The organism is Actinomadura montaniterrae, from assembly GCF_008923365.1.
Lineage (GTDB): Bacteria > Actinomycetota > Actinomycetes > Streptosporangiales > Streptosporangiaceae > Spirillospora > Spirillospora montaniterrae.
In genome coordinates this window covers 1-46697 of sequence record NZ_WBMR01000063.1, presented here as the reverse complement: position 1 = coordinate 46697, position 46697 = coordinate 1, and the positions used below count along the sequence as shown (strand labels likewise).

Sequence of the window (46697 nt, the reverse complement as noted above, 5' to 3'; positions counted from 1 at the left end):
CCTCCTCGGCCGCGTCGGCGCGCGCGCGGGCGGTCGAGGTCTCGCGCCAGGCGGCCTCGGCCTGCCGCTGCGAGGCGTCCCGTTCCCGCTGCGCGATGGCGACCTCCCCGGCGGCGTCGGCGCGGGCGTCGGCGACCCGCCGCTCGACGCCGGCGACGCCCAGCTCGGAGACCAGCGACCCGGCGAGCCGGTCGGCGACGGCTTCGAGCCGCTCCACCATCTCCCACGTCCAGGCGACCTGGCCGGTGAGTCCCGGCGCTTCGCGCGCGCGCTCGCGTTGCTCGTGCGCGGCCCGCTCGCACGCGCCGCCGGTGTCCTGGCAGTAGCGGACGGTGCGGGCGCCGCGCACCGGCTGCGGTACGGGCCTGCCGCAGCCGGCGCACGGCCAGACCGCGACCGGGTCGCCCGTGCGGGCGATCCCGGCGCGGGGCACGGTGTCGAGCCCGGCGTCGCGTCCCGTATCGTGCGGGAGTCGCGTATCGAGCCCGCGTCCGGCATCGGGCGCGCGTGCGGTGTCCGCTCCGTCGCGCGCGGGCGCGGACGGCGCGTCCTCCGGCGGGACGGTCTGGGCGGCGTACGCCGGGTCGTTGTAGAAGCCGGGGTCCGTGATCACTGGAAGGTCGGTCAACGTCGGGGCGGCAGGGGTCGGGGCGCTGTCGAACGGGGCGACCTTCTGGTCTTCCATGTGCCGTTGTACGCGGCGCAACGCGGGAACGTTCGACGGTCTCCCCGGCGACTTGCGGCGCCCCTCCCCCACGCGCCGCGCGCGACCGCCTAGCCCGCCTGTTCCCGCAGGTAGGCGTCGCGCACGCGGCTGCGGCTGAGTTTGCCGGACGGGGTGCGCGGCAGCGTCGCGCGGAACTCCACCTTGCGCGGGTGCTTGAGCCGGGCCAGCCGGGGCTCGCAGTGGGCGAGCAGCTCGGCGGCGAGGGCGTCGCCCGCGGCGGCGCCGTCGGCGGGTTCGACGAGGGCGACGACGCGCTGCCCCCAGTCCTCGTCCGGGACGCCGATGACGACGACGTCGCCGACGGCGGGATGCTGGAGCAGCACGGACTCGATCTCGGCCGGGTAGATGTTGACGCCGCCGGAGATGATGAGGTCGGTGCGGCGGTCGCTCATGTAGAGCCAGCCGTCCTCGTCGAGGTGGCCGAGGTCGCCGGGGGTGTAGAACGCGCCGCGCATGGTGGAGGCGGTCTTGTCCGGGTCGCCGTGGTACTCGAAGCCCGGCTGGCCGGCGGCGTAGATCAGGCCGGTCTCGCCGGGCGGCAGCTCCGCGCCCTCCGGGTCGAGGATCTTGATCTCCACGCCGTCGACGGCGCGGCCGACCGTCCCGGGATGGGCGAGCCAGTCCTGCGGGGTGGCGACGACGACGGCGCCGCTCTCGGTGGAGCCGTAGTACTCGTAGAGGACGGGCCCCCACCAGTCCATCATCCGCTGCTTGGTCTCGACGGGGATCGGCGCGGCGCTGTGGTAGACCTGCCGCAGCGACGACAGGTCGTAGCGGGCGCGGACCTCGTCGGGCAGGGCGAGCATGCGGTGGAACATGGTCGGCACCATGAAGGAGTTGGTGACGCCGTGCCGCTGGATCAGCTCGAGGGTCTGCTCGGGCCGGAACCGGGACGCGACGACGACGGCGTGCCCGAGGTTGAGCGCCATCATCGCGTGGACGCAGGGGGCCGAGTGGTAGAGCGGCCCGATCGCGAGGTGCACCTCGTCGCCCGGTTCGAGGCCCAGGTGGGTCATCAGCGTCGAGCGCATGAGGTCGAAGAGCAGTTCCGGCGGGACGTCGAGCAGCGGGCGCCGCACGCCCTTGGGGCGCCCGGTCGTCCCGGACGTGTAGAGCATGATGGAGCCCATCCGGCGCTTGGCCGGGGGTGCGGCGCTGCCGGTCGCGCACAGCCCCGCCATCGAGCGGTAGCCGTCGGCGGGGTCGACGCTGATCCGCAGCTCGGCGGCGATCCCGGCGTCGCCGGCGGCGCCGGAGACGACGGGCGCGAACGCGCTCTCGGTCACGACGGCCCGGGCGCCGCAGTCGGCGAGGATGTAGCCGATCTCGGGCGCGGTCAGGTGCCGGCTGACCGGCACGATGTAGAGGCCGGACTGCATCGCCGCCAGCAGCACGGTGAGGAAGTCGGGGCGGTTGCCGAGCACGGTCGCGACGGCGTCGCCGGGCCGCAGGCCGAGCCCGTCCAGGGCGTTCGACAGCCGGTTCACCTCGGCGTGCAGCTCGCCGTAGGAGACGGGGACGCCGGGGGCCAGGATCGCGGGGCGGTCCGGGTCGTTGGTCGCGATCTCGTAGAAGCCGACGCCCTCGACGCCCATACGGCTCTCCTCTGCAGCGGGTGGGATGGCCGGTGACCTTTCATCCCATATGACCCACCCGGGTGTCGGCGCGTCAAGATTGCGGACCGTCCGGAATCCGGGCCGCCCGGGGCCGACCGGGCGCGGCGCCCGCGTCAGGCGGCTTCGAGGGCGGCGCGGGCCATGGTGTGCAGCAGGTCGCCCATGGCGTCGCGGTCGAGGCCGGCGGCGCTGCGCGGGGTGGAGTTGAGCAGGCCGAAGCAGGCGTGGACGGCGGCGCGCGTCCGCCCGTCGGGCAGGGCGGGGCGCAGCCGCCGCAGCACCGCCACCCATTCCTCCACGTAGGCGCGCTGCAGCCGGCGGACCTCGTGGCGCTGCGGCGCGGGGACGTTGTCGAGCTCGCGTTCGTGGACGGTGATGAGCGCGGGGTTGTCCAGCGCGAACGCGATGTGCCAGCGCAGCAGCGCGTCGAGGGCCCGGCCGGGGTCGGGGTCGGCGGCGCGGCGGACGCCCTCGGCGTGCAGCCGCTCGCTGATGTCGACGAGCATCTCGGCGAGGACGGCCTCCTTGCCGCTGAAGTGCCGGTAGAGCGCGGGCCCGGTGAGCCCGACGGCCCGGCCGAGGTCGCCGATGGACGCCCCGTGGTAACCGCGGGCGGCGAACAGCTCGGCCGCCGCGGCGAGGATCTCGGCGCGGCGCGGGTTCACCGCGGCGAGCGGCGGCCCGGCGGCCGGGTCGCCGGGCGCCGGGGCCGGGTAGGAGGTCATGGGGGCAGTCTAGACTAGAGATGTTAATCGGCATTAACATCGGCGTTGTTAACGAGCATTAACTGGGAAGGGGACCATGACCGGACCCGAGATCGGCAGCCGCGCCGACGTCGCCGGCGAGGCGTTCAAGGCGAGCGCCGCGCACAACGAGGCGCTGGTCGCCGAGCTGCGCGACCGCGTCGACCGGGCCGGGCGCGGCGGTCCGGAGCGGGCCCGCGAGCGGCACGTGGCGCGCGGCAAGCTGCTCCCCCGCGACCGGGTCGACACGCTGCTCGACCCCGGCTCGCCGTTCCTGGAGCTGTCGCCGCTGGCCGCGAACGGCATGTACGGCGACGAGGCGCCGGGCGCCGGGATCATCACCGGCGTCGGCCGGGTGTCCGGCCGCGAGTGCGTGATCGTCGCCAACGACGCCACCGTGAAGGGCGGGACGTACTACCCGGTCACGGTCAAGAAGCATCTGCGCGCGCAGGAGGTGGCGCTGCACAACCGCCTCCCCTGCGTCTACCTGGTCGACTCCGGCGGCGCGTTCCTGCCCCGGCAGGACGAGGTGTTCCCCGACCGCGAACATTTCGGCCGCATCTTCTACAACCAGGCGACCATGTCCGGGCGCGGCATCCCGCAGATCGCGGCGGTCCTCGGCTCGTGCACGGCGGGCGGCGCCTACGTCCCCGCGATGAGCGACGAGGCGGTGATCGTCCGCGGCCAGGGCACGATCTTCCTCGGCGGGCCGCCGCTGGTGAAGGCCGCGACCGGCGAGGTCGTGACGGCCGAGGAGCTCGGCGGCGGCGAGCTGCACTCCCGCACGTCCGGGGTGACCGACCACCTCGCCGAGGACGACGCGCACGCGCTGCGGATCGTCCGCGACATCGTCGGCACGCTCGGCCCGCGCGAGCCGCGCCCGTGGGACGTGGCGCCCTCGGAGGAGCCGGCGGCCGACCCGTCCGAGCTGTACGGGGTCGTCCCGCCCGACCCGCGCACCCCCTACGACGTGCGCGAGGTCATCGCACGGATCGTGGACGGCAGCCGGTTCCAGGAGTTCAAGAAGGAGTACGGCGCGACGCTCGTCACCGGGTTCGCGCGCATCCACGGGCACCCGGTCGGGATCGTCGCGAACAACGGCATCCTGTTCGGCGAGTCGGCGCAGAAGGGCGCGCACTTCATCGAGCTGTGCGACCGGCGCAGCGTCCCGCTGGTGTTCCTGCAGAACATCACCGGTTTCATGGTCGGCCGCGAGTACGAGGCGGGCGGCATCGCCAAGCACGGCGCGAAGATGGTCACGGCCGTGTCGTGCGCGCGCGTCCCGAAGTTCACGGTCGTCATCGGCGGGTCGTTCGGCGCGGGCAACTACGCGATGTGCGGCCGGGCGTACTCGCCGCGCTTCCTGTGGATGTGGCCGAACGCCCGCATCTCGGTCATGGGCGGCGAGCAGGCCGCGAGCGTGCTCGCGACGGTCCGCCGCGACCAGATGGACGCCCGCGGCGAGGACTGGCCCGCCGAGGACGAGGAGGCGTTCAAGGCGCCGATCCGCGACCAGTACGAGGCACAGGGCAACCCGTACTACTCGACGGCCCGGCTGTGGGACGACGGGGTGATCGACCCGCTCGACACCCGCCGCGTCCTCGGCCTCGGGCTGTCCGCCGCCGCCAACGCACCGCTGGAGCCGGTCGGCTACGGCGTCTTCCGGATGTGAGGGACACAGTGTCAACCCGACGCGGAGCAGCAGCGTCATCCCGACGCGGAGCATCGATGTTCGACAGCGTCCTGGTCGCCAACCGGGGTGAGATCGCCGTCCGCGTTTTCCGCACGCTGCGACGGCTCGGGGTCCGCTCGGTCGCCGTCCACACGGACGCCGACGCGGGCGCCCGCCATGTGCGGGAAGCCGACGAGGCGCTCCGCATCCCGTCCTACCTGGACATCGACGCGGTCGTCGGCGCCGCCCGCGCGGCGGGCGCGGCGGCCGTCCACCCCGGGTACGGGTTCCTCGCCGAGAACACGGCGTTCGCGCAGGCGTGCGCCGACGCCGGGCTGGTGTTCATCGGGCCGCCCGCGTCCGCGATCGAGGCGATGGGCGACAAGATCCGCGCGAAGCGGACGGTCGCCGCGGCCGGCGTCCCGGTCGTCCCAGGACGGGACGAGCCGGGCCTGTCGGACGCCGAGCTGGAGGCCGCCGCGCTGGAGGTCGGCCTTCCGGTGCTGCTCAAGCCGTCGGCGGGCGGCGGCGGCAAGGGCATGCGGCTCGTCCGCGACGCGGCGGACCTGCCGGACGCGATCGCGTCCGCCCGCCGCGAGGCGCGCGGCTCGTTCGGCGACGACACGCTGCTCGCCGAGCGGTTCGTGGAGAACCCCCGGCACATCGAGATCCAGGTGTTCGCCGACGCGCACGGCAACGCCGTCCACCTGGGCGAGCGCGAGTGCAGCCTGCAGCGCCGGCACCAGAAGATCGTCGAGGAGGCGCCGTCGCCGCTGCTGGACGAGGCGTCCCGGGCGCGGATGGGCGCCGCCGCCGTCGCGGCCGCGCAGGCGGTCGGGTACGTGGGCGCGGGGACGGTCGAGTACATCGTGTCCGCCGACCGCCCGGACGAGTTCTTCTTCATGGAGATGAACACCCGGCTGCAGGTCGAGCATCCCGTCACCGAGCTGGTCACCGGCCTCGACCTGGTCGAACTCCAGCTGCGCGTCGCGGCGGGCGAGCCGCTGCCGTTCGGGCAGGACGGCGTGCGGCTGGACGGCCACGCGATCGAGGCGCGCGTCTACGCCGAGGACCCGGCGCGCGGCTTCCTGCCGACCGGCGGCACCGTCCTCGCGCTCGGCGAGCCGGAGGGCGCCCGCGTCGACTCGGGCCTCGACGTCGGGACGGAGGTCGGCGGGTCCTACGACCCGATGCTGGCGAAGGTGATCGTCCACGGCGCCGACCGCACCGAGGCGCTGCACCGCCTCGACCGGGCGCTCGCCGGCTACACGCTGCTGGGCGTGCCGACGAACGTGGCGTTCCTGCGGGCGCTGCTGAAGCACCCGTCCGTCGCGTCCGGCGACCTCGACACCGGCCTGGTGGAACGCGCCCTCGACGAGCTGACCTCGGGCGACGGCGTGCCGCCGGAGGTGCTCGCCGCCGCCGCGCTGGACCGGATGCTCGCGCTGGAGCCCGCCGACGGCGACCCGTGGTCGATCCCGGACGGCTGGCGCCCCGGCGCGCACGCCTGGACGCCGTGGATCATCACCCCGTCCGGCGGCGAGCCCGTCGAGGTCCGCGTGCAGGGCCGCGCCGCGTCCGCGCAGGTCGTCATCGGCGACGGCGAGCCGGTCCCGGCGTCGCTGTCCGGCTCGACGCTCACCTACGGCGGCCGGACGGTGTCGTTCACCGCCGCCCGCGACGGCCGCACGCTCTGGCTCGGGCGCGACGGGCACGCATGGGCGCTCGCCGAGCACGTCAAGGCCGAGGGCGGCGCCGCGGCGGACGCGTCCGGCGACGGCGTCCTGCGCAGCCCGATGCCCGGCACCGTCCTGGCCGTCAAGGTCGCCGAGGGCGACCGGGTGGACGAGGGGCAGCCGCTCGTCGTCGTCGAGGCGATGAAGATGGAGCACACCGTCACCGCGCCGCGCGCCGGCGTCGTGGCGCAGCTGCCGGCCCGCGCCGGCGCCCAGGTCGCCCTGGACGCGGTGCTGGCCGTGATCGAGGAGGCATGATGCCGACACCGCTGCCGGGCCTGCCCGAGCGGGTCACGATCTACGAGGTCGGGCCCCGGGACGGGCTGCAGAACGAGAAGGCGATCGTCCCGGTCGAGGTGAAGTCGGAGTTCGTCACCCGGCTCGCGGACGCGGGGCTCGGCACGATCGAGACGACGAGCTTCGTCCATCCGAAGTGGGTGCCGCAGCTCGCCGACGCCGAGGAACTGCTCGGGGTCCTCCCCCGGTCCGGCGTCGTCCGGTACCCGGTGCTCGTCCCGAACGAGCGGGGCCTGGACCGGGCCCTCGCCAACGGCATCACCGAGATCGCGATCTTCGGCAGTGCCACCGAGACGTTCGCCCGCCGCAACCTCAACCGGACCGTGGACGAGTCGCTCGCGATGTTCGCGCCCGTCGTGGACCGCGCGCGCGCCGAGGGGCTGTGGGTGCGCGCGTACGTGTCTATGGCGTGCGGCGACCCGTGGGAGGGCGACGTCCCGATCGAGCAGGTCGTGTCCGTCGCGTCCCGGCTGATGGACCTCGGCTGCTCGCAGCTGAGCATCGGCGACACGATCGGCGTCGGCACGCCCGGCCACGTCACCGCGCTGATCGAGGCGCTGGCCGCGGCGGGCATCGGCACCGAGCGGCTCGCCGTGCACTTCCACGACACCTACGGGCAGGCGCTCGCCAACACCCTCGCCGCGCTGCGCGCCGGCGTCACCGTCGTGGACGCGTCGGCGGGCGGCCTCGGCGGCTGCCCGTACGCCGAGAGCGCCACCGGGAACCTGCCCACCGAGGACCTCGTCTGGATGCTGAACGGGCTCGGCGTCGAGACGGGCGTCGACCTCGGCAAGCTCGTCGCCACCAGCCGCTGGATGGCGGGGCGGCTCGGCCGCCCGAGCCCGTCCCGCGTCGTCCAGGCCCTGTCACCCACCACGGAGAAATGATGATCGACTTCAAGCTCACCGACGAGCAGGAGGAGCTGCGGCGCACCGTCGAGCGGTTCGCGCGCGAGACCGTCGCCCCGGTGATCGGGGACCTGTACGAGCGCGGCGAGTTCCCGTACGAGATCGTCGCGGCGATGGGGAAGATGGGGCTGTTCGGCCTGCCGTTCCCCGAGGAGCACGGCGGGATGGGCGGCGACTACTTCGCGCTCTGCCTGGCGCTGGAGGAGCTGGCCCGGGTCGACTCGTCGGTGGCGATCACGCTGGAGGCGGGCGTCTCGCTCGGCGCGATGCCGATCTACCGGTTCGGGTCGGACGAGCAGAAGGCCCGCTGGCTGCCGATGCTGACGTCCGGTGAGAAGCTCGCCGGGTTCGGGCTGACGGAGCCGGGCGGCGGCTCGGACGTCCCCGGCGGGATGCGCACGACGGCCCGGCTGGACGGCGACTCCTGGGTGATCAACGGGTCGAAGGCGTTCATCACCAACTCCGGCACCGACATCACCGCGTTCGTGACCGTCACCGCGTTCACCGGCGACGGCGAGATCTCCACGATCATCGTGCCGAGCGGCACGCCCGGCTTCACCGTCGGCCGCAAGTACTCCAAGGTCGGCTGGTCGTCGTCGGACACCCGCGAGCTGTCGTTCGACGACGTCCGGGTCCCGGCGGAGAACCTCGTCGGCGAGCGCGGCCGGGGCTACGCGCAGTTCCTGCGGATCCTGGACGAGGGCCGGATCGCGATCGCCGCGCTGTCGGTCGGGCTGGCGCAGGGCTGCGTGGACGAGTGCCTGCGCTACGCGGGCGAGCGGCAGGCGTTCGGCAAGGAGATCGGCCGCTACCAGGCGATGCAGTTCAAGATCGCCGACATGGAGGTCCGCGCGCACACGGCCCGCCTCGCGTACTACGCGGCGGCGGCGAAGATGCTGGCCGGGGAGCCGTTCAAGAAGGAGGCGGCGATCGCCAAGCTCGTCGCGTCGAACGCGGCGATGGACAACGCCCGCGACGCCACGCAGGTCTTCGGCGGGTACGGCTTCATGAACGAGTACGCGGTCGGCCGCTTCTACCGGGACGCGAAGATCCTGGAGGTCGGCGAGGGAACGTCCGAGGTGCAGCGGATGCTGATCGCCCGCGCCCTCGGCCTGCCCCCGTCCTGACGGCGGAGAGGGGGCGCGCGCCCCCTCTCCCGTTCACTGGACGATGCGGTCGAGGACGGCGAAGGCCCTCAGGACCGTCTCGCGCTCCTCTTCGGTGCAGCGGTCCTGGAGGGCGCGGCTCAGCCATTCGTCGCGGGCCTGCCGGGAGCCCTCGACCCACTCGCGTCCGGCGTCGCTCGGCGTGACGAGCTGGCGGCGGCCGTCCTGCGGGTCGGGGTCGCGGCGGATCAGGCCGCGCTCCTCCAGCACGGCGAGCGTGGCGGCCATCGACTGCGGGCGGACGCCCTCGGCCGCGGCCAGCCCGCTCGCGGTGGCGGCCCCGTCCTTGAGCAGCCGGCTCAGCACCGCCGTCTGCGACGGCGTGAGATCGTGGGCTCCGCCGATCTCGCGCAGCCTGCGGCGCAGCCGGCTGAACACGACCCGCACCTCGCGGGCGGCGCGGGCGGCCGACGGGGAGATGGCCTCGACGCTGTCGCTCATGACCCCAGTGTAATTTATTCAGTTCAAACTGTCCAGTTCAACCTGTCCAATGCGCGGGTTGACGGCGGCCGGGGCGCGCGCCGAGCATGGTGATCAAGACGGGGAGGCGACGCCATGGCGGGAACGGGGCCCGGGGAGATCGCGCGCGACGGGTCGGCGGTCGAGTTCTACGCCGCGCTCCCGCCGGACGTGGCGAGCGCCGCGCTCGTCCACACGACGATCCCGGCCGGCACGCCGATCCTGGAGCTGGGCGCGGGCGCCGGGCGGGTCACCCGTCCGCTGATCGAGTTCGGCCATCCGGTGACGGCGGTGGACGACTCCGCCGCGATGCTCGCCCGGATCGAGGGCGCGCGGACGGTCCGCTCGCCGATCCAGGACCTCGACCTGCCCGACCGGTTCGGCTGCGTGCTGCTGATGTCGTACCTGGTCAACTACGGTGACCGGGACGCGCTCCTGGCGGCCTGCCGGCGCCACGTCCGGCCGGACGGCGTCGTGGTGATCCAGCGCGACACCGACGCCTTCTGGCGCGACGACGCCCCGCAGGAGTGGGCGCGCGACGGCGTCCTGTACCGGATCGCGCGCGTCGACCGCCCCGAGCCCGGGACCGTCGTCGCGACCCTCGAATACCGGATCGGCGAGCACCGCTGGACGCACACGTTCACGACCCGGCGCCTCGGCGACGAGGACCTGCCCGCGGTGCTGGAGGCGGCGGGGCTGCGCCTCGGTCACTTCCTGGACGACGACGGCGCCTGGTTCACGGCCCATCCCGTCTAACCGGTTTGTCCGACCCGTGCGCCACATTGGTCGGCGGACGAAGCCGAGGTGCGGGAGGACGCATGGACGAGCAGGCCTGGTGGGATCTGATCGAGGACGCGCGGGCCGCGGCCGGTGAGCACGCCGACGACCGCGACTCCCCCGACGACCCGCTGGTCGACCTGGTGACCGACCGACTCCTCGCCCTGGACGGCCCCGGCATCGTCGCGTTCGACGCCATGCTGACCCGCGTCCTCGACTCGGCGTACCGGCGGCCGCTCTGGAACGCCGCCTACCTCATCGAAGGCGGCTGCGGCGACGACGGCTTCATGGACTTCCGCGCCGGTCTCGCCCTGCTGGGACGCGACGTGTTCACCCGGGCCGTCGACGACCCCGACACCCTGGCCGACGTCCCGACCATCGTGCGGATGGGCCAGGAGGACGAGGGCTGGATCGGCGCGGAAGGCCTGCACTACGCGGCCCGCAACGCCTACAAGCGCACCATAGGAGAGACCGAGTCGTTCGACGCGGCAATGGAGTCGGCCGTGCGCGCGATGCAGCGCCCCGAGCATCCCGTGGGCGACGGCTGGGACGTCGAGGACGACGCCGCAACCCGCCTGCACCTCCCCCGCCTAGCAGGCCTCTTCCTCTGACCGCCTGGTTCTCCTCATGAGCTTGACAGCTAATGACATTAGCTTTAGATTGTGGCTAATGCCATTAGCCAGGAGGTAGGTCATGAGCACCGTCACCGCGCACGCCGTCCGCAAGCACCTCGTCCCCGTCGCCGTCCGGCGCGGCGCGTGGGGCGCGAACGCGTTGTTCTGGACTGCTTTCGCCGTCCTTGAAGGCGTCAACCACGGCTGGCTCGCGGCGCTCCTGGCCGTCGCGTTCTTCATCGCACCCGACCTCACCTTCCTGGCGGGGATGCGCGACGCGCACACCGTCGAGCGCGGGCAGCTGCCGGCGCGTGCCGTCCCGTATTACAACGCCGCGCACCGCGCGCTGGTCCCGCTCGCGCTCATCGCGCTCTACACCGTCGCCCCGATCACGTGGGCGCCGATCTTCGCCGGGCTCTGCGGCTGGCTGGCGCACATCTCGTTCGACCGCGCCCTCGGCTACGGCCTGCGCACCAAGGACGGGTTCCAGCGCCGCTGACCCCCTCCCCCCGCCCCGGACGAGGGCACCGCTACGATCGCGGACGGCGTGAACTGACGCGAGGTGCCCCTCGGGGAGAATCGGGAAGCCGGTGCGAATCCGGCACGGGCCCGCCGCGGTGACCGGGGAGCCGCCGCCCATGCGCGCGAGCGCGGCCACTGGCCGGAAGGCCGGGAAGGCGGGCGGTGAGGCGACGATCCGGGAGTCCGAAGACCGGCCTCGCTCCGACGGCCGCCCTACCGGGCGGCCCGACCGCAGCGGGAGCCTGCCCATGAACCTCTACGACGTCATCCACCGCCGCCGCGACGTGCGCGCCGAGTTCACCGGCGCGCCGATCCCGGACGGCGTCCTCGACCGGATCCTCACCGCCGCGCACGCGGCGCCGAGCGTCGGCCTCTCCCAGCCCTGGGACTTCGTCCTGGTCCGCGACCCGGACGTCCGCCGCGCGTTCCACGACCACGTCCGTGCCGAGCGCGACGCGTTTGCCGCGACCCTCACCGGCGACGCCGCGGCCCGCTTCGCCCGCATCAAGATCGACGGGGTCGTGGAGTCGAGCCTCTCGATCGTGGTCACCTACGACGCCAAGCGCGGCGGACCGGCCGTCCTCGGCCGGCACGCGATCGCCGACGCGGGCCTGTACTCGGTCTGCCTGGCCGTCCAGAACCTCTGGCTGGCCGCGACGGCGGAGGGGCTCGGCGTCGGCTGGGTGTCGTTCTACCGGGAGCCGCACCTGCGCGACCTCCTCGGCATACCGGAGGGCATCCGGCCGGTGGCGTGGCTGTGCGTCGGGCCCGTCACGCACCTGGAGACCGTCCCTGACCTCGAACGCCACGGCTGGCGCCACCGCCGCCCGCTGGACGCCGCCGTCCACCACGACCGCTGGTGAGCGCCGTCCCCGGATAATTCAGGTGCGCGCCCCGCGCCCATCGCGTGATCATGCGTGCATGGACTCGGTACGCATCAGGCGCATGGCGCGGGACGACCTCGCCGCGACGGAGCGCGCGGCGGCGGTGACGTTCCTCGAAGGCGACCGGCTCAGCCGGCGAGCGAGCGAACCGGAACCCGAACCGCCGACCGAAGAGCAGTCCCGCCGCCTTATCGACCGCCTGGACCACTTCCTGTCCATCGATCCGGACGGCTGCTGGATCGCCGAAGACGGCCGGGACGTCGTGGGCTTCGCCATCTCCCAGAACCGCGAACGGCTCTGGTACCTGGCGACCTACGGCGTCCTGCCCGGCCGGCAGGGCAAGGGCATCGGCAAGCGCTTGATGGACGCCGTCCTCGTCCACGCCGGCGACCGCCCGGGCCTGTTCTCCTCGACGGTGCATCCCGCCGCGACGCGCCGCTACCGGCTGGCGGGCTTCACCCTGCACCCGCAGATGCGGATGGTCGGCACCGTCGACCGGTCCACGCTGCCCGCCGTGCACGGCCTGCGGGAGGGGCGCGCCGACGACCTCGAATGGATGGACGAACTGGACACCGCCGTCCGCGGCGCGGGCCACGGCCCCGATCACGTCCACATGCTGGAGACGCTCCGGCTGGTCGTCTCCGACGCGCCTGACCGGCGCGGTTACGTCTACATCGACGAGACCGCTGGACGTCCCGCGCTGCTCGCCGCCGACCGTCCCGAAACCGCCGAGACCCTGCTGTGGGAGGCGCTCGCCAGCGCGCGCGGGAACACCCTCGTCAACTGCATCACCACCGACAACCACTGGGCGGTGGACGTCGGTCTCGCCGCCCGCCTCGACATCGGCCAGGAGGGCTACATCGCCGTCCGCGGCATGCCCGCCCCCGCCCCCTACCTGGCGAGCGGCCACTACCTATGATCCGACCGTCCGGCCCGGAGAAGGGGTCGGACGGTTCCGGGCAATCAAGGACGTGACCCCCCTCCACGCTTCCAGAAGGGTCCCGCATGACCCTTCGCCCAGCGCCACGGGACGAGCCGTGACGTGCGGATCGGCGGAGCCGTCGGACGCCGACATCATCACCGCCGCGCAGCGCGACCCCGAACGGTTCGCCGACCTCTTCGACCGGCACTACACCGACATCCACCGCTACGTAGACCGGCGGCTCGGCGCGGACGCCGCCGACGACATCGCGGCCGAGACGTTCCTGATCGCCTTCCGCCGCCGCGCCGTCTTCGACACCGCGCACGCCTCGGCGCGGCCTTGGCTGTACGGCATCGCGACCCGGCTGATCAGCCGCCACCGCCGCGACGAGCTGCGCCGCTACAAGGCGATGGCCCGGATGCACACCACCGGCGTCGTCGAGAGCCACGAGAGCAGCGTGACCTCGGCGGTGGACGCCGCGAGCTTCGGCCTGAGCCCCGCCCTCGCACGGCTGCGGCACGGCGACCGCGACGTCCTGCTCCTCGTGGCGCTCGCCGAACTCAGCTACCCGGAGGTCGCCGAAGCCCTCGGAATCGCCTACGGCACCGTCTGCTCGCGGCTGAGCCGCGCCCGCAAGCAGGTCCGCGCCGCACTGCGCGCCTCGGGACACGACGAGGAGGACGACGACCGTGGATGACCTGACCCTCATCAGCCGCATGCACACCGCCGAACGCCCCCCGTCCCCCGAGACCACGCGGTCGGCCCGCCGCCGCCTCCTGACCGAAGCCACCGCAGCCGCCGGGACGCCCGCCCGGGGCCGCCGCGTCGCACCGCTCCCCCGATCCAAGCGGGCGATAATGCTCGTCGCCGCGGCTACCGCCTGCGTCCTCGCCGGTGTCTCGTGGACGGCCTACCGGTGGGAGACGCGGCCGCTCTACCACCCGGAACCGCTGGCCAACCAGAGCGGCCCCGCGTCCACGTTCCTGCTCGCCGCCGCGGACGCGAAGACGCAGCACGCGTCGGACGGACGGTTCTGGCGCGTCCACCGCGTCGTCGGCGAAACCGTCGTGGCGTCGTCCCCCTACCACCCCGGCGTCCACTACACACTGCAGCTCACTCGGGACACCTACAGCCTGGCCGCCAAGACGCCGAAAGACTTCGGCACGCTCCCCCGCGATAAGGGACCATTGACCGGAACGCAGTGGGACGGACCGGACGTCGACGTCCGCCCCGCGACGCCCGCCGACGCGAAGGCCTGGGGGGCGGACCTGCGTCCCAGCGCTCTAGACCTCCACCTCACCGGCCCCGACGAGGAACGCGGCCCGTTCAAGCAGGAGGGCGCCGAGCTCGACTTCGGCGTCCAGGACGAGCGCCGGCTCCCCGCGAACCCGTCCGAGCTGCGGGCGTGGATCCTGAACTACGCGACCAAGTTCGACCACCAGCGGCTGCGGAACCCGGACCTCTACCTGTTCACGGCCGCCCCCATCCTGCTGGTCGACCGCGTCGTCACCGACCGGGTCCGGATCGCGACCTACCGGATGCTCGCCGGTCTCCGCGACGTCAGGATGATCAACGCTACCGACGCCGCCGGGCACCCGGGCCGGGGCGTCGCGATGAGGCAGACCACCCGCGACTACGGCACCATCGAGTGGCAGTTGCTCATCGACCCCGAGACCGGACGCCTCACCGCCAGCCAGGGCATCGTCGTGACCCCCGGCCCCAAGAACGCCGGCCTGCGCCCTGGCACCCGCCAGTTCTTCGAGATCGTCAAGACCGCCGAATGGACGAACGCTCCCCGGGACAGCCTCCTCCCGAAGGACATCACCGACCCGAACTGGCAGCCTCCGGTGAACTGACCACCACAGCGTTGGGCAAGTGGCCATGGGACGGGCGCTTCACGCGCCCGTCCCCCGTGCCTGCGTCAGCGGGCCAGATCGAGGGAACCGGCCTTGACGTCGGCGAGCAGAGACGCCCACCCGGACGGCGCGACGGCCAGCACCGCCCCGTCCGGATCCTTAGAGTCCCGCACCGCCACCCGCCGCTCCCCGGCGGCCACCTCAACGCACGAGGAGCCTTGGCTCCCGCTGTAGCTGCTCTTCCGCCGCGCAGAGGCGACCTCTACGCACTCCTGCCCCACGCTTCCGCTATGGCTGCTCTTGCGCCACACGGCGGCGACCTCCACACACTCTGAGCCTTGACTCCCACTGTGGCTGCTCTTGCGCCATGAAGAGAAGACGAACTCCTGAATGCTCATGTTTCCGACACTATCCGTTCGACGAAGGAACGGGAGGCTGAAGGCGACAGCGCCCTCGCCCTCTGATGGTCGAAGACCATGTCATATTGACTGATCTCATCAGGATCTTCCAGGTACCACCCGGTGGTCAGGTTCTCAACCAGGACCACCGAAAGATCATTGGTTTCCAATGTGGTAAATGAGCCGTTGAGGCCCGGGTGAGTACCAGCCGAAAAGGGAAGAATCTGAAAGGTCACATTGGGCAGCTCCGCAAGCTCAAGGAGCCGCCTGAGCTGCCCTCGAGCCACTTGCCGCCCACCGAACTGCTGATGGACAACGGTTTCGTAGACGACAACCCACAGATGAGGCGGGTCCTCCTCGAACAAGAGTTGCTGGCGCCGCATACGAACTTCCACCAGCCCGTCAATGTCAGGCTCAACGCCCAAGACCTTGGCGGACCCAATGACCTCACGAGCGTACTCTTCGGTCTGCATAAGCCCAGGTACAAGGTGTAGCTGGTGACTCTTTATCGATGCCGCATCCGACTCCAAGGAGATGTAGTCCAGCATTGAAGGGGCCAACTTCCCCTCGTAGCGGAGCCACCAGCCCTTCTTGCCGGAGTCTCGGGCGAGGTCGTACAGGGCTTGGCGCTCGTCAGGGTCGCTGATCTCGTAGCGGTCGAGCATGTGCTCGAGGGCGGGGCGGCGGATGCCGCGTTTGCCGGTTTCGAGCTTGCTGAGCGAGGACGGGGTGCGGTTGAGCAGGCGGGCGGCCTTCTGGAGGGTGAGCCCTCGGTCCTCGCGGATGGCGCGAAGGCGCTGGCCGAGCTTGCGGCTTCGCATGGTCGGGCGCTGCGCGTTCTCCATAGAGTAATCATGCCTTGACTTTGCGTCACGATGAAGGTTTCCAACGAAGGCGGCAACAGTGCCTCAGTCAAAAGTGACTGGGGCACTCTTGCCCGAGGACCTGGAGACGAGGGCGGCGAACGCATCGTTCGGCAGGGGATGTCCGGCTCATTCTTTTCGGCGACAGCGATGCGAAGGGAGTGAGCGATGACTGCGCCGACCATGAGGTTCGACGCGCTCCTGTTGCCGGGGATGGACCGGGCGGTGGGGCACGCGCGGCGCTGGCTGCGCGACGTGCTGGGCCGGGAGCATCCGTGCCTGGACGACGCGGCGCTGTGCATGAGCGAGCTGCTGACGAACGCGCTCCGCTACACCGAGTCGGGGCGGGACGGGCAGATCCGCGTGGAGGTGACCTGGTCGGCGCGGGCCGTCCGGATCGAGGTGATCGACGACGGGCGGACGGCGACCGTCCCGCACGTCGCCGATGCGGCGGAACTGGACGTCACCGGCCGTGGCCTGCGGATCGTCGCGTCCATCGCGAAAGCCTGGGGCACGGAACCGCGCGGCGAGGGCCACGCCGTCTGGTTCGAGCTCTAGTAGCCGCGGATCATGACGTCGCCGGCGTGGCGTCGGTGAGCGGCGTGGCGTCGGTGAGCGGCTTCGGCGGGTAGGCGCGGAGCACGAGGGACGTGGTGACGGGGCCGTATCGGGCGAGTGCGTCCACGACCTCTTCGAGTCGTCCCGCCTGCGGGCAGTGGACGTCGAAGATGAGGCAGTCTTCCCCGGTGACCCTGAGGACGGAGGTGATCTCGGAAGTCCGGGAGGCGAAATCCAGGGCGGGTGTGAGCCGGGCGTGCGTGGTGCGCAGCCGGACGACCGCGTGGATGTTCAGTCCGAGGGCTTCCGGATCGACCAGGGCCCGGTAGCCGGTGATGACGCCGCTCTTCTCGAGCCGCTGGATGCGGGCGCTCGCCGCGGGCTGCGAGAGCCCGACGCGGCGTCCCACCTCCGCGCCGGTCAGCCGGCCGTCGGCCTGGAGCAGGGCGAGGATGTCCCGGTCTATCCGGTCGAGTGATTCCATCGTCGTCCGCACCAACTTCTTTGAGATCACTTGCAGGTCAACCACCGCGCCGATGCATCCATCAGAATCTGCGTCGGACGCCCACATGATCGCAGAGGGCGACGAGTGAAATGGTGGTGGGCATTGACCGCGTACGTCATCGTCCCGGGCATCGACGGCTCGGACGACCGGCACTGGCAGACCTTGTGGGAGCGGCAGTGGGGCGCCTCGGCGGTGAGGATCTCCCCCGCCTCGTGGTCCGCCCCCGACCTGGACGACTGGGTCGGCGCAGTACAGAACGCGTACGACGCCGCATCCCGGCAGAACAGCGGGGTCGTGCTGGTCGCTCACAGTCTTGGCTGCTGGGCGGCGTCCACCTGGCTACTCAAGAACCCCTCAAGCCAAGTAGGCGGCGCGTTCCTGGTCGCGCCGCCCGACCCGGACGCACCCGCATTCCCACGCCAGGCGGCCGTGACGTTCACCGACGTTTCAGCACAACCATTGCCATGCCCGGCCCTGGTGGTGGGCAGCACCAACGACCCGTACTGCACTCCCGAGGTAGCCACCGGCTTCGCGACGCGCTGGAAGGCACGATTTCACCTGGCCGGCGCATGCGGACACATCAACTCCGCCAGCAACCTCGGCTCGTGGCAGCACGGCCGCGACCTCCTGGACTCGCTGTCCCAGCACTGATCGGCCACCACAAGCCACGGCGCCATCAGATCCGGCCGGCCTCTGCCAAGCGGTTCACCATCGCCGCCTTCACGGACGGCCATTCCGCCTCGACCACCGAGAAGATCGCGGTGTCCCGCAACTCGCCCTCCTCGCCGGCCACCCACGACTCCGAGTAGCTGCGCAGGACGCCCTCGAAATGCGCGCCGAGCCGCTCGATCGCCCGCCGCGACCGCTCGTTCCGCGCATCCGTCTTGAGTTCCACGCGGGCCACACCCAGCGTCTCGAACGCGTAGCCGAACAGGAGCCGCTTAGCCTCGACGTTGATGCCGGTGCCCTGCGCGGACGCCGCCAGCCACGTCCACCCGATCTCGACCGCGGACAGCCGGTCCCGGCCGGGCCACGGCCGCGGATGCAACAGCGCGGTATGCCCGACCGCCCTCCCGTCCACCACCCTGACCTGCGCGAACGCCATGAGTTCAGGACGGTCGAGCTTGTCGGAGACGTACGCCTCCATGCCCGCCCCAGAGGGCACCGGCGTGAACCCGTACGACGATCTGTCCTCCTCGGCGGCCTGCGCAAGCACCGGCACGTGCGCCATCGACAGCGGCTCCAGCCGTACAAGCGTCCCTTCCAGCACCGGCACGCGGCCGGGAAACCCGTTCGCCGTCACCTTGCGACGGTCTCCGCCAGCCGGTTCGTCATGGCCGTCTTCACCGACGGCCACTCCGACTCCACCACCGAGAACATCGCCGAGTCGCGCAGCGTGCCCTCCTCGCCCGGCGCCCACGACGGCGACCAGTTCCGCAGCACTCCCTCGAAGTGCACGCCGAGCCGCTCGATCGCCCGCCGCGACCGCTCGTTCCGCGCGTCCGTCTTGAGGTCGACGCGCACGACGCCCAAGGTCTCGAACGCGTAGGTGAACAGAAGCCGCTTCGCCTCGACGTTGATGCCGGTGCCCTGCGCCGACGCGGCCAGCCACGTCCACCCGATCTCGATCGCGCACAGCCGGTCCGTGCCCGGCCACGTCCGCGGATCCCACAGCCCCGTATGCCCGACCGCTTTCCCGTCCGCCACCCTGACCTGCGCGAACGGCGTCAGCCCGGGCCGCGCGAGCTGCCCGGCGACATACGACTCCATGTCCGCCGCCCCGGGCACGAGCGTGAACCCGTAAGACGACCGATTCTCCTCCGCGGCCTCAGCCAGCTCCGGCACATGCTCCAACGTCAGCGGCTCCAGCCGGACCAGCGTCCCGGCCAGCACGGGAACATCAAGGCGCACCCCCATGAACTCTCCTCATCGCTCCTGGCGTTGGCACCTTGCCGCGAAGGCAGGTTGCCGGACCGTCACCGGGCCAGGTCCCTCAGATCCTCTAGATGATCACAACCCCCCGCATCCTGCCCACCCCACCCCCACCCCGTCAACACGTTTCCAGGCGCCCCCTCGTTCCGTCTCAACGCCGACGGACACCCGGTACCGCCTTCTGATGCACACCCAAGCGTTTTCGATTGAGAATCTCACCCCAGCAGCATCGACACAAAAATGTACCCGAGCGGTCATTGCGGCGAGCACGTCACGCACCACCTACCCGTTGGCTCACCCGCTCGCGCTCATGTTTACTACCACGTAAATCCGCTTTTGCTGCCGACTGTCCGATTTACACTACTTGGACGGTTTATCAATGTCGGAAATGCTGTGGAAAACTCCCGCGAAACCGGCGCCCGGCTCGCTAGCCTCTACCTCGACCACGCACCCCCGCGCCATGGTCACGTAGAAGGGAGCAAGGCATGCCCGCATGGACGCAGAACGACGGAAGGAGCACCGGCGACTCACACTCCGGAACACCGGCGGAGGCATGGCGCAGAAGCACTGGCTGCACGGACGACAGCGAGTGCTCGGGCGACTGGAACTGCGTCGAAGTGGCGCGGCTTTCGCCGGGTGAGGTCGGGCTGCGGGACTCCGAACGGCCCGAGTCGGTTCTCCCTCTATCGACCGAGCGCTTCGCCGGCATGCTGCGGGCGATCAAGGAACGCGCCAACCGGTGATCTCCGTGGACGTCCCGGCGCAGGTCAGCGGGGGCCGGCCCGCCCCCACTCCTCGGCCGCCTGGGATATTCGGCGCAGGGAATCGTCGGCGGAAAGCGAGACCGACCTGAGTGCGTCCCAGCACAACCGGTACATGTGCGTGGCGTCGTCGCTCTGCAGTATCGCCATGGTCAGCAGATTGTCCAGATAGACGGCGTCCGGAAAGGTGACGTCGTAGGCGGGGGCGAACTCCAGAAGCGTGAAGGTGTCCGCGAATATCGGTTCCCTGTCGACGTCCATCGGAAGCACGTGGACGTGCACGTTCGGCAACTCGGCCAGTTCGATGAGATCGAGCATTTGCCCGCGCATGATGTCGCGGTCGCCGACGGTGCGCAGCAGGACGGACTCATCGATCACAGCGGAAAGGGTCAGCGGATTTTCCCGACGCAGTACGTCCTGCCGACGCATGCGGAGATCCAGCCGACGTTCCACCTGCCGGGGCGTGGAAACGGCGATGATTCTGCCGCTGTCCAATATCCGGTGTGCATACTGTCTGTTCTGCAGGAGTCCGGGAATGGCGTACGTCCCGAAGGTCAGGGCGGTGCGCGCCTCGTCTTCCAGCGCGACATAGGTACCGAATTCACCGGACAGGACGTCCCGGTACTCGGCCCACCAGCCCTGCTCCGTCGCGGCCTGCGCGAGCGCCAGCACCTCCCCTTGGTGGCCCTCGCCCACCCGGTACAACTTCAGCAGCAGTTGGACGTCCGAGACCCGCACCCCGATCCGGGCGTTCTCGATCCGGCTCAGTTTCGACGGTGACCAGTCGAGCCGATCCGCGATCTCCTCGACCGTGTGGCCGAGGCGCTCCCGCAGCCGCCGCAACTCGATGCCGAGGCGGCGACGGCGGACGGTCGGCGCTGCTGCCACCCCTGCCTCCCAGCGAATCGGTTTCGGCCCTGCGGCCCGGACGCCGATCTGCAAGTTGCAGGGCAACGATAACCTCGCGCTCCCGGGATCACCAGCCCTCGCGGAAAAGCGGTTCCCTACCTTTGACATCCTGCTGTCTCACCAGAAGTCGTCAAGCTTGCCAGATGGATACAGAGCCGATGCATGTCGCCGTGCACCTTGCACGGCCACGAGATCGGGTTGCAGACTATTGGCGAACCTTCTAAGAGGAGAGCGACGATCGCCGGCAGGCGGGACGTGCGGGATTGGGGGCGCTCGGGTGAGCGGCAACCCGGTGCACAGGAGCATTCTGGCCGTCGACCTGGAGAACTCGACGGGGGCCTTTCGCACGAATCCGATCAAGGAAGCACTGCGGAGCCAGATCTACGGCCAACTGAAAGAGGCCATGGCGCGCACCGGCATCGACGACCGGTGGTGCGACCCCTTCGAGGACCGCGGAGACGGCGTCCTCGCGCTGTTCCAACCGGTCGACGAACTTCCCAAGACCTATCTGCTATCCCGGCTCGTCCCGAGGCTCGCCCGCCAGCTCGCCGACTACAACGAGGCGTTACCGGCGGCGGAGCGCCTGAGCAGGAGCATGCGGCTGCGGGCCGTCGTACACGCCGGCGAGATCCACCAGGACGAGAACGGACCGTTCGGCGAGGCCATCGATCTCGCGTGCCGCCTGCTGGACGCCCCGAAACTGAAGAAATGCCTCCGGATGAGTAGCGCACCTCTCGTTCTGGTCGTCTCCGAGGACATCTACTGGGGAATCGTCAAGCACGGATACGACGGAATATGCCCCGCGGAGTACCGGCCGGACGTGCGAGTATCGGTCGCCGCACGCCGCCGCCAGGGATTCGTCCACGTACCGGAGATATCGGCGGCGATCGAGAGCCGACCGATGGCCATCGCGTGACCGCGGTTCCCGCCATAATGGCGCTTCCGGTCACATCGGAGGTGCCATGTCAGTCGAAGTGGCCGCTCTGCGGGTGGGCGCATCGGTCGCGCGGCTGGCCGTGGGACGGTGGCTCGCCGGGCGTTCCACCAGGGACGCTGCAGGCAAGGACCTCACCGAACTGATCAAGACCGGGTTCCCGGACGAGCTCAAGCGGCGGCGCGTCCAGCGGCAGTTCGAGGGCATCGCCGACGCGGTCGCCGAGCGGCTACTCACATTCGCGGGCAACGAGTTCGGCGGGCTCACCGACGGCGACCGCGACGCCGCGTTGTTTGAGGTCGTCCGGACGCTCGACAAGGCCGACCTCTCTGATGACGCCTTCTTTGCTGCGGACGCCGACCCGGTGAAGCTCGCACGAGGCCTTCGGTCGCGGCTGCCGGCGCGCCGGGCGGAGTTCGAGCTCGGCGAGGCGGGCGCGCACCTTTACGAGGTCGTCCTCGACGAATGCTGCGACTGCCTGGCACGCATCGTCGTCCACCTACCGGAGTTCGGACCGCGCGCCTCCGCCGAGATGCTCGGGCGGCTCAGCGGGCTCGCCGACCAGGTCGGAGCCGTCCTGGCCCGGCTTCCCGCACGGACGCTCACCGCCCCGGAGGGCGAGGCCGACGACGAGGAGTTCACCCGCCGCTACCTCGCGTCGATCAGCGAATCACTCGACACGCTGGAGCTCTTCGGCGTCCGGTTCGAGCGGTTCACGCGCCCGCAGACGACGTTGAGCGTCGCCTACATCAGCCTGAACGTGTCCGATGAGAGCGCGCGCAGGCGACCCCGGGCGCCGCAAGCCGTACCGCTCAGCGAATGGCGCGACCAGGTGCGGACGGGGGCCGTCCGGGTCGAGGCCGCGTTGGGCGACCACCGGCTGATGTTGCTGCGCGGTGAGGCGGGCGGCGGCAAGAGCACCCTGCTGCGCTGGGTCGCCATCACGGCGGCGCGCGGTTCCTTCACCGGGCCACTCAGTGAATGGAATGGCTCCGTGCCGTTCCTCATCAAGCTGCGCAGCCATGCGGGCGGCGGACTGCCGCGTCCCGAGGAGTTCCTCGATGACGTCGCCGGCAACCTCACCGGGATCATGCCGCGCGGCTGGGTGCACCGGCGGCTGTTGTCCGGGCGGGCACTGCTCCTCGTGGACGGCGTCGACGAGGTGACGAGCGGCCAGCGGCAGGCCGTCCGGCAATGGCTGAAAGGGCTCGTCACCGAGTTCCCGGGCATCCGCGTCATCGTGACGTCGCGCCCGGCCGCTGCCGCTTCCGACTGGCTCCAAGCCGAGGGCTTCGCGACGGCGTTCCTGGAACAACTCGCTCCGGCGGACGTGCGGACGCTCGTCCAGCACTGGCACAACGCCGTCCGCGACTGCGCCGACATCCCGTGCACGCCTGAACGGCTGCCCGCCTACGAGGCCAGATTGCTGGCACGGTTCGAGGCGGCCCCTCACCTGCGAACCCTGGCGTCCAGCCCGCTGCTCGCCGCGATGCTCTGCGCGCTCAACCTCGACCGCGAGGCGCTCCCCCGCAACCGCATGGGCCTCTACACGGCCGCGCTCGACATGCTCCTGGAAACACGGGACACCAAGCGCGGCATCCCGAGCGTCCTCGAACGTGACCAGAAGATCCGGATCCTGCAGGACGTCGCGTGGCAGCTGTCGACCAGCGCCCGCGTCGAACTCCCCAAGACGATGGTCGAGCGACTCGTCGCCGATCGGCTCTCTTCGATGCCGCAGGTCCGCGTCCCGGCGGCGAAGGTTCTGGACGAGCTGCTGCAGCGGAGTGGTGTCCTCCGCGAGCCGGTGCCCGGACGTATCGACTTCGTCCACCGGACGGTCCAGGAGTACCTCGCCGCCAAGCAGGCCGCCGACCTCGGCGACATGGACCTCCTCATCCAGAACGCCCACCGCGACACCTGGCGCGAGACCGTCATCATGGCCGCCGGCCACGCCAACGAACCTCTCCGCCACGAACTCCTCACCGGCGTCCTGAGCCGCGCCCGCACAGAAGAGCGCCGTGCCCGCACGCTCAAACTGGTGGCCGTCGCCTGCCTGGAAACGCTCCCGTCCGTCCCCGACGACCTGCGCGAAGACCTCGACCGCTGCCTGGACGACCTCATCCCGCCCCGCGACGAAGCCTCCGCCCGCTCCCTCGCAACGGCCGGCGAACCCGTCCTCCGCCGCCTCCCAGAAACCCTCGACGGCCTTCCCGCCGGGGCCGCACAGGCGACGATCCACGCGGCGGCCTTGATCAACGGCCCGGACAGCCTGGACGTCCTCGCCCGTTACGGCGCCGACCGGCGTCCGGAGGTTTGGACGGCGCTGGGCGAGATCTGGCAGTACTTCGACGCCGGGGAGTTCGCCGAGCGAGTGCTCGCTTCGCTTCCTGACGGCGCCAAACTGTCAGTGGACGAATCCGCGCCCCAACTGGCGGCGCTCGCGGCCGTCCCTCCGCTGTCCAGGCTCTTCGTCAGCCTGGACCAGCCGAGCGATCTCGGTTTCCTCACCCGGCATGCCGCGTCGCTCCGCAAGCTGGCCCTGTTGGCCGAAGCGCCTCATTTCGATCCCGGTCGCCTTCCTTCACTGCCCAAGCTGCGCGAACTGGAGATTCGAGTCCCCGGCTTGACCTCCCTGGGATTCCTCGACGCACTGCCCGAGCTGACGATGGTCTGGATCAGCGCGTGCCAGGAGGTAGAGGACTTCACTCCACTCTGTCGTCACAGGCAGGTCAGGCGCCTGTCGGTCTACGACGGGGTGCACCTGACGTCCTTGGCGCCCCTCCCACCGCTCGGCGAGGTCCGGATGCTCTCCCTCGGCAGGACGAGCCTCGAGTGCCGTCTTGCCGATGTCGTCGAAGCGGCCCCGAAGGTCTGGGGGTTGATCCTCGACGACTGCCATTGGGCGGACGATCTGGATCCGCTCGCCCGGCTTCCGTTGACATATCTCATGGTGCGCGGCTGCGCCGCTGCGGCGGACATCTCCGTGTGCGCACGGCTCGGCCGTCTGCGGGAACTCTTCCTCTCTTCGACCCCGGTCGCGGATCTGACGCCGCTCGCCGGCCTCCCGATGCTGTCCCGCCTGGTCCTGGCGAACTGCCAGGAGATCCACGACCTCACCCCGCTAGCTTCGCTGCCGCGGCTTGAGTCGTTGGATCTCACGGGTGCCGCGCCGGGGCTCGATCTCGCCCCGCTCCGTCAGAACCGCAAACTCACGGTCCGCATCGCCGCGGGGCAGGAGGTGCGGGGCGGGGAGGCGTTGGGGCGGCGGTTGAAGGTCTCCTGAGGGACGGCACGGCTGCCGGGCCGAGCGGGGGCGGACGGTTACGGAAAGTTGTCGGGAAATTTCGGGATACGGGCGATGAGTTCTTCGTAGTGCCCTGGTCTGCCTGTGCGTCCGCTTCGGAGCGCCGCGGGAAGGGGGAGACCTCGATGTCGGATGCGTCACACTGTGTTGACCTCGAGTGCGGTCGAGGTCGGAGGCTGGACGCCGGGGAGCAGCGCAGACCCCGGCCAGAGTGTCGGACCCCCCTGGAATAGTCCCGAAGGCCGCGAAGTTTACTCGTTCGCGAAAGTGTCAGTCTCTGCAGTATTTTGCTGCGGTATCCCCGAGAACGTTCCCACGGTCCCTGCGTGCCCGCGTGCACGGGCCCCGACGATTGGAAGAGAGTTGACCGCTCCCGCGTCTTCGCAGACGGCGGACGGCCCGCTGGAGGACTCGGCCCCTGGAGGCGGGCTGGACCGCGGCGTGCTCGCGGTGGCCATGTGCGTCGTCCTCGGCGCGATCATGTCCATCCTCGACGTCACCGTCGTCAACGTCGCGATCAATGACCTGACCAAGGAGTTCGACGCCCCGCTGGCCACCATCCAGTGGGTGGCGACCGGGTACACCCTCGCGCTGGCCACGGTGATCCCGATCACCGGCTGGGCGGCGGCGCGGTTCGGCACCAAGCGGCTCTACATGATCTCGATCGGGCTGTTCGTGATCGGCTCGATGCTGGCCGGGCTGGCCTGGTCGGCGAGCTCGCTGATCGTGTTCCGGGTGCTGCAGGGCCTCGGCGGCGGCATGATCATGCCCGCCGGCATGACGATCCTGACGCAGGCCGCCGGCCCGAAGCGGGTCGGCCAGGTGATGAGCGTCGTCGGCATCCCGATGCTGCTCGGCCCGATCCTCGGCCCCATCCTCGGCGGCTGGCTGGTCGACGACGTGTCGTGGCGGTGGATCTTCTTCATCAACCTGCCGATCGGCATCGTCGCGCTGTTCATGTCCGCGCGGATCCTGAAGCGGGACGAGCCGCAGCGCGGTGAGCGCCTCGACATCCCCGGCCTGATCCTGCTGTCGCCCGGCCTCGCCGCGCTGATCTACGGCCTGGCCAAGGGCGCCGAGCTGAAGGACTTCACCAAGCCGGAGGGGCTGATCCCGACGGTGATCGGCGCCGTCCTGGTGATCGGGTTCGTGTTCCGGGCGCTGAACGCCAAGAGCCCGCTGATCGACCTGCGGCTGCTCAAGCGCCGCTCGGTGCTGGCCGCGTCCGGCACGATGGTGCTGTTCATGGCGGCGTTCATGGGCGCGATGCTGCTGCTTCCGCTGTACTACCAGACGGTGCGCGGGCAGGGCGCCCTGCACTCCGGCCTGCTGCTGGCGCCGCAGGGCCTCGGCGCGATGGTCACCATGCCGATCGGCGGCAAGCTGACCGACCGGATCGGCCCCGGCCGGGTGGTCCTGGTGGGCCTGGTCGTGGTGGTGCTGTCGGTGGCGGGCTTCGCCGCGATCCTGGAGGCCGACACGTCCTTCTGGGCGCTCGGCGCGGTGCTGTTCGTCATGGGCCTCGGCATGGGCATGACGATGATGCCGACCATGGCGGCGGCCATCCAGACCCTCGAGCACGACGAGGTGCCGCGCGCCAGCACGATGCTGAACATCATCCAGCAGGTGTCGACGTCGCTCGGTACCGCGCTGATCTCGGTGCTGCTGGCGAACAAGCTGGCGTCGAACCTCAAGCCGTTCGGCGGGGGCGGCAACGCCAACGCGCAGGGCCCGGTCCCGAAGGCGGTCATGGACAAGATCGGCGGGCCGATGGCGGACGCGTTCCAGCACACCTACTGGTACGCGGTGGCGCTGCTGGCGCTGGCGTTCATCCCGGCGCTGCTCCTGCCGCGCAAGCGGCCGGACACCACGGCGGCCGCGGAGAAGGCCGAAGTGCCGATCGCGATGCACTAGGACGTCCCAGACGTCCGTGAAGCCCCGGTTCGGGAACCTGGTTCCCGGACCGGGGCTTTCGCCGTCCGCGGGCCTCTCAGCGCCGTCTGTGGACGGTTCCAACGCCGCGCTCAGGCGGTCGCCGCGCTCTGGTCCTTCCAGTACTCGTCGCGGAGCAGGCGCTTGTAGAGCTTGCCGGTGGGGTGGCGCGGGAGCTCGGCCCGGAAGTCGACGGAGCGCGGGCACTTGTAGTGGGCGAGGTGGTCGCGGCAGTAGGCGATCAGCTCGGCCTCCAGCTCGGGGCCCGCGTCGGCCATGGACGCCGGCTGGACGACGGCCTTGACGGCCTCGCCCATCTCGGTGTCGGGGACGCCGAACACCGCGACGTCGGCGACCTTCGGGTGTACCGCGAGGACGTTCTCGGCCTCCTGCGGGTAGATGTTCACCCCGCCGCTGATGATCATGTAGGAGCGGCGGTCGGTGAGGTAGAGGAAGCCGTCCTCGTCGACGTGGCCGATGTCGCCGAGGGTCGTCCAGCCGTGCCCCCAGGGGTCGCGGGACGCGTCGGTCTTGGCCTGGTCGCCGTGGTACTCGAACGACGGGCCGCCGCCGAAGTACAGCGTGCCGGGCGTGCCCGGGGGCTGCTCGGCGCCGTCCTCGTCCAGGACGTGGACCTCGCCGAGGATGGGGCGCCCGACGGTGCCCTTGTGCGCCAGCCAGTCCTCGGAGTCGGTGTAGACGAAGCAGTTGCCCTCGGTGCCCGCGTAGTACTCGTGCAGGATCGGGCCCCACCAGTCGATCATCCGCTCCTTGACCGGGACGGGGCAGGGCGCGGCGGCGTGCACGGCGCACGCGAGGCTCGACAGGTCGTACTCGGCGCGGACCTCGTCCGGGAGCTTCAGCATCCGGATGAACATGGTCGGCACCCACTGGCTGTGCGTGACGCGGTACTTCTCGATGGCGGCGAGGGCCTGCTCGGCGTCGAACCTCTCCATCACCACGACGGTGGCGCCGCACCGCTGGAAGATCAGCGAGTAGCGCAGCGGCGCGGCGTGGTACAGCGGCGCCGGGGACAGGTAGACCGAGTCCTCGCCGGCCCCGAACAGCCCGGTGATGAGCATGTAGAGCGGTCCGGCGGTGCCCATGGGGGCCTGGGTGAGCGGCGGTTTGACGCCCTTGGGGCGGCCGGTCGTGCCCGAGGAGTAGAGCATGTCCGAGCCTTCGCACTCGTGCTCGATCGGCTCGGCCGGGTGCGCGGCGACGCGTTCCTCGTAGGAGTCGTAGCCCGGTGCCGTGCCGCCGAGCATGAGGCGCAGCGGCACGTCCGGCGGGTCCTGCGCGGCGGCCTCCATGGCCGCGCTGGTGATGAAGGCCTTGGCCTCGCAGTTGCCCACGATGTAGGCGAGCTCCTCGGGCTGGAGCCGGGAGCTGATGGCGGTGTAGTAGAGCCCGGACCGCTGGGCGGCCCAGGCGATGGCCAGGTAGAGCGGGTGGTTCTCCAGCATGAACGCGATGTGGTCGCCCGGCCGGAGCCCTTCCGCGTGGAGCAGCTGCGCCAGCCGGTTGGACGCGTCGTTCAGTTCCCGGAAGGTGACGACCCGGCCGGAGCCCGCCATGATCACGGCGGGCTTGTCGGGCGTCTGTGCGGCTACGTGCCCCAGGTGCATGGCCGCACGTTACCGGGCCGGACGGGCGAATGGAATCCCGTTCGGTTTATTGGACGGTCAGACCAGCATGTGGTCGAAGTCGCCGTCCTTGGCCCCGCCCACGAACGCCTCCACCTCCTCGCGCGTGTAGACGAGCACGGCCCCCTCCGGGTCCCGGGAGTTGCGCACGGCGATCTCCCCGTTCGGGAGTTCGGCCATCTCGACGCAGTTCCCGCTGGGATTGCTGCGCCGGCTCTTCTGCCAGACCAGCCCGTCGCGCCAGTCCGGCATCTGGTGGCCGTTCATCGTTTGTGCCCCCTCAGGCGTCTCAGCCTCCCCCGACGGGAAGGCCGCGATCTCGCCCCACCCCACACCATGGTACGAGATGCACGTGCATTCGTTCTTGCATTCGTTCATGCAGACGGTCTTGCATCTGCACGACTTGGGGAGCAAGATAGCGAACGCTCGCCGGTACCGACCCAGCACGCCTTCGAGGTTCGAGAAATGACCGTTGACCAGGCAGACGACATCGCGGCCCACGCCGCCAGGGGCGGCCGCGGACCGCGGCACGCCCTGCACGCGCCCTGGCCGGACGCCCCGCAGGAGCCCGCGCGCCCGAACGCTCCCGCGAGCGCCCCGGTGACCCCGCCCGGGCTGGCCGGCCTGTGGCCCGCCGCCTACGCCGGCACCCCGCGCACCGCCCGCCGCGTCCTGCCCGCCGAGATCACCGCGCCCCGCACGGCGCGCGAGTTCACCCAGGCCACGCTGCGCGAGTGGGGCCTCGGTGAGGGCGCCGAGGACGTGGTGGTCGCCGTCTCCGAACTGGTGACCAACGCCCTGCGGCACGGCTTGGAGGGGCTGCCTCAGCCGCTGCCGCTGTGCCCGATCCAGGTCGTCCTCGTGGGGCACCCGCGGCGGCTCGTCGTCACCGTGACCGACCCGGGGGCGCGCGCGCCCGAGGCGCTGCCCAACGACCCCGACCGCTTCATCGAAGGCGGCCGGGGCCTGCTCGTCGTGGGCGGCGTCAGCGACGCGTGGGGCTGGGCGCGGCTGTCCACCGGCGGGAAGGCCGTGTGGGCCTCCTTCGACCTGCGGGTCAGCCCTCCGCGACGCTGACCGGCGACGGCACCGACCGGACCGGGCGCTCCAGCTCGCTGAGGAAGTCCTGCGCCCAGCGGTCCACGTCGTGCTCGATGACGCGGCGGCGCATCGAGCGCATCCGCCGGGCCTGCTCGGCGGGCTCGGCGCCGAGCGCGGCCAGCAGGGTGCCCTTCAGCCCGTCGATGTCGTAGGGATTGACCTGGAAGGCGCCCCGCTTCAGCTCGGCGGCGGCGCCGGCGAACTCGCTGAGCACCAGCGCGCCGCGCAGGTCGCGGCGGCAGGCCACGTACTCCTTGGCCACCAGGTTCATGCCGTCGCGCAGGGGTGTGACGACCATCACGTCCGCAGCCAGGTAGAGGGCGGTCAGCTCGGAACGGTCATACGAGCTGTGCAGATAGTGAATGACCGGAAACCCGATCTCGCCGTACTCGCCGTTGATCCGGCCGACCTGCTGCTCGATCTCCTCGCGCAGCAGCTGGTACTGCTCCACCCGCTCCCGGCTCGGCGTCGCGATCTGCACGAACACCGCCTGGCCCGGCTTGAGGTGGCCGTCGCCGAACAGCTCGCCGAACGCCTGCAGCCGCTGGGTGATGCCCTTGGTGTAGTCGAGCCGGTCGACGCCGAGCAGCACCGTCGCGTCCCCGAGGTCGCCCCGGATCTCCTGCGCGCGCTCGATCACCTCGGGCTGCCCGACCAGGTCGTTCAGCTCGCCGACGTCCACCGAGATGGGGAACGCGCGGGCCCGCACGACCCGGTCGTCCCAGAACACGTCCTGCTTGGAGTAGCGGGTGTCCAGCAGCCGGCGGCACAGCCGGACGAAGTTCGCCGCCGCGCCGGGCAGCTGGAAGCCGACCAGGTCCGCGCCGAGCAGCCCCTCGAGGATCTGCCGCCGCCACGGCAGCTGCCAGAACAGCTCGACGGGCGGGAACGGGATGTGCAGGAAGAAGCCGATGCGCAGGTCGGGGCGGAGCGCCCGCAGCATCGCCGGGACGAGCTGGAGCTGGTAGTCCTGCACCCAGACGATCGCGCCGTCGGCCGCGACCTTCGCCGCCGCCTCCGCGAAACGCCGGTTCACCCGCACATAGGCGTCCCACATGGCGCGGTCGTAAACGGGCGGGGCTACGACGTCGTGGTACAGCGGCCACAGCGTGGCATTGGAGAAGCCCTCGTAATAGAGCGCGACCTCCTCGGCGGACTGCGCGATCGGATGGAGCGACATGCCGTCCTCTTCGAACGGGTCGAGCTCCTCGCCGGGCGCGCCCGTCCAGCCGATCCACGTGCCGTTCCTGCGCCGCATCACCGGGGCGATGGCGCTGACGAGCCCGCCGGGGCTGCGCCGCCACGCCGGAACCCCGTCCGCCCCGACGCTCCGGTCCACCGGAAGCCGATTGGCCACCACAACGAACTCACTACCGCGCGACACCAGCGACCCGCCTCTCCAGGAACTCTCGGTCATCACCATGCCCAGAAACGGTCATCGGGAACATTGTGTCACTTCGACGTAAAGACCCGGTGACAGCAAAGCGGGATGTCAGGGAGGCGGGGCGCCCAAGGTCCGGTTTTGGACCGGACCATATCCCTTTCCAGGCTGGTGACGGTTGTTTACCGGAAAGTCACCTTCCCTGTACGTCACACAAGAAAAGTTGCGTAGATCACACTGACGCGGGGCGGCCGGCCACGGCACGCAGGTGCAGATGCCCGCCAGGCGCCTGCGGAACCGCCTGGTAGCGGCCTTCCAGAGCGCTTCCCAGTACTGCGAGTTGGGCCCAGACGACGCGCATGGCGTTCGCCTGGGCGCGCGCGGGCACCGGGTCGCGTCCGTAGGCGCCGATGCGGGTCGGTTCGTGGAGCATCCGGAGCATCGTCTGGGCGCCTGGTTCGCGCGTGCAGTACAGGTCGATGCGGACGTCCCGAGGGTCGACGGGCGCGGGTTCCGCTTCGGGCAGGACGGTGACGTGCGCGGTGCCGGAGCCGTCCGCACTGCGCACGGCCCGAGGCCCCTCCTTAAGGACGGACCAGGGGCCGGGCCCCTCCTCCCCCGCCGTAATGCCCAGCATCGCCCAGTGCGGCGGCGGGTCGTTGTAGAGGTGCTCGACGTGCCAGCCTCTGGCGCGGGCGTCGTCCTCGTAGGCGTTCACGACGGCCTGGACGGGACGATGGCAGCCGGCCTCCGCGTCGATCAGCACGATCACGTCGTACGGGTCGAAGGGATCGCGCGCGGCGACGGCGGCGGCAAGCTCCGCGCGCAGGGACGCCGCTTCCCGCTCGATCCGGTCGGCCTCGGCGCGCCAGGCGGGGTCGGCGGCCAGATCGCGGGCGTCGCGCAGATCGTCCAGGAGCGAGCGAAGGCGCAGCGCGTCCTCGTTGAGCGGCCGTAGTGCCGCTGCGCAACGCCGCAGCCTGCGCGCGCGCCGGAAGTCCCTGTGGACGCGGGGGTCGGCAAGCTGCGCCTCCAGTGCGGCGTATTCGGCCGTCACCGCCTCCCACGCGTCCATGGCGCCATCCTCGCAATGCGGCGGCCCCTGCGCACGGGTACCGCGCGCAGGGGCCGATAAGGGACGGATCAGACGCGCGCGGGCTCCCGTCCGGGGACCTCGGTTCCGTTGCGGCGGGCCAGGCGGCCCCACAGGGCGGCGTCGAGCGAGAACCGCCCGCCGCCGGCGAGGGCGAACAGCAGCGCGGCGGCGCCGAGCATCAGGACGTACTCGTAGCCGCCCTTCTCCGAGAACAGGCCGTGGTCCTTGTGGACGAACCAGAACGCGCCGGCCATGTCCACGGCGATCAGCACGCCGGCGACGGGGAGCAGGACGCCGAGGACCAGCGCCACTCCGCCGGCCAGCTCGACCCAGGTGCCGAAGTAGGCCGACGCGCCGGGCATCGGGATGCCGCGCCCGTCGAACTGCGCGGCGACCGCCGCGTGGCCGGTGTCGTGCAGCTTCTGCCAGCCGTGCGCGATGAAGATCGCGCCGAGGGCCAGCCGGCCGATCAGCAGTCCGGCGTCGGGCAGCAGGGGATGGCGTCGGGCGGGGAGCATGCCGGTCCTCCGGTGTCTCTCGTCGATGGTTAAAAGTTGAACCAACTGGACCGTAGCAGAGGTCGTTCAAATTCAGACCATCTAGAAACTTCAATCCGAATCCAGGTCAACTAGAATCACCCCATGACGGACGCGGGGGACGCCCTGGACCCGGCCGAGCTGCGCGCCTGGACGGCCTTCCTGGCCGCCGGCCACCTGCTCGACCACGAGATCGAACGCCAGCTCAAGCGGGACGGCGGGCTGTCGCACGCCGAGTTCGAGGTGCTGGTGCGGCTGCACCGGGCCGACGGCGGGCGGCTGCGCATGTCCGACCTCGCGCGCGAGGTGATGATCTCCAAGAGCCGGCTCACCTACCAGATCACCCGGCTGGAGCGGGCCGGGCTCGTCAAGCGGACCGGCTGCGAGTCCGACCGGCGCTCGGTGTGGGCGGAGCTCACCGAGGACGGCGCCGCGACCCTCGACCGCGTCCGCCCCGGCCACCGCGGCGTCGTCCGGGAGGCCCTCATCGACGTCCTCACCCCCGCGGAGATCGAGGTGCTCGGGGACGCCCTGACGCGCGTCGGCGACCGCCTCCGCGCCCGCTGAGCGGCACCTCCCGCCGCGAGGGCCCACTCGGGGGGTACGGTGCCCGAGCCCTGGGCGGGGTTTCCTGGGCGGGGCGGCACTGAGACGCTCGGTTCCATGCGGGACTTCGGCGGGATCGTGGAGCGCGCACTGGCGCGGGTGGTGCGGCCGGGCGGCGCGGACGAGGTCGCCGAGGCGCTCCGGGAGGCGCGCGCCCGGCGCCTGGACGCGGTCCCCCGCGGGTGCGGGCACTCGACCTTCGGCCAGTCGCTGACCAGCGGGCTCTGCCTCGACATGCGGGGCCTCGCGGGCGTCGAGGACGTCACGCCCGGGCACGCGGTCGCCGGTGCCGGGACGACGTGGCGCGAGGTGCTGGCCGCGACGCTCCCCCACGGCCTCGTCCCGCCCGTGCTGACCGACTTCCTCGACGTCACGGTCGGCGGGACGATCTCGGCGGGTGGCGTCGGCGGCACGTCCCACCTGCACGGGACGCAGGCCGACCACGTCCTCGCCCTCGACGTCGTGCAGGACGGGCGCGTCGTCCCGTGCTCACCCGACGCCCGGCCGGAGCTGTTCGACGCGGTGCGGGGCGGGCTCGGCCGCCACGGCGTGATCACGAGCGCGACGCTGCGCCTCGTCCCGGCCCCGGAACGGGTGCTGACCTGCACGATCCCGTGCCGGGACGCGGCCGGTCTGCTGCGCCTGCAGGGCGAGATCGCGGCCGACGACATCTCCGGCCAGGCCAAGCCGTCGCCGGACGGGTGGCGGTACGAGATCAAGGCGACCCTGTACGGGGACGGCCCCGTCCCGGCGGGTACGACCGAGACCGAGGAGCTGCCCTTCTTCGCGTTCGCCGACCGCATGCGTCCCGACGTCGAGGAGCTGGTCGCGCTCGGCGAGTGGGCGCGGCCGCACCCGTGGGCCATGGTCTTCGTGCCGCGCGACCGTGCCGCCGACGTCATCGAAACCACGCTCAAGGAGATGGCGCCGCGCGACCTCGGCCTCAGCGGCGTCGTCCTCGTCAAGGCGCTGCGCGTCGGGCACGTGCCGATGCTCGCCGCGCCGCCGGAGCCGGTGCTGTTCAGCGTGCTGAAAACCGCATCCCCCGGGTCCGCGCCCGTCCCGGAGATGCTCGCCGCCAACCGCGCGCTGCTCGACCGCGCCCGCGCGGCGGGCGGCACCAGCTACCGGGTCGGAGCGATCCCGGATTGATTTCAGCCCGCGCGATGAGTTTCGGACGGCTCGCCGGTCTACCCGCGATGTCGATCCACACGACGCGGCGCGGCGGGCCGCGGGGGCCCCGCCGCGAAGCCGCGCCGGACGGTCACGCGACGACCGGATAGGCCGACTGGAACGCCAGGCGGCCGTCCGCGCCCGCGGCGAGACGGTCGCAGGCGTCGTCGAGCTCCATGAAGACCTCCCACTTCTCGGCGCCGGACGCGGCGGCCAGCACGTCCACGACGCGCTGCTCCAGGTCGGGGACGCGCTTGGCCTTCCAGACCTTGTCGGCGAGGCTGACGAGCAGGTCGTCGGCGCCGATGCCGGGGCCGTCCCAGGACGCGTGCGTGCGGGCGAACCGGGCCAGCCGCTCCTCGACGCCGCGTTCCCGGAGCAGCGCGTGGCCCGCCGCCTCGTGCCGCGACCCGGGCCCCGACAGCTCCTCCGGATACAGGGCCTTGCCGATGTCGTGGGTCGCCGCGCCGAACAGGACGGCGTCGCCGTCCACGGCGAGCGCCGGGTAGCGGCCCGCGACCCAGGCGAGGAGGTCGGCGGCGACGTCGTGGACGGCACGCAGATGCGCCGCCAGGCGGGGCGGCGCGTCCAGGTCCTCCAGCAGCCGCGCGGCCTCGTCCGGCAGCGGGCGCGGGCCGGGGTCGGTGAGGGCGCGGCGCAGGGCGTCGGACGGCACGGCTACTGCGCCAGGGCGATGACCTCGGCGCCGGGCAGGCCCGCCAGGGCCTTGCCGGGCAGCAGGACCTTCGACCTGCGCAGGCCGCTGCCGATGACGACGCGGGGCGCGGCGGCGACCGCCTCGTCCACCAGGACCGGCCAGCCGGCGGGCAGGCCGACCGGGGTGATGCCGCCGTACTCCATGCCGGTGAGCGAGGTGGCCTGGTCCATCGGCGCGAACGAGACCTTGCGGGCGCCCAGGTGCTTGCGGACGACGCCGTTCACGTCGGCGCGGTCCGTCGCGAGGACCATGCACGCCGCGTACGTCACCTCGCCGCCGCGCTTGGCCGCGACGACGACGCAGTTCGCGCTGGCCTCCAGCGGCACGTCGTAGCGTTCGCAGAACGCCGCCGTGTCCGCGAGTTCCGGATCGATCGCGGCGGCCTCGGCGTCCGGGACGCCGCCGATCGCGGCGGCCACCGGGTCCGCCAGCAGGTCCGTCCGCCCGGCGGCGGGTTCCCAGTCGAGCTTGCCGACCATGGTCGTCTCCTCCCGTGTCACCGGCTCTCAGGAGCCGAGGTAGCGCAGCACCGCCAGCACGCGGCGGCTGTACCCGGCCGCGTGCGACAGGTCCAGCTTGTCGAAGATCGCGTTGACGTGCTTCTCGACCGCGCTCTGCGAGACATGCAGGTGCGCGGCGATCGAGGCGTTCGTGTGGCCCTGGGCCATGTGGTCGAGGACGTCGCGCTCGCGCGGGGTCAGCCGCGACAGCGGATCGGCGTGCGTGCTGTGCGCCAGCAGCCGCCGCACCACCTCCGGATCGAACGCGGCCCCGCCCGCGCCGACCCGGTCGAGGGCGTCCAGGAACTCCTCGACCTGCGCGACCCGGTCCTTCAGCAGGTACCCGACGCCGGCGGTGTCCGCGGTGATCAGCTCGGTGGCGTACCGCTTCTCGACGTACTGCGACAGGACGAGCACGCCGACGGCGGGCCACCGGCGGCGGATCTCCAGCGCAGCGCGCAGGCCCTCGTCGGTGTGCGTCGGCGGCATCCGGACGTCCACGACGACGACGTCCGGCGGGCTGCCCTCGACCGCCGCGATCAGCGCGTCGCCGTCGCCGACGGCCGCCGCGACCTCGTGGCCCTCCTCGGCGAGCAGCCGCACCAGGCCCTCGCGCAGCAGGGTGGAGTCCTCGGCCAGCATCACCCGCACGGCAGCTCCGCGGTGATCACGGTGGGGCCGCCGGGCGGGCTGTGCACGGCGAACGTCCCGTCCAGCGCGGCGACCCGGCGGGCCAGCCCGGCGAGCCCGCCGCCGGACGGGTCGGCCCCGCCGGTCCCGTCGTCCTCGATGCGCACACCGATCATTGTCCCGGATCCGGCGACCTCCACGCGTACCCGTCCGGCGCCGGAGTGCTTGGCGGCGTTGGTGACGGCCTCGCAGACCACGAAGTACGCGGCGGTCTCGACCGCGTGCGGCGGGCGGCCCGGCACGTCGTAGCCGATCGTCACCGGCACCGCGGACCGCTCGGCGACCGACTCCAGCGCGGCCCGCAGCCCCTCGCCGTCGAGCGCCGCCGGGTACACCCGCCAGGTGACCTCGCGCAGGTCCGCCAGCGCCCGCTGCGACTCCTCGTGCGCCTGTTTCAGCAGCTCGGACGCCCTCTCGTGGTCGCCGGCGCGGCGCGCGCGGCCGATCAGCATGCCGAGCGCGACGAGCCGCTGCTGGACGCCGTCGTGCAAGTCCCGCTCGATGCGGCGGCGCTCGTCGTCGACCGCGTCCACGACCTCGGCGCGGGTGACGGACAGCTGCGCGATCCGCCGCTCGTACTCGGCGAGGGGGCTCGGGCCGAGGCAGCGGCGCGCGACCGCCCGCTCCAGCGCCGCCACCCCGACCAGGCCCTGGACGGCCAGGAACAGCAGGACGATCCCGGCGACGCCGGTGTACAGGACGATCCACCAGGTCGGTGGGATGCCGTCCAGATGGCGGCCGGTCACCCACCAGCCGAGCGCCAGCTCGACGCCCGTCGCGGCGCCAACGCCGATCAGACCGAGGATGACCCCGCCGAGCAGCCCGACCGGCACCCGCAGGACGAGGTAGGCCAGCGCGCGCAGCGGACCGTACTCGGCGGCGCCGGCCTCGCCGAGGAACGCCAGCCGGCGGCGCTCCAGCTCGGTGAGGCGGCGCGCGCCGTCCGCGACGACGGCCGGCACGGCCCGCTGCCCGCGCGAGAACGCCAGCGCGTACGCCATCAGCAGCGCAGCGGCCGCGAGCAGGACGAGCTCCACGGCGGCGGTGACCGCACCGAGCAGCAGGCCGGCCACGGCCCGCGCCGCCGCCACGGCCGGAGCGCGCGGGCCAGGGCGGCGGGCGGGCGGCGGATCAGAAGATGCGGTCACGTTCGAGTTCTCGGTGGGGGCGCGCGGGCGTCCCGCGGTGCCGTCCACCGCGGGACTTCACGATACGCACCGCCAGGAACGCCGCGACCGCGACGGCCACCGCCGCGACCACCGCCTTGGAGTACACGCCGACGAGGTCCTCGACGGCCGTCCAGTTGTCGCCGAGCCAGTAGCCGGCCAGCACGAACACCGTGTTCCACAGCAGGCTGCCGAGCGCCGTGTAGAGCAGGAACGTCGCCATCCGCATCCGCTCCAGCCCGGCCGGAACGGAGATCAGGCTGCGGAAGATCGGGATCATCCGCCCGAAGAACACCGCCTTGCCGCCGTGCCGGGCGAACCAGGCCTCGGTGCGGTCGAGGTCGGCGAGCTTCACCAGCGGGAGCCGCGCGACCAGCGCGCGGATCCGGTCGCGGCCGATCAGCGCGCCGACCCCGTAGAGGGCCAGCGCGCCCGCCACCGAGCCGAGGGTCGTCCACACCAGCGCGGCGGCCAGGCTCATCCGGCCCTGCGCGGCGGTGAAGCCGGCGAGCGGGAGGATCACCTCGCTCGGCAGCGGCGGGAACAGGTTCTCCAGCGCGATCGCCACCCCGGCGCCGGGCGCGCCGAGCTGCTCCATCAGGTGCGTCGCCCACCCGGTCACACCGCCGGACGGCCCGGTCCCGGCCGCCGCGGACGCCATCGCGTACGTCGTCTCGATCATGCCTTCGACGCTAGGAACGGGACGTCCCCGCCACCATGGAGCGCACCGCCGACCCGTCCGGACGCGCACCGCAGGCGCGCCCCTGCGGAAAACCGCACCCCGTGCCGGAACGGGCCGGGCAAAGCCGCGAAAACCCCGCCGGGCACGGCGGATCGGCCTAATCTTGGGCCATCTCGTTCCGCCCCGCAGGCGTTCGACGCGGGGTCCAACAGAAGGAGCCGCACGCGTGGCCGACGAACTCCCGGAGAGCGCGCCTCCCGGCATCGACACCTCCACGCCGACGTTCGCCCGGGTGTACGACTACTTCCTCGGCGGCAAGGACAACTTCGCCGCCGACCGGGAGGTGGCCGACATGGTGATGCAGCTCGTCCCGGAGGCGCCGGTCGTCGCGCAGGGGAACCGGGTCGCGATCGGCCGCGCGGTGACGTACCTGGCGGGCGAGCTCGGCATCGACCAGTTCGTCGACATCGGGTCGGGGCTCCCGACGGCGTCCAACGTGCACCAGTTCGCCCGGTCGGCGAACCCGGACGCGCGGGTGGTGTACGTGGACAACGACCCGATCGTGCTGGCGCACGGCCGCGCGCTGCTCACCGAGCAGGGCGTCGCCACGTTCATCCAGGGCGACCTGTACGAGCCGGAGAAGATCTTCGCCGACCCGGCGCTGACCGGGCTGATCGACCCGGGCCGGCCGGTCGGGCTGATCCTCGCCGCGATCATCCACCACGTCCCGGACGAGCGGGACCCGGCCGCGGTCGTGCGGGCGCTGCACCCGTTCCTGCCGGCGGGCAGCCACGTCGTGCTGACGCACCTGCACGACGCGGGCGACGACCCTCGGGTCGAGGAGGCCAAGCGGATCCTGCAGTCGGGGCTCGGCGGGTCGTACTTCCGGCACTCGTCGCAGATCGAGCGGTTCATGGACGGGCTGACGATCCTGGAGCCGGGGGTGGCGAACGTGACGGAGTGGCGCCCGAACGGTCCGAAGGGCCCGCTGGAGCACCCGCTGCACAGCCAGATGGTGGCGGTGATGGGACGCAAGGACTGATCATCGGGTGGGGCCCGGTCACGGCGGCGGAGAGGGGCCGGATTCAGCGGAGAGTGAAACCGGCGGCGTCGCCCGCGCGGCCTCCGCGACGCTCGGACGCCCCGATTCCGCAGGCCGTGCGGGTTCCGGACGGTGCCCGGGCCGGGTTTCGGTCCCCGTGCCGATCATGGTCCAGGCGAAGATTCTTTTCTGATCGACTTTTCCGTTAAGAGCCTTTCTTGTACCGTTCGCAGGGTTTTGTGAAGTGAATTCATGATCGGACTTTCCCGCCACAAGATCATGTAAGGACGCCGAGATGCCCCTGGCGACTGGCCTGGCAGCGGCCGCGCTCCTCGGCCTGCTGACCCTGCTGGCCACCGCACGGCGCGCCGGGCGCCGACACCGCCCGCGCGACGAGCACCCCGAGTCGCTGACGGCCGTGCTCGCCCCCGGAGAGGAGGAGTACCTGGCCTGGCTGGCCGACCACCACTGGCCGGGCGACGAGTACCTCGACCTCGAGCACGAGTGGCGGGACGAGCTGGGCCTCCCCGACCCGGCCGAGCAGCCGCTGTGCCCGCAGTGCGACCGGCGCTGCGAGGACGTCTGGCCGTGCCCGACCTGCGGGCGCCTGCTGCACTCCTCGTGCGGGCACGGGATGCGGCGCCGGTGGGTCGACCGCCCGTACCGGGCGCACGGGATGAACTCCGAGGCCGTCATCGCCGAGTGGATCTGCACCGGGTGCCTGTCGGTCGTCGGGCTCGACGTGGACCACGGCGGCGAACCGGACGAGGGGCTTCTGCGCTGAACGTCCCGATGTGCCCCATCTTGTCCGGAGGCACACGCGACGAACGGTAAAGAATCCCTCAATCACTTGCATATTTCGGACGAACGGCGGCAGGCTTCCACTATGTCCTTAATCACAGGGACGTCCGTGGAGGAACCCGTGACCGATCAACGCGCCCCGTCCTGCCCGCACCAGCCGCCGTGCCCCCGGCCCGACGCGCTGGACCGCGAGGCCGCCCGCACCGTCGCCGCCCACCCGGAGCAGGGCTGGAGCCTGCTCTGCAACGGCATCGTCGTCTTCGAGGACACCGGCGAGCTGCTGCCCGACGGCCGCGTGATCGCACCGCACCGCCCGACGACCGCCGCCTAGCGCCGCGTCGCGGCCCGCGGGTCCCCGCGCCTCCTCCCCGCATCCCGCCCGCGAGGCCGCCGCGCTCCGGCGATCAGGCCGGCCCGATCCTGATCGGGACGCCGTTCAGCCATGCCATCCCGGCCAGCGGCTCCAGGTCCGCCGGATCCGGCGACGCGAGCACGTTGACGTTCGCGCCGCCCGCCGCGTTCGCCGTCCGCCAGCCGCCCCGGTGCCCCCACCCGTGCGGGACCGCGACGGTGCCCTCGGTCATCTCGCCGGTCACCAGCGCCGGCAGCTCGATCGACCCGTGCGGCGAGGTGATCCGGCACGGCGCGCCGTCCTCGATCCCGTGCGCCGCCGCGTCCTTCGGGCTGATCCGCGCCGCCTGGACGCGCCCGCCGCGCATCAGCGCGGGCGAGTTGTGCATCCACGAGTTGTGCGACCGCATCTCCCGCAGGCCGATCAGCCGCAGCGGGAAGCCGTCCGGCGGCTCCGGCGCCCCGGCCAGCCGCCGCACCTCGGCGGCGATCTCCGGCGGGGCGAGATGCACCCGCTTGTCCTTGTGCAGGATGCGGCGGCGCAGCCTCCCCGTCGGCTGATGCTCGGCGAGGACGACCCCGTGCGGCGCCTTCCGCAGCCTGCGCAGGCTGAGGCCGCCGCTGAGGCCGCCGCTGAGCCCGCCGCCCTTGCCGATGAGTCGGCGCAGGCCGTACCAGTCCCCCGCCGGGCCCGTGCGCAGCAGCGCGTCCACCAGGGACCGCGGCGACGGCCGGACGCCCAGCCGGTGCGCGAGCCGCTGCAGCGGGAACGCGCCGACCCCGATCCCCATCCGGCGGGCCAGCGCGTCGATGATCTCCCACTCCTGGCGGGCCTCGCCGCGCGGCGCGACGACCGGCTCCGTCCACGTCACGTACGGCGTGAGGTGGTTCTGCAGGAACGGCAGCGGGAGGTCCTCACGCTCCAGGAACGTGGTCGCCGGCAGCACGTAGTCGGCCTTGCGGCCGGTGTCGGTGACGTACAGGTCGATGGTGACGAGCAGGTCCAGCTCGTCCAGCGCCCGGCCGAGCGCCTCGCCGCCCGGGACGCTCAGCGCCGGGTTGCCGCCGGAGACGATCAGCGCCCGGAGCCGTCCCGGGCCCGGCGTGGTGATCTCCTCGGCCATCACCCCGGCCGGGAACGTGCCGAGGATGTCCGGGTATCCGCCAACCCGTGAGCGGGCCTTGCCGTAACTCGCCAGGCCGGACAGCCGGAGGATCTGGTCCAGCCACAGCGGCGCGGCGCCGAAGACCGCCCCGCCCGGACGGTCCAGGTTGCCGGTCACCAGCGTCACGGCGTCGATGAGGAACGCGGTCAGCGTCCCGTGCCGGCCGAGGCAGGTGCCCGTCCGGCCGTACACGACGGCCCGCTCGGCGCGCGCGAGATCGCGCGCCAGTTCCCGGACGGTCGCCGCCGGGACGCCGCTGCGGGCCTCGGTCTCCTCGGGCGGGAAGCCGTTCGCGAGCGCCCGCAGCTCGTCGGCGCCGGACGCCTGGCGCGTGCAGGCGTCCCGGTCCTGCAGCCCCTCCTCGAAGATCACGTGGAGCATCGACAGCAGCAGCCAGGCGTCCCCGTCCGGACGGACGGGCAGGTGCTCGTAGGCGCGGGCCGTCTCGGTCCGGCGCGGGTCGGCGACGACCACCCGGCCGCCGCGCGCCACGATCGCCGACAGGTCCTCGCGGATGCGCGGCGCGGTGATCAGGCTGCCGTGCGACACCAGCGGGTTCGCGCCGAGCATCAGCAGCAGGTCCGTGCGCTTGAGGTCGGGGATCGGGACCAGGACGGGCGCCCCGTACAGCAGCGCGCTCGCCGCGAACCGGTTGTTCACGTCCTGCGACCCCGCCGAGTACAGGTGCGGCGACTTCAGCGCCGCCATGAACCCGTTGAGCCACAGCGGATGGCTGTAGGAGAACGTCGCCGGGTTGCCGAAGTACCAGCCGATCGACGACCCGCCGTGCTCGCGGCGCAGGGCGTTCAGCCGCGCGGCGATCCCGCCGAGCGCCTCGTCCCAGCTCACCCGCTCGAACTCGCCGTCCGGGCGGCGCCGCAGCGGGTGCAGGACGCGGTCCGGGTCGTTCTGCACCTCGGTCATCGCGACGCCCTTCGGGCAGGCGAAGCCCTTCGACAGCGGGTGCTCCTCGTCGGGGCGGATCCGGACGACCGTCCCGTCCTCGACGGTGGCCTCCAGCCCGCACAGCGGCTCGCAGATCCGGCAGTAAGTGGTCACTGACGCCATGCGTCCGATTGTGCCACCGTCACCTGATCACGTGCCGGTCGTATCCGAGCGCGACCAGCTCCTCGTACGCCGCCCACGCCGCCGCCGGGACCGGCATCGGCACCTGGAACCCCCGCTCGGCGTACACCTCCATCCGCTGGAGGTCGCCCACCATCAGCTCGATGAACCGGCGCTCGTCGTCCCCCGTCCCGTACGCCTCGTACCCGAGGTCCGGGCAGGCGGCGATCCAGTCCACTCCGGGCCACTGTTTGCGCGCCGTGGCCAGCGCCCGGCGGGTCATGTACGGCTTGGCGACCAAAATCCCGCTCCGCAGATCGAGCCGTCCGTCAAGCAGCCGTCTGGTCGCGGTGATGTTCTCCCCCGTGTTCGTGGCGGTCTCCTCGAGCAGCAGAGCCCCCTCCGGGACCCCGTGCTCGCGCGCCACACGTGCGAAGACCTGCGCCTCCGTCTCCGTCCACGCCGACGTGATCTTGCCGCGCCCGCCGGTGACGACCACCACCGGAGCCCATCGCGCATGCCAAAGCCTCGCCGCGTGCGCCGCCACCCGCGTGTCGTGGCACCCCAGGGCGAGGATCGCGTCAGCCTTGGAGAGGGGGCCGGTGAGCACCAGGTGGTCCCAGACGACGCGGGCCAGCTCGCGGGCCCGCGCGTCGACCGCTCCGTGAGACTCCACCGCGCCATTGTCTCCGGCGGCCCGCATGTCGGCTCCCATCCGATAGGTCGTCCAGGTAGCGTTCAACTGTTTTGCTACTTACGTAAGAATCATGTGGAACTCGACCGCGAAAGGACGGGGTGGTGTCGTGATCACAGTCCTGGTCCTGGTGTCAGTGGCCGCCCTGTTCGGCCTGTGCCTGCTCCGTCCCGCGGCGCCCCCGGCCCCGGACGAGCCGCCCGCCACCGAGCCCGCCACGCCCACCGAGCCCTTGGCGGCCGCCGACCCCGGCGGCGTCCATCCCGAGTCCATGACCGCCGAACTCGACCCGGGCGACGAGGAGTACCTCGCCTTCCTCGCCAACGAGCTCTGGCCCGAGGACGAGTACCTCGAACCCGAGCACACCACCGACGGCGAAGAAGAATCCGGCGGCAGCGACATGCTCCTCTGACCGCCCCGGCGGGTGGTCAGGGGTGGGGGTTTTCGAAGAGGGCGCTTACGGACTCGCCGTTGTGGATGCGGCGGACGGCCTCGGCGAGGGCCGGGGCGATCGAGAGGACGCGCAGCTTCTCGCCGCGCTCGCCGGCCGGGACGGGCACCGTGTTGGTGCAGACGATCTCCAGCACGTCCGGCTCGGCGGACAGCCGCTTCAGCGCGCCGGCCGCGAACAGGCCGTGGGTGCAGGCGATCCGGATCGTGCGGGGGCCGAGCTCGCGGAGCCGGTCCAGCAGCTCCAGGACGGTGCTGCCCTTGGCGATCTCGTCGTCCAGCACGATCACGTCCCGGCCCGCGATCTCGCCGATGACCGAGCTGATCTGCACGCGGTCGTCGGAGAAGCGCTGCTTGGCGCCGGCCGCGACCTGCACGCCGAGCAGCCGCGCGAAGGCCGCGGCCTCCTTGGCGTTGCCGAGGTCCGGCGAGACGACGGTGGTGCGCGACAGGTCGTACCGGCGGAAGTGCTCGGCGAGCTCGCGGAGCGCGTGCAGGTGGTCGACCGGGACCGAGAAGAAGCCGTGCACCTGCGGCGAGTGCAGCGTCATGGCGAGGACGCGGGACGCGCCGGACGCGACGAGCAGGTCCGCGACCAGGCGGCCGCCGATCGAGATGCGCGGCGCGTCCTTCTTGTCGGAGCGGGCGTAGGAGTAGTGCGGCATCACGACGGTGATGCGGCTCGCGGACGCGCCGCGCGCCGCGTCGCACATGAGGAGCAGCTCGACCAGGTTCTCCTGGACGGGCGCGACGAGCGGCTGGATGAGGTACACGTCCCGCTCGCGGCAGTTGGCCTGGAGCTGGACCTCGAGGCAGTCGTTGGCGAACCGGGAGACCCGGGCCGGGCTCAGCGGCACGCCGAGATGGGCGCAGACCTCGGCGGCGAGCTCGGGGTGGGCGCTCCCGCTGAACACGGCGATCTCTCGCACGAACCGCTCCTCACAGGTGGACTCCGGCGGGCCTCGGACATGCTATTGGGCGGGGGCCGCCCGGTCCCGGACCGCGCCCGGCGGCGTCACGGCGTGAGGGGCTCGCGGCGGGGCCGGATCGTGCGGTGGCTGATCAGCCAGCGGCCGCCGTCGCGGACGACGGTGTCCTCGTAGGTGGCGCTGGCGCAGCGGTGGTCCGGCAGTACGGCGATGGCCTTGGAGACGGCGCGCGCGCTGTCCCCGTCGCCGGCGGTGACGACGACGTTGGTGACGTGGTGGGCGAGGGGGTTGCGGTCGCCGAGGTCCAGGCCGGCTTGTTTCAGCGCGGCGCGGCCTTCGATCAGTCCGCCGCCGGCCGCGGTCACGTCGTAGACGACGTCCTCGGTGAACAGCTCCGTCATGCGGTCGAGCTCGCCGGTGTCGGCGTAGTGGCCGTGCAGCGAGATCAGGTCGGTGATCGCGAGCCGGTCCTCGGTGGTGAGGGGCATGGGATTCCTTCCGGAGAGATAAACGGTGAACTCCCCGTTTATCGGCCAGCGTAGCGGGGGCGATCTGAAGGGGCAACGGCCGCCGCCTCGCGAAGCACGGGACGCGCCGTGCCGTGCTGGGCTAGCGTTCAGCGGGGGAACGCCCCCACGGTCGTCCGCGCAGAGGCAGGCATGAGCACAGTTGCGGCCGAACAGGCCGGCGGCGGCTTCCACGAGGAGTGGGAGGCCGGGCCGACCGTGGCCAGGATGGTCCTCGGCGCCCAGCTGCGGCGGCTGCGCGAGGCCGGCGGCCACAGCCTGGAGGACGCCGAGGCCGTGCTGCGGCGGCCGCGGGAGTGGATCAGCCGGCTCGAGCTCGGCCGGGCGGTGCTGCGGCTGCGCGAGGTCGCCGACCTGTGCGCCGCCTACGGCGCCACGGACCGGGCCGCGCTCGCCACGCTCCTCGGCCTGGCGCGGCAGGCGAACGCGCCGCGCTGGTGGGCCGCGTTCCGGGACGTGGTCCCGCCCTGGTACGAGCCGTACCTGGAACTGGAGCAGTCGGCCAGCCTCATCCGCGCTTACGAGGCGCAGGTCGTCCCGGACCTGCTGCAGACCGAGGCGTACACGCGCGCGCTGATCGAGGAGCACCGGCCCGCGGGGGACGCGGAACGGCTCGCCGCGCTGCGGGCCGTCCGGCGGCGCATCCTGGACAGGCCCGCGCCCGCGCGGCTCTGGGCGGTGATCGAGGAGGCCGCGCTGCGGCGCGCGCCCGGTGGGCGGGCGGTCGCGTTCGCGCAGTTCGAGCACCTGCTGGACGTCTGCGACCTGCCGCACGTCACCCTGCAGGTGCTGCCGCTGGCGGCGGCCGAGGCGCCGCCCGTCGCCGGCGGCTCGTTCACGCTGCTGCGGCCGCCCCAGCCCGAACTGCCCGACGTCGTGTACGTGGAGCGGCTGAACGGGGCGGTGTACCCGTCCGGGCCGGACGCGGTGCCCTACTGGCACACGATGAACCGGCTCGTGCTGGCCGCCGCGCCCGCCGCCGCGACGCAGTCGATCCTGTGGCGGATCCTGCGCGGGCTGTGACGGCGATACCGCCACGGCGGGGCCGCGGGGCTGGCAGCATGAAGGCGAACAGGTCCGCTCCCTGCCGGCAAGGGCGACCAGACATGATCGACGACGTTTCCCGGCCCACCGGGCCGGACGACTTCATCGGCGCGCTCAACGCGCTCTACGACTCCTGCAACCGGCCGCCGTACCGCAAGCTCGCCGAGGTCTCCGAGCATCTCGGCGACGTGTACGGCCGGCGGGACCTGCCGTCGCTGTCGACGACCGGGATCTTCGACGTGCTCGCCGGGCGGCGCAAGCGGCTCCCGTCCGCCGCCTGGGTGGCGAGCTTCGTGCTGTCCTGCCAGCGCCGCGCGTGGGAGACCGGCGTGCGCCCG

49 protein-coding genes, 1 pseudogene and 2 riboswitches are annotated in these 46697 nt (G+C 71.9%); of the genes and pseudogenes, 26 read left to right on the top strand and 24 right to left on the bottom strand.

Annotated elements, in window-relative coordinates:
* From F9B16_RS51045 to F9B16_RS22030, 3 genes and pseudogenes are all read right to left on the bottom strand, one after another.
* A pseudogene (locus F9B16_RS51045) lies at positions 1–685 on the bottom strand (hypothetical protein); the annotation flags it as partial.
* An 89-nt stretch (positions 686–774) separates the two neighbouring features.
* On the bottom strand, positions 775–2322 hold the full coding sequence (locus tag F9B16_RS22035) for an AMP-binding protein (protein ID WP_151541997.1): 1548 nt from the start codon (positions 2320–2322) through the stop codon (positions 775–777).
* 134 nt (positions 2323–2456) lie between these two features.
* Positions 2457–3068, bottom strand: a complete 612-nt coding sequence (locus F9B16_RS22030) for a TetR/AcrR family transcriptional regulator (RefSeq protein ID WP_151541996.1) — start codon at positions 3066–3068, stop codon at positions 2457–2459.
* Positions 3069–3144: 76 nt separating this feature from the next.
* Between F9B16_RS22030 and F9B16_RS22025 the strand changes: the two genes are divergently transcribed.
* From F9B16_RS22025 to F9B16_RS22010, 4 genes are read left to right on the top strand one after another with little or no spacing between them, the layout of a single operon-like run.
* A complete protein-coding gene (locus tag F9B16_RS22025) occupies positions 3145–4758 on the top strand; it encodes a carboxyl transferase domain-containing protein (RefSeq protein ID WP_151541995.1) in 1614 nt (537 codons plus the stop codon).
* A 56-nt stretch (positions 4759–4814) separates the two neighbouring features.
* Positions 4815–6752 carry an acetyl/propionyl/methylcrotonyl-CoA carboxylase subunit alpha gene (locus F9B16_RS22020; RefSeq protein WP_151541994.1) on the top strand — a complete coding sequence of 646 codons (1938 nt, stop codon included), beginning with the start codon at positions 4815–4817 and terminating at the stop codon, positions 6750–6752.
* Positions 6752–7678 carry a hydroxymethylglutaryl-CoA lyase gene (locus F9B16_RS22015; protein ID WP_192808925.1) on the top strand — a complete coding sequence of 309 codons (927 nt, stop codon included), beginning with the start codon at positions 6752–6754 and terminating at the stop codon, positions 7676–7678. The genes F9B16_RS22020 and F9B16_RS22015 overlap by 1 nt, the downstream gene beginning before the upstream one ends.
* A complete protein-coding gene (locus F9B16_RS22010; protein WP_151541992.1) occupies positions 7678–8826 on the top strand; it encodes an acyl-CoA dehydrogenase family protein in 1149 nt (382 codons plus the stop codon). Before F9B16_RS22015 ends, F9B16_RS22010 begins: the two co-directional genes overlap by 1 nt.
* A 33-nt stretch (positions 8827–8859) precedes the next feature.
* Here F9B16_RS22010 and F9B16_RS22005 read toward each other — a convergent pair whose 3' ends face one another.
* A complete protein-coding gene (locus F9B16_RS22005; protein WP_151541991.1) occupies positions 8860–9306 on the bottom strand; it encodes a MarR family winged helix-turn-helix transcriptional regulator in 447 nt (148 codons plus the stop codon).
* 114 nt (positions 9307–9420) lie between these two features.
* Here F9B16_RS22005 and F9B16_RS22000 point away from each other — a divergent pair, with 114 nt between their 5' ends.
* From F9B16_RS22000 to F9B16_RS21970, 7 genes are all read left to right on the top strand, one after another.
* Positions 9421–10080: a class I SAM-dependent methyltransferase gene (locus tag F9B16_RS22000; protein ID WP_151541990.1), complete on the top strand. Its 660-nt coding sequence runs from the start codon at positions 9421–9423 to the stop codon at positions 10078–10080.
* A gap of 62 nt (positions 10081–10142) precedes the next feature.
* The gene (locus tag F9B16_RS21995) at positions 10143–10712 is read left to right on the top strand and encodes a DUF4240 domain-containing protein (RefSeq protein ID WP_151541989.1); all 570 of its coding nucleotides are present in this window, start codon (positions 10143–10145) and stop codon (positions 10710–10712) included.
* An 82-nt stretch (positions 10713–10794) separates the two neighbouring features.
* The gene (locus F9B16_RS21990; RefSeq protein WP_151541988.1) at positions 10795–11214 is read left to right on the top strand and encodes a DUF4260 family protein; all 420 of its coding nucleotides are present in this window, start codon (positions 10795–10797) and stop codon (positions 11212–11214) included.
* A 44-nt stretch (positions 11215–11258) separates the two neighbouring features.
* Positions 11259–11450, top strand: a riboswitch (cobalamin riboswitch).
* Between the two features lie 35 nt (positions 11451–11485).
* On the top strand, positions 11486–12100 hold the full coding sequence (gene bluB, locus F9B16_RS21985) for a 5,6-dimethylbenzimidazole synthase (protein ID WP_151541987.1): 615 nt from the start codon (positions 11486–11488) through the stop codon (positions 12098–12100).
* A gap of 58 nt (positions 12101–12158) precedes the next feature.
* Entirely contained in the window at positions 12159–13040 is an 882-nt protein-coding gene (locus F9B16_RS21980) for a GNAT family N-acetyltransferase (protein WP_225991841.1), read from the top strand.
* A 118-nt stretch (positions 13041–13158) separates the two neighbouring features.
* Positions 13159–13740: an RNA polymerase sigma factor gene (locus tag F9B16_RS21975; protein WP_192808924.1), complete on the top strand. Its 582-nt coding sequence runs from the start codon at positions 13159–13161 to the stop codon at positions 13738–13740.
* Entirely contained in the window at positions 13733–14899 is a 1167-nt protein-coding gene (locus F9B16_RS21970; RefSeq protein WP_151541986.1) for a hypothetical protein, read from the top strand. The genes F9B16_RS21975 and F9B16_RS21970 overlap by 8 nt, the downstream gene beginning before the upstream one ends.
* Positions 14900–14964: 65 nt before the next feature.
* Here F9B16_RS21970 and F9B16_RS21965 read toward each other — a convergent pair whose 3' ends face one another.
* Together F9B16_RS21965 and F9B16_RS21960 are read right to left on the bottom strand one after the other, a co-directional pair.
* On the bottom strand, positions 14965–15297 hold the full coding sequence (locus F9B16_RS21965; RefSeq protein WP_151541985.1) for a DUF397 domain-containing protein: 333 nt from the start codon (positions 15295–15297) through the stop codon (positions 14965–14967).
* Positions 15294–16142, bottom strand: coding sequence for a helix-turn-helix domain-containing protein (locus F9B16_RS21960; protein ID WP_151541984.1), 849 nt, complete (start codon positions 16140–16142; stop codon positions 15294–15296). Before F9B16_RS21960 ends, F9B16_RS21965 begins: the two co-directional genes overlap by 4 nt.
* A 186-nt stretch (positions 16143–16328) precedes the next feature.
* On the opposite strand from F9B16_RS21960, the gene F9B16_RS21955 reads away from it, so the two are divergent.
* Entirely contained in the window at positions 16329–16718 is a 390-nt protein-coding gene (locus F9B16_RS21955) for an ATP-binding protein (RefSeq protein WP_151541983.1), read from the top strand.
* A gap of 10 nt (positions 16719–16728) precedes the next feature.
* Here the strand turns inward: F9B16_RS21955 and F9B16_RS21950 are convergent, their stop codons facing one another.
* Complete coding sequence (locus F9B16_RS21950) at positions 16729–17214, bottom strand: Lrp/AsnC family transcriptional regulator (RefSeq protein WP_225991840.1); 486 nt, start codon at positions 17212–17214, stop codon at positions 16729–16731.
* A 111-nt stretch (positions 17215–17325) separates the two neighbouring features.
* On the opposite strand from F9B16_RS21950, the gene F9B16_RS21945 reads away from it, so the two are divergent.
* A complete protein-coding gene (locus F9B16_RS21945) occupies positions 17326–17874 on the top strand; it encodes an RBBP9/YdeN family alpha/beta hydrolase (protein WP_151541981.1) in 549 nt (182 codons plus the stop codon).
* Positions 17875–17899: 25 nt separating this feature from the next.
* Here F9B16_RS21945 and F9B16_RS21940 read toward each other — a convergent pair whose 3' ends face one another.
* Both F9B16_RS21940 and F9B16_RS21935 read right to left on the bottom strand, forming a co-directional pair.
* The gene (locus tag F9B16_RS21940; RefSeq protein WP_225991839.1) at positions 17900–18526 is read right to left on the bottom strand and encodes a GNAT family N-acetyltransferase; all 627 of its coding nucleotides are present in this window, start codon (positions 18524–18526) and stop codon (positions 17900–17902) included.
* On the bottom strand, positions 18523–19140 hold the full coding sequence (locus F9B16_RS21935; RefSeq protein ID WP_151541980.1) for a GNAT family N-acetyltransferase: 618 nt from the start codon (positions 19138–19140) through the stop codon (positions 18523–18525). Before F9B16_RS21935 ends, F9B16_RS21940 begins: the two co-directional genes overlap by 4 nt.
* 6 nt (positions 19141–19146) lie before the next feature.
* A riboswitch (SAM riboswitch) is annotated at positions 19147–19236 on the bottom strand.
* Positions 19237–19640: 404 nt separating this feature from the next.
* Between F9B16_RS21935 and F9B16_RS21930 the strand changes: the two genes are divergently transcribed.
* Positions 19641–19898, top strand: a complete 258-nt coding sequence (locus tag F9B16_RS21930) for a DUF397 domain-containing protein (RefSeq protein ID WP_151541979.1) — start codon at positions 19641–19643, stop codon at positions 19896–19898.
* Positions 19899–19922: 24 nt separating this feature from the next.
* Here the strand turns inward: F9B16_RS21930 and F9B16_RS21925 are convergent, their stop codons facing one another.
* Positions 19923–20858: a helix-turn-helix domain-containing protein gene (locus tag F9B16_RS21925; RefSeq protein WP_225991838.1), complete on the bottom strand. Its 936-nt coding sequence runs from the start codon at positions 20856–20858 to the stop codon at positions 19923–19925.
* Positions 20859–21102: 244 nt separating this feature from the next.
* Between F9B16_RS21925 and F9B16_RS21920 the strand changes: the two genes are divergently transcribed.
* The 3 genes from F9B16_RS21920 (at position 21103) to F9B16_RS21910 (ending at position 26977) form a co-directional block, all read left to right on the top strand.
* Complete coding sequence (locus F9B16_RS21920; protein WP_151541977.1) at positions 21103–21741, top strand: nucleotidyl cyclase domain-containing protein; 639 nt, start codon at positions 21103–21105, stop codon at positions 21739–21741.
* A gap of 46 nt (positions 21742–21787) precedes the next feature.
* On the top strand, positions 21788–25042 hold the full coding sequence (locus F9B16_RS21915; RefSeq protein ID WP_151541976.1) for an NACHT domain-containing protein: 3255 nt from the start codon (positions 21788–21790) through the stop codon (positions 25040–25042).
* A 384-nt stretch (positions 25043–25426) separates the two neighbouring features.
* Positions 25427–26977 (top strand): DHA2 family efflux MFS transporter permease subunit, encoded by a 1551-nt coding sequence (locus F9B16_RS21910; RefSeq protein ID WP_225991837.1) that lies wholly within the window; start codon positions 25427–25429, stop codon positions 26975–26977.
* 110 nt (positions 26978–27087) lie between these two features.
* Here F9B16_RS21910 and F9B16_RS21905 read toward each other — a convergent pair whose 3' ends face one another.
* The gene (locus F9B16_RS21905; protein ID WP_151541975.1) at positions 27088–28623 is read right to left on the bottom strand and encodes an acyl-CoA synthetase; all 1536 of its coding nucleotides are present in this window, start codon (positions 28621–28623) and stop codon (positions 27088–27090) included.
* Between the two features lie 57 nt (positions 28624–28680).
* Positions 28681–28908 carry a DUF397 domain-containing protein gene (locus tag F9B16_RS21900; RefSeq protein WP_151541974.1) on the bottom strand — a complete coding sequence of 76 codons (228 nt, stop codon included), beginning with the start codon at positions 28906–28908 and terminating at the stop codon, positions 28681–28683.
* 198 nt (positions 28909–29106) lie between these two features.
* Between F9B16_RS21900 and F9B16_RS21895 the strand changes: the two genes are divergently transcribed.
* Entirely contained in the window at positions 29107–29718 is a 612-nt protein-coding gene (locus F9B16_RS21895; RefSeq protein ID WP_151541973.1) for an ATP-binding protein, read from the top strand.
* On the opposite strand, the gene F9B16_RS21890 is transcribed toward F9B16_RS21895, so the two are convergent.
* The 3 genes from F9B16_RS21890 to F9B16_RS21880 form a co-directional block, all read right to left on the bottom strand.
* Positions 29699–31159 carry an alpha,alpha-trehalose-phosphate synthase (UDP-forming) gene (locus tag F9B16_RS21890; RefSeq protein ID WP_404800512.1) on the bottom strand — a complete coding sequence of 487 codons (1461 nt, stop codon included), beginning with the start codon at positions 31157–31159 and terminating at the stop codon, positions 29699–29701. The two genes, F9B16_RS21895 and F9B16_RS21890, sit on opposite strands and share 20 nt — an antisense overlap.
* 196 nt (positions 31160–31355) lie before the next feature.
* Complete coding sequence (locus F9B16_RS21885; RefSeq protein WP_151541972.1) at positions 31356–32198, bottom strand: PCRF domain-containing protein; 843 nt, start codon at positions 32196–32198, stop codon at positions 31356–31358.
* A 68-nt stretch (positions 32199–32266) separates the two neighbouring features.
* Complete coding sequence (locus F9B16_RS21880) at positions 32267–32737, bottom strand: DoxX family protein (protein ID WP_151541971.1); 471 nt, start codon at positions 32735–32737, stop codon at positions 32267–32269.
* A gap of 123 nt (positions 32738–32860) precedes the next feature.
* Between F9B16_RS21880 and F9B16_RS21875 the strand changes: the two genes are divergently transcribed.
* Together F9B16_RS21875 and F9B16_RS21870 are read left to right on the top strand one after the other, a co-directional pair.
* Positions 32861–33322 (top strand): MarR family winged helix-turn-helix transcriptional regulator, encoded by a 462-nt coding sequence (locus F9B16_RS21875; protein ID WP_151541970.1) that lies wholly within the window; start codon positions 32861–32863, stop codon positions 33320–33322.
* A 96-nt stretch (positions 33323–33418) separates the two neighbouring features.
* Positions 33419–34513: an FAD-binding protein gene (locus F9B16_RS21870; RefSeq protein ID WP_151541969.1), complete on the top strand. Its 1095-nt coding sequence runs from the start codon at positions 33419–33421 to the stop codon at positions 34511–34513.
* A 112-nt stretch (positions 34514–34625) separates the two neighbouring features.
* Here the strand turns inward: F9B16_RS21870 and F9B16_RS21865 are convergent, their stop codons facing one another.
* From F9B16_RS21865 to F9B16_RS21845, 5 genes are read right to left on the bottom strand one after another with little or no spacing between them, the layout of a single operon-like run.
* Positions 34626–35210, bottom strand: coding sequence for an HD domain-containing protein (locus F9B16_RS21865; protein ID WP_151541968.1), 585 nt, complete (start codon positions 35208–35210; stop codon positions 34626–34628).
* Between the two features lie 2 nt (positions 35211–35212).
* A complete protein-coding gene (locus F9B16_RS21860) occupies positions 35213–35731 on the bottom strand; it encodes a YbaK/EbsC family protein (protein WP_151541967.1) in 519 nt (172 codons plus the stop codon).
* A 27-nt stretch (positions 35732–35758) separates the two neighbouring features.
* On the bottom strand, positions 35759–36403 hold the full coding sequence (locus F9B16_RS21855; RefSeq protein WP_151541966.1) for a response regulator: 645 nt from the start codon (positions 36401–36403) through the stop codon (positions 35759–35761).
* Complete coding sequence (locus tag F9B16_RS21850; RefSeq protein WP_225991836.1) at positions 36394–37590, bottom strand: sensor histidine kinase; 1197 nt, start codon at positions 37588–37590, stop codon at positions 36394–36396. Before F9B16_RS21850 ends, F9B16_RS21855 begins: the two co-directional genes overlap by 10 nt.
* Positions 37574–38290, bottom strand: a complete 717-nt coding sequence (locus F9B16_RS21845; RefSeq protein WP_151541965.1) for a DedA family protein — start codon at positions 38288–38290, stop codon at positions 37574–37576. Before F9B16_RS21845 ends, F9B16_RS21850 begins: the two co-directional genes overlap by 17 nt.
* 226 nt (positions 38291–38516) lie before the next feature.
* Here F9B16_RS21845 and F9B16_RS21840 point away from each other — a divergent pair, with 226 nt between their 5' ends.
* From F9B16_RS21840 to F9B16_RS21830, 3 genes are all read left to right on the top strand, one after another.
* Positions 38517–39332 carry an SAM-dependent methyltransferase gene (locus tag F9B16_RS21840; protein ID WP_151541964.1) on the top strand — a complete coding sequence of 272 codons (816 nt, stop codon included), beginning with the start codon at positions 38517–38519 and terminating at the stop codon, positions 39330–39332.
* Positions 39333–39627: 295 nt separating this feature from the next.
* Positions 39628–40116 carry a hypothetical protein gene (locus F9B16_RS51040; RefSeq protein ID WP_192808922.1) on the top strand — a complete coding sequence of 163 codons (489 nt, stop codon included), beginning with the start codon at positions 39628–39630 and terminating at the stop codon, positions 40114–40116.
* A 138-nt stretch (positions 40117–40254) separates the two neighbouring features.
* Entirely contained in the window at positions 40255–40464 is a 210-nt protein-coding gene (locus tag F9B16_RS21830; RefSeq protein WP_190858671.1) for a DUF5999 family protein, read from the top strand.
* 73 nt (positions 40465–40537) lie between these two features.
* Here the strand turns inward: F9B16_RS21830 and F9B16_RS21825 are convergent, their stop codons facing one another.
* The gene (locus F9B16_RS21825) at positions 40538–42718 is read right to left on the bottom strand and encodes a molybdopterin-containing oxidoreductase family protein (protein ID WP_151541962.1); all 2181 of its coding nucleotides are present in this window, start codon (positions 42716–42718) and stop codon (positions 40538–40540) included.
* 19 nt (positions 42719–42737) lie between these two features.
* Positions 42738–43391, bottom strand: a complete 654-nt coding sequence (locus F9B16_RS21820) for a YdcF family protein (RefSeq protein WP_192808921.1) — start codon at positions 43389–43391, stop codon at positions 42738–42740.
* A gap of 127 nt (positions 43392–43518) precedes the next feature.
* Between F9B16_RS21820 and F9B16_RS51035 the strand changes: the two genes are divergently transcribed.
* Entirely contained in the window at positions 43519–43821 is a 303-nt protein-coding gene (locus tag F9B16_RS51035) for a hypothetical protein (RefSeq protein ID WP_192808920.1), read from the top strand.
* A 16-nt stretch (positions 43822–43837) separates the two neighbouring features.
* Here F9B16_RS51035 and F9B16_RS21810 read toward each other — a convergent pair whose 3' ends face one another.
* Together F9B16_RS21810 and F9B16_RS21805 are read right to left on the bottom strand one after the other, a co-directional pair.
* Positions 43838–44788, bottom strand: coding sequence for a ribose-phosphate diphosphokinase (locus F9B16_RS21810; protein WP_151541960.1), 951 nt, complete (start codon positions 44786–44788; stop codon positions 43838–43840).
* An 86-nt stretch (positions 44789–44874) separates the two neighbouring features.
* Complete coding sequence (locus F9B16_RS21805) at positions 44875–45276, bottom strand: nuclear transport factor 2 family protein (RefSeq protein WP_151541959.1); 402 nt, start codon at positions 45274–45276, stop codon at positions 44875–44877.
* A gap of 171 nt (positions 45277–45447) precedes the next feature.
* Between F9B16_RS21805 and F9B16_RS21800 the strand changes: the two genes are divergently transcribed.
* Together F9B16_RS21800 and F9B16_RS21795 are read left to right on the top strand one after the other, a co-directional pair.
* On the top strand, positions 45448–46338 hold the full coding sequence (locus F9B16_RS21800) for a helix-turn-helix domain-containing protein (protein WP_151541958.1): 891 nt from the start codon (positions 45448–45450) through the stop codon (positions 46336–46338).
* 83 nt (positions 46339–46421) lie between these two features.
* On the top strand, positions 46422–46697 hold a 276-nt coding region (locus F9B16_RS21795; RefSeq protein WP_151541957.1), incomplete at its 3' end, for a hypothetical protein.

What these genes read in the sequence shown, in the direction of transcription:
- F9B16_RS21915 (WP_151541976.1), top strand. Translation starts at nt 21,788, where the DNA reads ATGTCAGTCGAAGTGGCCGCTCTGCGGGTGGGCGCATCGGTCGCGCGG.
- F9B16_RS22010 (WP_151541992.1), top strand. Translation starts at nt 7,678, where the DNA reads ATGATCGACTTCAAGCTCACCGACGAGCAGGAGGAGCTGCGGCGCACC.
- F9B16_RS22025 (WP_151541995.1), top strand. Translation starts at nt 3,145, where the DNA reads ATGACCGGACCCGAGATCGGCAGCCGCGCCGACGTCGCCGGCGAGGCG.
- F9B16_RS21880 (WP_151541971.1), bottom strand. Translation starts at nt 32,737, where the DNA reads ATGCTCCCCGCCCGACGCCATCCCCTGCTGCCCGACGCCGGACTGCTG.
- F9B16_RS21995 (WP_151541989.1), top strand. Translation starts at nt 10,143, where the DNA reads ATGGACGAGCAGGCCTGGTGGGATCTGATCGAGGACGCGCGGGCCGCG.
- F9B16_RS21965 (WP_151541985.1), bottom strand. Translation starts at nt 15,297, where the DNA reads ATGAGCATTCAGGAGTTCGTCTTCTCTTCATGGCGCAAGAGCAGCCAC.
- F9B16_RS21800 (WP_151541958.1), top strand. Translation starts at nt 45,448, where the DNA reads ATGAGCACAGTTGCGGCCGAACAGGCCGGCGGCGGCTTCCACGAGGAG.
- F9B16_RS22015 (WP_192808925.1), top strand. Translation starts at nt 6,752, where the DNA reads ATGCCGACACCGCTGCCGGGCCTGCCCGAGCGGGTCACGATCTACGAG.
- F9B16_RS21980 (WP_225991841.1), top strand. Translation starts at nt 12,159, where the DNA reads ATGGACTCGGTACGCATCAGGCGCATGGCGCGGGACGACCTCGCCGCG.
- F9B16_RS21955 (WP_151541983.1), top strand. Translation starts at nt 16,329, where the DNA reads ATGACTGCGCCGACCATGAGGTTCGACGCGCTCCTGTTGCCGGGGATG.
- F9B16_RS21935 (WP_151541980.1), bottom strand. Translation starts at nt 19,140, where the DNA reads ATGGGGGTGCGCCTTGATGTTCCCGTGCTGGCCGGGACGCTGGTCCGG.
- F9B16_RS22000 (WP_151541990.1), top strand. Translation starts at nt 9,421, where the DNA reads ATGGCGGGAACGGGGCCCGGGGAGATCGCGCGCGACGGGTCGGCGGTC.
- F9B16_RS51040 (WP_192808922.1), top strand. Translation starts at nt 39,628, where the DNA reads ATGCCCCTGGCGACTGGCCTGGCAGCGGCCGCGCTCCTCGGCCTGCTG.
- F9B16_RS21990 (WP_151541988.1), top strand. Translation starts at nt 10,795, where the DNA reads ATGAGCACCGTCACCGCGCACGCCGTCCGCAAGCACCTCGTCCCCGTC.
- F9B16_RS22035 (WP_151541997.1), bottom strand. Translation starts at nt 2,322, where the DNA reads ATGGGCGTCGAGGGCGTCGGCTTCTACGAGATCGCGACCAACGACCCG.
- F9B16_RS21960 (WP_151541984.1), bottom strand. Translation starts at nt 16,142, where the DNA reads ATGGAGAACGCGCAGCGCCCGACCATGCGAAGCCGCAAGCTCGGCCAG.
- F9B16_RS21875 (WP_151541970.1), top strand. Translation starts at nt 32,861, where the DNA reads ATGACGGACGCGGGGGACGCCCTGGACCCGGCCGAGCTGCGCGCCTGG.
- F9B16_RS21870 (WP_151541969.1), top strand. Translation starts at nt 33,419, where the DNA reads ATGCGGGACTTCGGCGGGATCGTGGAGCGCGCACTGGCGCGGGTGGTG.
- F9B16_RS21905 (WP_151541975.1), bottom strand. Translation starts at nt 28,623, where the DNA reads ATGCACCTGGGGCACGTAGCCGCACAGACGCCCGACAAGCCCGCCGTG.
- F9B16_RS22030 (WP_151541996.1), bottom strand. Translation starts at nt 3,068, where the DNA reads ATGACCTCCTACCCGGCCCCGGCGCCCGGCGACCCGGCCGCCGGGCCG.
- bluB (WP_151541987.1), top strand. Translation starts at nt 11,486, where the DNA reads ATGAACCTCTACGACGTCATCCACCGCCGCCGCGACGTGCGCGCCGAG.
- F9B16_RS21890 (WP_404800512.1), bottom strand. Translation starts at nt 31,159, where the DNA reads ATGACCGAGAGTTCCTGGAGAGGCGGGTCGCTGGTGTCGCGCGGTAGT.
- F9B16_RS21825 (WP_151541962.1), bottom strand. Translation starts at nt 42,718, where the DNA reads ATGGCGTCAGTGACCACTTACTGCCGGATCTGCGAGCCGCTGTGCGGG.
- F9B16_RS21885 (WP_151541972.1), bottom strand. Translation starts at nt 32,198, where the DNA reads ATGGACGCGTGGGAGGCGGTGACGGCCGAATACGCCGCACTGGAGGCG.
- F9B16_RS21895 (WP_151541973.1), top strand. Translation starts at nt 29,107, where the DNA reads ATGACCGTTGACCAGGCAGACGACATCGCGGCCCACGCCGCCAGGGGC.
- F9B16_RS22005 (WP_151541991.1), bottom strand. Translation starts at nt 9,306, where the DNA reads ATGAGCGACAGCGTCGAGGCCATCTCCCCGTCGGCCGCCCGCGCCGCC.
- F9B16_RS21900 (WP_151541974.1), bottom strand. Translation starts at nt 28,908, where the DNA reads ATGAACGGCCACCAGATGCCGGACTGGCGCGACGGGCTGGTCTGGCAG.
- F9B16_RS21930 (WP_151541979.1), top strand. Translation starts at nt 19,641, where the DNA reads ATGCCCGCATGGACGCAGAACGACGGAAGGAGCACCGGCGACTCACAC.
- F9B16_RS21845 (WP_151541965.1), bottom strand. Translation starts at nt 38,290, where the DNA reads ATGATCGAGACGACGTACGCGATGGCGTCCGCGGCGGCCGGGACCGGG.
- F9B16_RS22020 (WP_151541994.1), top strand. Translation starts at nt 4,815, where the DNA reads ATGTTCGACAGCGTCCTGGTCGCCAACCGGGGTGAGATCGCCGTCCGC.
- F9B16_RS21860 (WP_151541967.1), bottom strand. Translation starts at nt 35,731, where the DNA reads ATGGTCGGCAAGCTCGACTGGGAACCCGCCGCCGGGCGGACGGACCTG.
- F9B16_RS21805 (WP_151541959.1), bottom strand. Translation starts at nt 45,276, where the DNA reads ATGCCCCTCACCACCGAGGACCGGCTCGCGATCACCGACCTGATCTCG.